We start from the raw sequence: 57,671 nt of genomic DNA, 5'->3' as shown, positions 1-57,671 counted from the left end.
TAAATTCCCAGGGGCGAAACGTTTCTCACTAGAAGGAAGTGATGCATTTATTCCAATGATGAAAGAGATTATCCGCCACGCTGGTCGCCAAGGTATGAGCGATGTGGTAATGGGTATGGCACACCGCGGGCGTTTAAATATGCTAGTCAACGTACTCGGTAAAAAACCTGCGGAATTATTTGATGAATTTGCCGGTAAACACGCCGATGTAAATCGTACAGGTGATGTGAAATATCACCAAGGTTTCTCTTCTGATTTTGCTGTCGATGATAAACAAGTTCACTTAGCCCTCGCGTTCAACCCTTCTCACTTAGAAATTGTTAGTCCTGTGGTTATCGGTTCAGTTCGTGCAAGACAAAATCGTGTTTACGATAAAGAACATAATAAAGTCTTAGCGATTACTGTTCACGGTGACTCTGCAGTAGCAGGGCAAGGCGTGGTGCAAGAAACCTTAAATATGTCAAATGCGCGTGGTTATAAAGTGGGCGGTACTATTCGTATCGTAATCAATAACCAAATCGGCTTTACAACTTCTAACCCTAACGATACGCGTTCGACAGAATACTGTACAGATATTGCGAAGATGATCCAAGCACCAATCATTCACGTTAATGGTGATGATCCTGAAGCGGTAGCTTTTGCGGCAAGAATGGCTGTGGAATATCGTTGCTTATTCAAACGTGATATTTTTATTGATTTGATTTCTTATCGCCGTCACGGGCATAACGAAGCCGATGAGCCGTTAGCTACTCAGCCGATGATGTACAGCATTATCAAAAAACACCCAACTCCACGCAAAGTATATGCAGATCGCTTAATTGCTGAAGGCATTTTAACAGGCGATGAAGAGATTGAGATGATGAACCTCTATCGTGATGCGTTAGATAATGGTGATCGTGTTGTGCCTGAATGGCGTGAAATGGATACGGCAAAAATGGATTGGCTCCAATATCTCAATTATGAGTGGACAGAGCCTTATGAAAGCAAATTCCCACAAGAGCGTTTCTTAACCATTGCTAAACGTGTGTGTGAATATCCTGAAAGCGTAAAACCACATTCTCGTGTTGAGAAAATTTATAATGATCGTCGTGAAATGTATAAAGGCGAGAAACTATTAGATTGGGGTATGGCAGAAACAATGGCATACGCTACTTTATTAGATGACGGTATTCACGTTCGTTTATCTGGTGAAGATGCAGGACGTGGAACATTCTTCCATCGCCACGCTGTAATCCACAATCAAAATGATGGAACAGGCTATGTGCCATTAACGCAACTACACGCAAACCAAGGTCGCTTTGAAGTATGGGATTCTGTACTTTCTGAAGAAGCCGTATTAGCCTTTGAATATGGCTATGCAACAACTGATCCGAAAACACTAACCATTTGGGAAGCTCAATTCGGTGACTTTGCTAACGGTGCTCAAATTGTTATTGACCAATTTATTAGCTCTGGCGAACAAAAATGGGGCAGAATGTGTGGTTTAGTGATGTTATTACCACACGGTTATGAAGGACAAGGCCCTGAACACTCATCAGCTCGTTTAGAACGCTATTTACAGCTTTGTGCAGAACAAAATATGCAAGTTTGCATACCTTCAACTCCTGCACAGGTTTACCATATGCTACGCCGTCAAGCGATTCGTAAGGTTCGCCGTCCGTTAGTGGCAATTTCGCCAAAATCGTTACTTCGCCACCCGCTTGCAGTTTCTACCCTTGATGAGTTGATCAATGGTGAATTTAAAAATGTCATCGGTGAAATTGATGAGCTTGATCCAAAAGGGGTAAAACGTGTCGTGCTTTGCTCTGGTAAAGTATATTACGATCTTCTTGAGCAACGTCGTACAAATAATCAAACAGATGTGGCGATTATTCGTATTGAGCAGCTTTATCCTTATCCACACGATGAAGTCAGAAAAGTATTAGAACAATATGCACACGTTACTGATTATGTTTGGTGTCAAGAAGAGCCACAAAACCAAGGGGCTTGGTATTGTAGTAAACACAATTTTGAAGCCTCTATCCCAGAGAATGCGAAATTGAAATACGCTGGCAGACCAGCATCCGCCTCCCCTGCGGTGGGTTATATGTCGCTCCATACCAAACAACAGAAACAGTTGGTAAGTGATGCATTAACGCTCTAGTTTAAATCGTTTGCTCGGGCGTGTGATACGCCTTAGCAAGCGGTCGTTTTTGGCTAGATTTTTGCAAATTTTAAATGGGCGTATGCGATACGCCCTTATATAGAAATAAAAGGAAATAAACTATGACTATCGAAATTCTTGTTCCTGATCTTCCTGAATCTGTTGCTGATGCAACTGTTGCAACTTGGCATAAAAAAGTGGGCGATAGCGTAAAACGTGATGAAGTTATCGTTGAAATTGAAACGGATAAAGTGGTACTTGAAGTGCCTGCAACTAGTGATGGCGTTATTACTGAAATTCAGCAAGACACTGGTGCTACGGTTATTAGTAAACAAGTGCTTGGCGTACTTTCAGCGGTTCAAGCTGGCGATGTTAGCAGTGCAACCCTTGCTCAAAATGAGCCGACACCAGCAGATAGAAAATCGTCTGCGGTCGAAAATGATCACAGTGATGCAGACTCTCAAGGCCCTGCAGTTCGCCGTTTATTAGCTGAACACGGTTTAGATGCAAGTGAAGTAAAAGGCACAGGTGTTGGTGGACGTATTACTCGTGAGGATATTGAAGCTGTGGTTGCTAAACGTGCTAAAGCCAATATGGCAAAAGTGGCAGAGAAAGCTGAAAATACGATTAGTACCGTTGCCTACTCTGCTCGTAGCGAAAAACGTGTGCCAATGACCCGCTTACGCAAACGCATTGCCGAACGTTTACTTGAAGCAAAAAATACTACCGCAATGCTAACCACATTTAATGAAGTGGATATGCAGCCGATTATGAGCTTGCGTAAGCAATATGGTGATAAGTTTGAAAAACAACACGGCGTGCGTTTAGGCTTTATGTCGTTCTACATTAAAGCAGTTGTGGAAGCGTTAAAACGTTATCCAGAAGTGAATGCTTCTATTGATGGCGATGATGTGGTTTATCATAACTATTTTGATGTCAGCATTGCGGTTTCTACTCCACGTGGTTTAGTCACACCAGTTTTGCGTGATTGCGATAAACTTTCAATGGCTGAAATTGAGAAACAGATCAAAGCGTTAGCAGAAAAAGGTCGTGATGGTAAATTAACCGTTGAAGATTTAACAGGTGGTAACTTTACCATTACCAATGGTGGCGTATTTGGCTCCTTGATGTCTACACCAATCATCAACCCACCACAAAGTGCTATTTTAGGTATGCACGCAATTAAAGATCGCCCAGTGGCTGTTGATGGTCAGGTGGTAATCCGCCCAATGATGTATTTAGCACTCAGCTATGACCATCGTTTAATTGACGGTCGTGAGTCTGTTGGCTTCTTAGTGGCAATTAAAGATTTGCTTGAAGATCCAACTCGCTTGTTATTGGAAATTTAACCCCAAAAGAGACCGCTTGTAAGAATACAAGCGGTCTGATTTTAAGAAAATTTTGTAAATTTAAGGAGTATAAGAAATGCCAAATCCTGTTTCCTGGTTTGAAATTCATGTTGATGACTTACAACGAGCTAAAGCCTTTTATGAAGGTGTTTTTCAACATCCTTTAACAGAAAGTGATTGCCCATCAGGTAATGAATCGTCTATCTGTATCTTTTCTACTGACTATGAAGAATACGGTATTGGCGGAATGCTCTATACTGATAAAAATTATCCTATCATTCGAGGTAATAACTTTACTATTTTCTTTAATTGTGATGATTGTGCTGTTGAATCAGCAAGAGCCGAAGCATTTGGAGGAAAATTATTACAAGAAAAAACAAGTATTGGAGAAGAAGGCTTTTATGCTGTTGTTGAAGATTCAGAAGGTAACCGTATTGGGCTTCATTCAATGCAATAAGAAGTATGATTTGAAAAAAATTTTATAGCCAAATCTCCCCTAACCCCTCTTTGCTAAAGAGAGGAATTAGGTTGAAGAGACTTATTCTTTCATCTGAAAAATTAAAAATTGTATTGAAAAAATTCGATATTGAATTTTCGCTGGAACAAGTCCCCCTCTTTAGCAAAGAGGGGCTAGGGGAGATTTGGCAAACTCATAAAGCCGAAATTAAACACAACATAGGAACAACACAATGAACCTACATGAATATCAAGGCAAACAAATTTTTGCCCAATATAAGCTCCCTGTTAGTCGAGGGATCGCGTGCAAAACGGCTGATGAGGCTGTTGAAGCAATTAAACAATTAAGTGGCGATGCGTGGGCAATTAAATGCCAAGTACACGCTGGTGGTCGTGGTAAAGCTGGTGGCGTAAAACTTGTGCGTAACGAAGCTGAAGTACGTGAATTTGCAGATAAATGGTTGGGTAACCGTTTAGTTACCTTCCAAACAGATGCAAGTGGTCAGCCAGTCAATACGCTTTATGTTGAAGAAACCGCAAATATCGATCGTGAACTTTATTTAGGTGCTGTTATTGATCGCTCTTCACAAAAAGTTGTGTTTATGGCATCAAGTGCTGGTGGTATGAACATTGAAGAAGTGGCAGAAAAAACCCCTGAATTACTTCATAAAATTGCGATTGATCCTTTAACAGGCGGAATGGCTTATCAAGGACGTGAATTAGCCTTTAAATTAGGCTTATCAGGTGATCAGATCAAACAATTTACCTTTATTTTTACTCAACTTGCTAAATTATTTGTTGAGAAAGATTTGTCATTATTGGAGATCAACCCTCTTGTGACGACAAAAGAAGGCAATTTGCTCTGCTTAGATGCCAAAATGGTTGTAGATGGCAATGCGTTATATCGTCAGCCTGAACTTGCAGCAATGCAAGATCCGAGCCAAGATGACCCTCGTGAAGCCCTTGCAGAATCACATCAACTCAACTATGTCGCTTTAGATGGCAATATCGGCTGTATGGTAAATGGTGCGGGTTTGGCAATGGGAACAATGGATATTGTTAAACTTCATGGTGGTTTCCCTGCGAACTTCTTAGATGTGGGCGGTGGCGCAACAAAAGAACGTGTGGCAGAAGCATTCAAGATTATTTTATCGGATAAAGCAGTAAAAGCGGTTCTTGTTAATATCTTCGGTGGTATCGTCCGTTGTGATTTAATTGCAGATGGTATCATTGCTGCAGTAAATGAAGTGGGGGTAAACGTGCCTGTGGTCGTTCGCCTTGAAGGAAACAATGCAGAATTAGGACGTGAAATTTTAGCGAAGAGCGGATTAAATATTATTGCGGCGGCTACCTTAACAGATGCTGCAATTCAAGCGGTTAAGGCTGCGGAGGGTAAATAATGTCTATTTTAATTGATAAAAACACAAAAGTAATTTGCCAAGGTTTTACTGGTGGTCAAGGTACATTCCATTCTGAGCAAGCTCTCGCTTATGGTACACAATTAGTTGGTGGGGTTTCACCGGGTAAAGGCGGTTCAACCCATTTAGGATTACCTGTATTTAACACTGTGCGTGAAGCCGTAGAAGCAACGGGTGCAACAGCGACTGTGATTTATGTACCAGCACCTGGCTGTAAAGATGCGATTTTAGAAGCGGTTGATGCTGGCATTCAGTTAGTGATCTGTATCACTGAAGGTATTCCAACTTTAGATATGCTCCAAGTGAAACAACGCTTAAATCAAACAGGTGTGCGTATGATCGGCCCTAACTGCCCAGGTGTTATTACACCAGATGAGTGTAAAATCGGTATTATGCCAGGTAGCATTCACAAGAAAGGCAAAATTGGTATTGTTTCTCGTTCTGGTACATTAACTTACGAAGCAGTAAAACAAACGACTGATGAAGGTTTTGGGCAATCTACCTGTGTGGGTATCGGTGGCGACCCTATCCCTGGTTCAAACTTTATTGATATTCTGAAATTATTCCAAGATGACCCTGAAACCGAGGCCATTGTAATGATTGGTGAAATTGGTGGTTCTGCGGAAGAAGAAGCGGCGGCTTTCATTAAAGAATATGTCACTAAACCTGTCGTTAGCTATATTGCAGGGGTTACCGCACCAAAAGGCAAACGAATGGGGCACGCAGGTGCTATTATCAGTGGTGGTAAAGGTACTGCCGACGAGAAATTTGCAGCGCTTGAAGCAGCTGGTGTAACCACTGTTCGTAGTCTTGCGGATATTGGTTCCGCATTGCATAAAGCATTAAACCAATAACTCATTTAATAGATAGCCCCATTTAATTGGGGCTATTTTTCTCAATGCTATCTTTAATAGATTCTCTGCTCTTCCTGATTAAACATTTTTTTCTCACCTTTTCCATATAGTGTTTGGTAATAAAAATCATAAGCCAACACGTTTTGTACATAACCTCTCGTTTCTAAAAATGGAATGGTTGCAATAAATTCATCCATTGCTAATTTGCCGTCTGCACGTTGCAACCACCGCTCTACTCTACTTACCCCCGCATTGTAAGCCGCCGCAATTAAAATACGATTATTCGGGTATTTTTCATTTAACTCCGCTAAATGTGCCGTACCTAACATAATATTTTGAAATGGTTCAAGTAACTCCCTTTCATTGCCATAAGGTAAGTTCGCATTGTTCGCTGTGGCTTTCGCTGTAGCTGGCAACAACTGCATTAAGCCCATCGCATTAGCGTGAGAGCGCGCTTGGAAATTCCAAGCACTTTCTTGTCTGGAAATCGCCATTGCAAAACTTTGTGGAATTTTTTTATTCGCTAAATTGATCTCAAACCAATCAGCATAAGCATTTGGCAAGCGTAAGTTAATGTAATCCCACGCTTTCGCTTGAATCGTGCCTTCCACTGCCAAATCAAACCACTCTTGTTGAGTTGCATACTGTGTTAATGCCAGTTTTTCGTCAAAACTCACCGCTTTCTGTAACTCTACCCACGCAAGTTTTGCTGAACCAAAGCGTTCTAACTCTCGTAATTCAGCAATACGCTCTAAAGGTGCTTTAAATGTAGCATACTGTGTTTCAGTAAGACTTGGATGAGTCGGTAAGGTTAATTCATAAGGTTGATTTAGCTGATTAGCCGCTAACATTGGGTAAAAGCCACGCTCTTGAGCTAATTTTTCCAACAGTCTTTTCTGCTCTTGGGTTGGCTCTGTTTTTGCTTGCCAATAACGCCACTCTTGTTTGTTTTTAGCATCATCAGACAACAACGACAACCAAGGCTTTAACTCTGCTTTTTGTAGAATGGCAAGACGTAAACGGCGTTCGGTTAAGCTATCCACTTTGAGTTCTTGCAACTGTTCATCTCGCCAAAGTTGGAAAATCGGATCATTATGATCGAATAAACGGCTAATAAAACTGACCTTCCATTCTTTTAATTCATCAATGGTAAGCTGATATTTTTCTGCCCATTTTTGATACATTTCGAAACTAGGTTGTTCGTGTTGCTCTGATAATGTGCGGATAAATTTAGGGAAATGATCAAGTACAATGGCTTTATTCCAATGATCAAGCGGTTGGTTTTGTATAAAAATTGGCAAGTAACTGATATTATCAAATAAATTTTTAACATCGTTAAACCAACCTGATAATTCCTGCTTCGAATAATTTAAAGATAAATATGCCAAGCCTTTTTTTGCATTTTGTTTAAATAATCCGACCGCTTGGCTCTTAATTTTTTCATCGGTTAAAAAGCCTTGATCTCGCCAAAAAGAAGCTATTCCATTACATTCTGAAGGGAGTTTGTCATTATTCTTCCAATAGTTTGGTTCCATTTCAGGGCTATTTACCCCAAATTCATCGAATTTCTGTAATAACTGAGCTAATTCAGGTGAATTAGAGTTACTCTTTGTTGTCTGCTCAGCCTCTGGATTTGGTACGATTTTCTCTGCCAATAATTGATATTGTGCAGAAAATACTCGGCAATGGTTTTGCAAGGTTTGTGCAGGGTTATGCTCTGCGTACGCAATCAGTTCTGCAAATTTTTGTTGTTGGTAATAATGCTCAAAAATATTTTGTAAAAGTTGATTACGTTTCGCGATTTCTGGGTATTTTTGGCTAAATTGAATGGTCCAATCAATTCGATTTTGCCCCTCATTTGCTTCGTCACTTAACATTTTGGCTTTGAAGAAAAGCCAGTCTATTTCTTCCTGTAACGGATAATTTTTATCAACCAATTTTTCAGCAAGGGCTAATGTTTGTGCCGATACTTTGCCCTGTTTAATCGCAGCTTGTAATAACGATTCTACAATCAAAAAATTCTCACGCTGTTTGCGTAATTGCTTTTGTTGAGTTTGCTGTTCTGCTAACCATTGTTGTTTATCTTGTGCGATTTTTTCTGGGGACGATACCTGATTAACATTCGCCGCCATTGTCACGGCTGATGTTAGCCACAATGCTAGAAATGTTTTTTGCCACATTATTTTATCCTCTCTACAACCATTGAGTAGTATTAGAATACAAAAACCGCTTGAAGTTGCTCCAAGCGGTCTGTTTTATACAATTTTTTGCAAATTATTCGTCCATTACAACTTTTGCGATGTAATCTAAATTACGATAGCGTTGTGCGTAGTCAATACCATAACCGACAATAAATTCATCAGGAATAGCAAAGCCAATCCATTCCACTGGTACATCAACTTCTCGGCGAGATGGTTTATCTAATAAAGTACAAATAGCAACAGAACGTGGCTCTCGTGATTTTAAAATATCACGCACTTTATTAAGAGTAAAACCGGTATCAATAATATCTTCGACAATTAACACATCTTTACCGTTAATTTCTCCATCTAAATCTTTCAGAATTTTTACATCACGACTAGACTCTGTGCCTGTTCCATAACTGGATGCCGTTAAGAAATCAACTTCAACAGGTAAATTTAATTGACGAACAAGATCCGCCATAAACATAAATGAACCGCGTAATAGCCCAACAACCACAAGACTCTCACAATGATTATGCTGATAATAATGATTAATTTCTTTGGCTAATTCAGCAATGCGTTGCTGTACTTCTTGGGTAGTAATAAGGGTTTCAATGTGATGTTTTTTCATAATCTTAGCTTCTTCTAGCGAAAAAAACCTAATTCAAGCGAATTAGGTTTTAACTTTTGGTACAGGGCAAACAACCTATTTTTCCTTAGATAATAAAGCATTTTGTCTTTTTTGGCAAAACTAGTCTCAAGGATAAAACCGCATAAAAAAGCGAGACTAGGTAAATTCATATACCTTATTTGATTTTACCTTCATTTCCCACAAAATAGCTTCCATTACTATGAGGACAGTGTTGATACCTAGAAAGCAAAATCACGTTTCCCACTTACTAAGATTTACACCCCGATGAACATAAACGATATTTGTTTTTGACAATGGGAATGTTGGCAGTAAATCCCTATTCTGATAATTTAACACCATAAAAGGCAGTATAACCAAATGGACTTTGTGTAAAGCCTTGTACTCTCTTGCTTAGTGGAACATAGTTTATTGAGTGGGCAAGAGGAATAATTGGTGTATTCTGTTGAAAAATCTCGACAGCCTGTTGATAGAGTTTAATACGCTCTGCTCTATCTTGTGTTTGAACCGCTTGGTTTAGTAATTTTTCAAAAGTCTCATCAGTCCAACGTGAATAGTTAGTACCAGGAATATTTGACTTACTGAATAGTGGGAATAAGAAATTATCAGGATCACCATTACGGCTTGTCCAACCGTAAGTACCCGCAAAGAATTCCCCTTCACGAGTACGCTTATTAAAATCTGCCCATTCGTGAGTCACCAATTTTGCTTTAACACCAATTTTTGCCCAATCAGCCTGAATAATCTCTGCTGTACGGCGTGGATTAGGATTAGATGGGCGAACTACTGGCTGAACCCAGATTTCTGTTTCAAACCCATTAGGGTAACCTGCTTCTGCGAGTAGTGCTTTTGCTTTGTCTAAATTAAATTCATACTGCTGTAGATTAGCGTTATAGCCGAGAACTGCATCAGGAAAAGGATTACTTGCTACACTTCCACCGCCTTGATAGACCGCATCAACTATTGCTTTTTTATCCGTCGCGTGTTGCAATGCTTGACGAACTTTCACATTATTTAGCGCATCTTTGGTTGTATTTAAACCAATGTAAGCTAAATTTAACCCTTCACGCTCAAGTAAATTGACTTTTGGATCGTGTTTCATTTGTGCAATGTCTGAGATATTAGGGAAATCAATCACATCACATTCTCCTGCTTTTAATTTAGCATAACGAGTTCCCGCATCAGGGGTAATGCTGAAAATAAGGCGTTCTATATCCGCTTTCCCCTTCCAATAATCTTGATTTGCTTGATAGCGTACAGCGTGGTCTGTTTGATAAACCTGAAAGACAAATGGTCCTGTTCCGATAGGTTGTTGATCTAATAATTCAGGTGTATTTTTCTCAAGTAGCTTATCTGCATATTCCTTAGAGTAAATAGATAAGAAATCCATTGCAAGCGTAGTAATAAATGGAGTATTCGGTTGAGTTAAGGTGATTTTTACAGTGTGGTCATCCACTTTTTCTACATTCTTGAGAATATTGTGCAAGTTCATCCAGTTGAAATAGAAATATGTGCCCGCTGAAACTGTATGGTAAGGATGATTTTTATCTGCTTGTCGCAAGAAAGAGAAAATCACATCGTCTGCATTGAATGCTCTAGTCGGTGAAAATGTTTTACTGGAGTGGAATTTAACATCTTTACGCAAATGAAAAGTGTAGGTTAATCCATCTTCACTAATTTCCCAGCGTTCAGCTAAGCTTGGTTCAATCTCTAAAGTGCCTGGTTTAAATTCAACAAGTCGATTATAAACCTGCTGTGAGCTGGCATTAAAATCGTTAGCATCATTTGTTATAGCTGGGCTAAGCTTCATCGGGGGAGTTGCAATACAGTTTACTAAAGTATTCGCTGGAGCAGAGAAAACTAAAGAAGCTGAACCTAGTAAACTTAAAGATATGACTAATTTAGAAAAACGCATAAACTTAGTTCCTTAATGTTTTAATTACTGAAATTTATATGAAAATATACAGACTATTTGGAAAATTAAAATAACAAAACTAACTAAGTAATAATGAATTGGTATGAGGAATGAAATTTTAGATTGGATTTTCAGAAGACCACAATTTGTGATCTTCTGCCCTTTATATCAGTTATATGAAAAACCTTACTAGTTACTCAAACAACGCGGCGTGTAAGGCACGAATAATCTCGTCTGCTTCGTGGTTTTGAACAAGTGTACAAACGTTGTTCGTACTTGCACCATAGCCAATTAAACGAACGTTATAAGGTGCTAATGTGTCAAATAGCTGTTTAGCAATACCTGATTGAGTGTGCAAATTGTTCCCGATAATAGCCACTAACGCTAAATCCGTTTCAACCTGAACATTGCAGTATTGACGAAGTTCCGTTAATAATTCTTCAGATAACATATCTGCGCCAGAAGATGCCGAACCTGTTTTATCCAATGTAATCGCAATGCTGACTTCCGAAGTTGTGATCACATCAACTGAAATTTTATGTTTAGTTAAAATCGCAAATACATTCGCTAAGAAACCTTGAGCGTATAGCATACTTAAACTAGAGAGTGTTAGTAGAATTTGATTACGGCGTAATGCTAACGCTCGGAAAGTTGGGCGTGGTTGAGGATCACGAGTGACCCAAGTTCCACCTTGTTCAGGCGCTTTACTTGAACCCACATACACAGGAATATTGCTACGCACCGCAGGTAATAAGGTAGCAGGATGAAGCACTTTCGCACCAAATGTTGCCATTTCAGCCGCTTCGTTGAAACTAATGGTATCAATACGTTTTGCATCAGGCACCACTCTCGGATCCGTTGTATAAATACCAGGAACGTCCGTCCAAATTAACACATCATTTGCGTTTAATACTTCTGCTAATAATGCCGCAGAGTAATCACTACCGCCACGTCCCAGTGTAGTCGTTTTCCCTTCAGCATCACGCCCGATAAATCCTTGTGTGATCACAATCTTACCTTCAGCAAGTAATGGTTTTAATACGGCATCTGTTTGTTGTTGCGTTTTTTCATCGTTAGGAGCTGCTTTACCAAAATGGCTATTCGTAGCCACAACATTACGCACATCCACCCATACTGCAGGGTAATTTCTTTCCGCTAATAATTGCGTAAAAATAAGAGTGGACATCATCTCTCCGTGACAGATCAATTCATCCGTTAGTGCTAGAGAGGTTGCTAAACTAGCAGAGTCAGCCAACGCAGTAATATGCTGTAAAATCTCTTCAATTTTTGCTGAAACAGCATCAGGTTTTTGCAACTTATTGATAATATTATATTGAATAGTACGAACTGCATCTAAAATTTCACTACGACGATTAGCATCGCAACCATTTGCAAGTTCAACTAAGTAGTTTGTAACACCAGCCGATGCAGAAAGAACCACAACTTTTGTATTAGCATCTGCCATTACAATGTTTGCACAAGCAGACATTGCGTCAAAATTAGCCACACTAGTACCACCAAATTTCGCCACAGAAAGATGAGACATATTAGAAATTTCCTATATTATAAAAATGAATTGTGTTTACAAATGCAAGAGATGAGACTAAAAACAGGAAAATGTAGGTAGTAAATCGTTGGGAAACAAATTTAAGAGCACTCCATTTAAAACCCCTTGTTTTAAACGACAGCTGATAGGATTCAACCTACTCAGCCGATGTTCATTCCTGTTCTAGTGAATTCACATCTCGGCAATCATTCCCATTGCTTACTCTCAAACGGTCTAGTTCCCTAAAGTAAGTTACCTGAATGTTGCGCCTCTCCCGCTATAATGCCAGTTTAAGCCATTATAACTTTCTTTCGCTTAACAACGAAAAACAGACATAGAAATAACTTTTTATTATTTCTATGTCAAATTAAATTTATTAAACAAGGTTTAAAGAGAATACAAATGGTTAAATTTCACCCATTTTTTGCAAAATCTGCTTTGGGCTTGGTAGAAGGGCGGATAGAATAGATAAGTTATTCTTTTGAAATAGGAAAGCAAAATGAAATTGAGTAAAGTCATTTTAATGACAAGTTTATTCGCAGCAACAAATCTAGTGTCTGCAACAGCTTGGGAAAAAATTAGTGTACCTGTGCAAGGAAAAGCACAATCTATTGGTGGGTATAGCAATGGCTGTATTATTGGCGCTCAACCATTAGCGTTGAAAGGCGAAGGTTATCAAGTTATCCGCTCAATTAAAAATCGCTATTATGGGCACCCACAATTAGTGAGCTATTTACAATCTTTAGGACAGAGAGCCAAAAATGCGGGAATTCCACCTATTTTGATTGGCGATATGGGAATGCCAGCAGGCGGACGTTTTTCTTCAGGGCACGCTAGCCATCAGACAGGGTTGGATGCGGATATTTGGTTGCGTTTCGGGCCAATGGACGATGCAACAGCACGTAATCCAGCTGGTTTAGCAACCATTATGGTTGATCGTGCAACAAATGTGGTTGATGAGCGTTTATGGACAACAAATCACACGCATTTATTAAAATTAGCAGCCACAGATCCTCGAGTGGATCGTATTTTTGTGAACCCTGCAATTAAAGTGAAATTATGTAATACCGCAGGTAAAGATCGTGAATGGTTGCGTAAGATTCGCCCTTGGTATGCTCACGACTCCCATTTCCACGTGCGTTTAACTTGCCCTGCAGATGCTCCAAATTGTGAAAATCAAGCACCTGTTCCAGCTGGAGATGGTTGTGGAGATGAGCTTTATTCGTGGTTTGAACCCGCTAAGCCATCAACATCTAAACCGAAAGATAAAACCTTGCCACAGCCTCCACAACTTTGCCAAATGATTTTATCTTCACAAGGGGTAAACTAAATATTATTGAATACAAGCGGTAAGATTTTAGGAAATTTTTGCAAAAAGTAATCCAAATCTGACCGCTTGTTATTTTTTACGTTTGTTTCCCCAACACTTATGATTTCCCCAACATTAGTAAAACTCGGAACACTGTAATGAGACTCTTTATTGCCGAAAAACCTAGTTTAGGACGAGCCATAGCACAAGTATTGCCAAAACCACATACAAACAGAGATGGCTTTATAGAATGTGGTGAAGGTAATGTGGTTACTTGGTGTATCGGGCATTTGTTGGAGCAAGCCGAACCTGATGTTTATGATGAACGTTTTAAACGTTGGCAAACAGAACATCTTCCTATTATTCCACAACAATGGAAATTAATTCCGAAAAAACAAACCCTTAAACAATTTAAAGTTGTGGAGAAATTGATTAAGCAAGCGGATAGTTTAATTCACGCAGGCGACCCTGATCGTGAAGGGCAGCTACTGGTCGATGAAGTATTTGGTTATCTTAACCTTCCGAGTGAAAAAAAATCGCACATTCAGCGTTGCCTAATTAGTGATCTCAATCCGAATGCGGTTAAAAAAGCAATAGAAAAATTGCAATTTAATCGTGATTTCATACCGCTTGCAACATCAGCATTAGCACGAGCGAGAGCTGATTGGCTCTATGGTATCAATATGACTAGGGCTTATACCATTCAAGGACAAAGAGCAGGTTACAAAGGCGTGCTTTCTGTCGGACGGGTACAAACACCCGTGCTAGGGTTAATTGTTCGGCGTGATTTTGAAATCGAACATTTTGAGCCGAAAGATTATTATGAAGTCTTGGCACATATTGTTGTACCTGAAACCCAAGAGCGATTTACTGCACAATGGCAACCAAGCAAGGCGTGTGAAGATTATCAAGATGATGACGGGCGAGTATTATCAAAAGCCTTAGCAGAAAATGTGGTAAAGCGCATTACTGAACAACCCGCTTTAGTGACTGATTATCAAGATAAAGTAGAGAACGAAACAGCTCCTTTACCTTATTCATTATCAGCATTACAAATTGATGCGGCTCGCCGTTTTGGGCTTTCTGCACAAGCCGTATTAGATATTTGCCAAAAGCTGTATGAAACCCATAAATTGATTACTTATCCACGTTCGGATAATCGTTATTTGCCAGTAGAGCATTTTGCCCAACGACATAAAGTAATGGCTGCGATTGCTCATCATTTGAATGAATATGCGGAAAAGCCTACGGCGGTTAATCCAGAAATAAAAAATCGCTGTTGGAATGATAGTAAGGTTGAAGCTCACCACGCAATTATCCCAACAATGCGTCAGGGAAACGTGCATTTAACTGAAAATGAACGGAGAATTTATCATTTAATTGCTCGTCAATATTTATTGCAATTTTGCCCTGATGCTGAATATCGTAAAGGGAAAATTTCTTTAAGTATTTCTGGTGGTGTTTTTGTTGCTCAAGCTCGTAATTTAATCGTCGCGGGTTGGAAATCTTTATTGGGTAAAGAAGATAGTGAAGAAGTGCTAGAACCACTTTTACCTGTTGTAAAAAAAGATCAACAGCTCCATTGCGAACAGGGAGAAATTGTTGCCAAAAAGACCCAACCGCCACGTTATTTCACCGATGCAACTTTACTTTCCGCAATGACGGGTATTGCTCGTTTTGTGCAAAATAAACAACTCAAAAAAATCTTGCGAGAAACAGACGGATTGGGAACGGAAGCTACTCGTGCCAGCATTATAGAGCTTTTATTTAAACGTGGTTTTTTAATTAAAAAAGGGCGGAACATTCATAGCACAGAGGCTGGTAGAACACTCATCGCATCGTTACCTGATGTAGCAACCTTACCTGATATGACGGCACAATGGGAAATGCAGCTGACGGATATTAGTAAAAAACAGGCAAGCTATCAGCAGTTTATGCAAAATTTAAGCGATAAATTGCCAGAATTACTGTGGTCACCCAATCCACAAACTTTGCAAAATTTAGCGAAAATCAGACCGCTTACAACACCCAAGCGAAGTTATAACTCAACTAAAAAAGCATACAATGCTGAAAAATAAATCGAATAATGGTGTTTTATCAAAATCCCCTTGCAACAAACTTAGGAAATCTATATCATTCCGCTCATCGAAACTAATTCCGCATGTGCGGAATTTTATTTTGAACGAATTTAAGAGAAAACAATGTTAATTAATTTACTTACAATTGCTTATCTTGTTGTTGCTTTATTGATTGTTGGATTTATTTTAATTCAACAAGGTAAAGGTGCAGATGCTGGTGCTTCTTTTGGTGCTGGTGCAGCTGGAACAGTGTTTGGTTCAGCAGGTTCTGCAAATTTTCTATCAAGAACAACCGCTTTATTAGCAGTTATCTTCTTTAGTCTTAGTTTAGTCATCGGCAACTTAAATAGCCACAGTAAAGCACCGACCAGTCAGTTTGGTGACTTAAGCCAAGTGGAACAGAAACAAGAAGTTCCAGCTAAGAAAGAAAATAGTGATATTCCTCAGTAATAAATTTACGCTCTGGTGGTGGAATTGGTAGACACGCTATCTTGAGGGGGTAGTGTCCATAGGATGTGCGAGTTCGAGTCTCGCCCAGAGCACCATTTGACCTTTCGCAACGTTTCGTAACTTGTCGAAAAAATCAAATAAAGCCTTGAATCACAATGTTTCAAGGCTTTTTTCTTATCTTAACCGCTCGTATATTTTCGTTCTCAACCGCAAATTTTAGTAACACTGATAGTAACACAGAAAAAAGCCTTATGGCAAAAGGCTTTTACGCATTTTCTATGATCTTACGACTACACTTTATTAAGCTCAGCATAGAAAGAAATATTGAGGATATGACAAAAATTGATGAAATCTCACCGCTTATTCGGGAGTTTTTGCCAAGTCACTTCATTACGAAGGTAAACTGGTTCGATCTCAATTGCAGATTGCGTTTTCCCTTGCTGATAAGCTTGCTCAGCAAGAGATAGCATATAACGAGCGGATGGTAAGGTAATATCAGTGACAACAAGCGGTAAGTTTGCCTCAGCAAATTGCGAATAGGCAGCCCAGCCTGTTCCAACTACAACGGGATTTCGATCTACTTGAATTTGTTCGATGGCTTTTTCTGGCGAGCAAACTTGCTCAGATACTACTTCAAACCACCCATCTTCATTACGACCAAACTGAGCAAAATAAACTTCATTCATCCGAGCATCAATTAAAGCTACCACTTCGGTTTTTCCTAATTGTTGATAAGCACTTTCCGCCATTGCTAGTAAATTTGATACGGCCACAACAGGTAATTCCGCCCCCAAAGCTAAGCCTTGAGCAATACCAACACCGACACGCACACCAGTAAAACTACCAGGCCCACGTCCAAATGCAAGTAAATCCACTTGCTTTATAGTGAGATTGGCTTGTTTTAATAACTCATCAATCATCGGTAAAATACGTTGTGTGTGAGTTCTTGGGCTCAGTTCATCTAAGGTGGAAATATTTTCTTGATGTAGTAAAGCTACTGAACATGCTTCAGTAGCTGTATCTAAAGCTAAAATTGTTTTCATTATATTGCTCAAAAGGCTGCCCTTGTAGAAGGGCAACTTAATTATTTATCCATTTAATTTACGACGCTGTTCTACTGCCTCTGCTAATTGGAATAATACTTTTTCACTATCTTCCCAGCAAATACAGCCATCCGTAATACTTTGTCCGTAGGTTAATTCTTTCCCTTTTACTAAATCTTGACGACCTTCAACTAAATGGCTCTCAATCATTACACCTGAAATAAAATTTGAACCTCTTGCGATTTGCTCGCAAACAGAATCTGCGACATTTAACTGACGTTTAAACTGTTTTTGGCTGTTTGCGTGGCTAAAGTCGATCATCACATGTGGGCGACGACCTGATTTCTCAATATCCGCACACACTTTTGTAACAGATTCCTCATCATAATTGGTACCATTATCTCCACCACGTAAAATAATATGGCAGTCTGGATTGCCTTGAGTAGAAACGATCGCAGAATGTCCAAATTTAGTCACCGATAAGAAATGATGTGGAGACTCTGCTGCACCAATAGCATCTAAGGCAATTTTTACACTTCCATTTGTACCATTTTTAAAGCCAACAGCACAAGAAAGCCCTGATGCTAATTCACGATGGACTTGTGATTCAGTTGTTCTTGCTCCAATTGCTCCCCAACTCATAAAATCTGCAACATATTGTGGAGTAATCATATCTAAAAATTCACCTGCTGCAGGCACAGTCAGATCATTAATATCCGATAAAACTTTACGTGCAATACGCAACCCATCATTTAAAGCAAAGGTTTCGTTTAGGTAAGGGTCGTTAATTAACCCTTTCCAACCTACCGTTGTACGCGGTTTTTCAAAATAAACACGCATTACCACTTCTAAATTTTGCTTGATTTTCGGGTTTGCACGCATTTCACGAAGTTTTTCTGCATATTCTAATGCAGCTTTTGGATCGTGAATAGAGCAAGGCCCAATTACCACCAATAAGCGATCATCTTTACCATGTAAAATTTTATGAATAGCAGAACGTGCTTTCGATACCGTATCAGCAGCAATATCACTCGCAGGAAAGCGCTCTAATAAAGCAACTGGCGGTAATAATTCTTCAATTTTATTAATACGGACATCATCGTTTCTATAAGTCATACAACATCTCTTTAAATAAGTTAATCACATAAATCCTTTTAACAAATAGCAACTTGCTACCCGTCATCTAAATTGCAATAAATCAGAATAATCCTTATTATTGTCAAACCGTTTTGCACTACCTAGGTAGTACAATAATGCAAAAGATTTTTTATCCTTTGCTATATATCTATTCTCTATTTTAACGAGCCAAAACTTCTCTTTTACCTCGATTATCAGGGCTAGATAAAATCCCTTGCTCCTCAAGCTGATCGATAATGCGAGCAGCTCGGTTAAAACCGAGCGAGAAACGACGTTGAATAGCGCTAATGGAAGTCGCTCCACCATCAATCATAAATTGAGCGACTTCGTCAAAACGTGGATCTAACTCACCGCTACTACGTACACCACCCTCTTCATTGTCATCTTCTTGAGATGCCACAATACTATCAATATAGTTTGGTTTACCTCTGGCTCGCCAGTTATCCGCCACTCGTTGTACATCTTCATCACTCATAAATGCACCGTGAACACGAATAATTTCAGGACTTCCAGCACCTGAATAAAGCATATCACCACGCCCTAATAGACTTTCTGCACCACCTTTATCTAAGATAGTACGAGAATCAATTTGGCTTGCTACTGTAAAGGCAATACGGCTTGGAATATTCGCTTTAATTACTCCTGTAATTACATCGGTAGATGGACGTTGAGTAGCTAAAATCAAATGAATTCCCACCGCTCGGGCTTTTTGAGCAATTCGCATTATATGATCTTCCACCTGCTTACCTGCGGACATCATTAGATCTGCAAACTCATCCACAATTAAAACAATATAACTCATTTTCTCTAATGGTGGTGGTAGAGCATCCATTGTATCGCCAGGTCGCCACAATGGATTTGGGATCGGCAAGCCCATTTCTTCCGCCTGTTTGATTTTGTCATTATAGCCTTCAATATTACGTACACTTAAACTACTTACCAACAAGTAACGGCGTTCCATCTCTTCTACCGCCCAACGTAATGCATTTTCAGCTTTCTTCATATCTGTTACGACGGGAGTAAGTAAATGTGGAATATCGTTATAGATAGATAGCTCCACAACCTTAGGGTCGATCATAATAAAACGAACTTGCTCAGGAGTGAGTTTAAATAATAAACTCAAAATCATTGTATTTACGCCAACGGATTTACCACCACCCGTTTGTCCTGCGACAAGTAAATGAGGCATTTTCGCCATATCAACAACTACAGGCTCGCCACTGATATCTTTTCCTAACGCCATCGGTAAAGTCGCTTTACTATGACGAAACGCATCACTATTTAGCACATCTCTCAACCAAACGGTTTCACGATGGCGATTCGGGGTTTCTATCCCCATATAAGGTTTACCTGGCACAACATCCGTAATACGAATCGCTTTGAAAATTAACGACCGCGCTAAATCACTATCTAAATTTGTGATTTTAGTCGCCTTTACACCCGCGGCTGGCAAAATTTCATAACGGGTTACTACAGGCCCAACAAGCACATCTTCTACGGTCGCTTTTACACCAAAATTTGCTAACTCTTGCTCAATTCTTGCCGACGTTTCACGAATTTCTTGTTCGGTAATTTGCTGCGTTTCTACTTTTCCTTGTGATAAAAGATCCAAGGTTGGTAATGGTGTAGTTGGTTTTTCTACACTTTTTTGGCGTTGCAATAGTGGGTGAACTAACGATTCCCCATAACCTTTCGGATAGCTTAACGATGATGCAGCGGCCGGATTTTCTATATTTTTTGCAACAGATTCCGCAGAACTTACCGCTTGTGTAGGCGGTAAAATGTCTACCTTTGGCATATGATCTACGGGTTCGCTAGAGTCATTCATATCTAGCAAGACAGGACTTGCATCTTGTTGCATAAATTTAGGCTTAACACTTGTTTCATCCTCGAATGATGGCACTGAAATTTTTGGTATAGAAGCACGCTCTATAAATATCTCTGATTCATCATCAACCACTTCTTCCTCAGCTAATTCAGCAACAATCTGTGGTATCGCAGAGGCATTTTCACTATTCAAACGTACCTTAGGAAAAGCATTAGTGTCAGTATCAATCATTTCTTCTGCTTCGAATGATGAAACCTCTTCATTGATAACATTTTCAGTAGTTGGTGCCGTTGCCTGTGGTACAGTGACTTTCGGTAGATTTGTTTGTATCACTTCAGGCTTAAATAAAGAAACATCTGTTATTTCATCAGCGACCAAAGATTGATCTACCACCACAGGTTCTGTTGTAAATTGTTCTGGTGAAACCGTTTTTAAGCCCTTAATTGTTGGGCGAGTAAACACAGACACATCGGTAAACTGCTCGTTTTCTACACGCGGAGAACCAACAGTATCAAGTTCTTCTTGAATATGGTTATTTTCAGCTGTATTTTGTGATTCTGTATATTCTTCGGATTGAGAACTTTGCGATTGCTTATTTTCAGTAATCCAATCATATAAACGATTAAATAATTGAAGTAATACCTGCCCAGAACAGAAATAGAACCCTAGAACCGTTAAAATTAAGCCGACGAGTAATACTCCAAATTGACCGAGAGTTGAGCCAATACTAGAAAATAATATTCCGCCAATAAAACCGCCCGCTAAGTAATAAGCTGAATTTGACAGTAGTACATTAGCAATACCGGCAACTCCAACCATAAAGCAGAGAAAACTTAATGTCCATAATCCAATATGACGTAAATCAATACCAGAAAATAAACGTCCAAGTAATAAGTAACTAGGCACACCAAACAAAGCAAAAGGAATAATAAATGCAACTTTGCCAAACATTGCAAATAATACATCAATAAACCAAGCTCCTAAAAATCCCGTTCTATTTAAGGTATTATCTGTTACGCTACTTGCCACCGACCAAGCATTATCAAGCGGACTATAGCTTGCCCAGGCAATAATTAAATAAATACCTAGCGCAGCTATTAGCAATAGCACAAATTTAACAATATTATCTTTCCCTTTTAAACGCTGAATCACAATAAGTCCTTATTTTAATAACAAATAATTCGTTTGCTTCACTTCTTCCATTACCACATAGGTGCGAGTATCGTTTACCCCTGGTAAACGTAGCAAAGTAGTACCTAACAATTTACGATAAGCAGCCATATCTGCTACTCGTGTTTTGAGCAGGTAGTCAAAATCCCCAGAAACCAAATGGCATTCCTGAATTTCATCAAGCTGCTGTACAGCAATATTGAATTCTTCAAATACATCAGGTTTCCCACGAACTAGAGTAATTTCAACAATAACCAATAACGGAGCTTCCAATAGTTCAGGGTTAAGTAAAGCTCGGTAGCCCATTATGACATTTTGTTTTTCCAAACGCTTGACACGTTCTAGACAAGGTGTCGGTGAAAGCCCTACTCGTTTAGATAAGTCAATATTAGAAATTTTGCCATTACGTTGCAATTCATTAAGAATTTTTAAATCAATGGCATCAAGCGCTTTAGGCAGTTTTTTATTTTCCATTTTTTCTCCTTTCTAGCGTTTTATTCTACTTTTTTCGCCTTTTATTCTGCTTGAACCATTCTACCGAGTTATGTTTATTAGGTCTAAAATTATTTGTAAAAAAATGAAAAAATCCGACCGCTTTGTACGATCGGATATCTCACTGATCGGAAACTAGCCAGCGACTGCAGGTAAAATACCTTTCTCAATTAAGAATGGAATAACCATAATGATAATACCCATAACAAAAGCAATGACCAATCCTACATTACCACCCGCAACACGATATGGTAGATTTGGATGTAATTGTCTTGCTTTCCACGCTAATGCTATAGGTAGCAATAAGCCGTAGAAGGCAAAGAGTAATCCAGCATAACCTAAAGCTGCGATAAAACCATTCGGATAGAACAATGCAAATGCAAGTGGTGGAATAAATGTTAATGGCGTTAATACCACTCGATTATTCGGTAAGTTAAAGCGTTTTAATAGATCACCAACGCCTTCAAAAATTCCCATTGCTACACCTAAAAAAGAGGTGATGAGTGCTAATGATGAGAATAAACGTACCATTTCACCTAAAATTGAACTGCCTGTAATCTGTGTTGTTGCTTTCACTAAACCGTTCAAAGTTGGATCTTGGTTTAGCAAACTAACAAATTCATTTTGACTTAATACACCATGAGTGGCTAATTGCCATAATAAATAAGCTGTGAGTGGAATTAATGTCCCGATAATGACCGCAACACGAATTTTACGAATATCCGCTTCTAAATAGCTATTGATACTTCCCATAATCACATGGAAACCAAAAGACGTGAAGAAAATCGGTACTGCTGAAATCACTAATAAGTTATCTAATGGAATTGCGGTTAAATTCTCTAATTTTGACTTTGGTAACATCATCAATAAGACAAATACAAACGCAATAATCTTACCGATAAAGAGTAATCGGGTTAAACCATCTACCCCCTTAATACCAATAACAACAAAGGTACCAAGAATGAGGGTAAAGAGCAAAACACCAACTTTTAAAGTACTACTCTCATCGCCAAAACTCGGTAATACCCCTGAAAGTAACGAACCGCCACCGGTAATATAAGCAGCCAATAATGCGTAAAGTAAGACTAATAAACTGACTGTCGCCAATACACGACCAATCATTCCGAAATATTGCTCAGCTAAAGAAGCAACACCAACATCTTGCTGTTTTGCCGTTTGGTAAACTTCCATAAAAAGTAAGCCAGTATAAGTTAATAATCCCCATAACCCAACTAACAGCACAACGGTCATGCCAAAGCCCATACCTGCAGAAGTGAGTGGCATTGCCAACATTCCTGCCCCAATTGTTGTCCCTGCAATAATCAAGGCGCTACCTAAAATTTTATTTTTCATATTGTCTCCGAGTTTAGAAGGTGGTGCATTCTAGCAAAAGAAAATAAAATTGTAACGACATATTTTCACTGTAAAAATTAAATTACAAACTGTACAGATTAGTAATACAAAAGATGTAAATTTGCAGGTTATCAGTGGGCAAATACGAGTCAAACATTGAATAAACCAAGTATTCAATCAAAATATGGCATAATATAGCGATTATTTCTTATATTGAGCTCTCCATAATGCGTTCAACCAAACTTTATCAATATCAATTACCCGTAGAAACAGGCATTATCTTACGCCAACGTCGTTTAAAACAGCGTGAAGGCTTTATTGTTCATCTGTTGGATAATGGACGTTCTGGCTGGGGAGAAATAGCGCCCTTACCTGAATTTAGCCACGAAAGTCTTGCAGATGTAGAAAAAGAACTTCGCCACTGGTTAGATATTTGGCAAAGCGGGCAATCCGAACATCTAGATCAATATAGTCCTTCCGTTGCTTTCGGACTCAGTTGTGCATTAGCTGAAATTGAGCAAACATTAGGTGAAAAAGGAAATTATCAAACCGCTCCACTATGTTATGGCGATCCTGATGAGCTTTATGCCAAATTGAATCAAATAACTGGCGAGAAAATTGCGAAAATTAAAGTGGGATTATATGAAGCTAACCGAGATGGGTTAATTGCAGATATGTTTTTAGAAGCAATTCCTGATTTAAAGCTCCGTTTAGATGCTAATCGCTCGTGGACTTTAGAGAAAGCGGTACAATTCGCCAGTAAAATTGCAACAAATAGAAAGCATCGCATTCAGTTTATTGAAGAACCTTGCCGAACACCTGAGCTTTCTCGTCAATTTGCACTCGAAAATCAGTTATCGATTGCTTGGGACGAAAGCGTGCGAGAACCTAATTTCTTGGTAAAAAAAGAGCCAAATCTTACCGCTATTATTATTAAGCCAACTTTAACAGGTTCAATTCAAAAATGTATTAACCTAATTCAGCAGGCTCATCAGCAAGGTATTATTGCGGTCATTAGTTCAAGTATTGAATCTAGTTTAGGGCTAACACAGCTTGCTCGTTTCGCTCACCAATATACGCCGAATACCTTACCAGGGTTAGACACACTTAATTTAATGCAATACCAGCTACTCCGCCCTTGGCAAGGTTCAACTTTACCTTTAGCGACTTTAGATAGTGAATTTATTTGGGATATTTAGTGATAAAAAAGGTTAGTTTTTCAACTAACCTTTTTGAAATAGTTTTGAATTATTTTGCGAATTTTTGTTGTAATTCAGCCTGAATAGTTTGTAATTCAGTAGCAACTTGAAGAAGTTTTTCTGTTTTACCCTTCATTTCATTTTGAAGTTCTGGAGTTGGTTGCCCATCCATTGCTTTAATTGATACTGAAAGTAATTCGCTAGATAAAGATAAGCTCTCTTTTAATTTGTCTTTTAATTTTTGCACTTCTGCATTTTTAATTTCTACTGCATCTAAGCTCTTAATTACATTACCCACTTTTGCAGTAAATTGAGTGAAAGCGCTTTCAATTTGTGCTTTATCTTGTGTTGCAATTTTTTCTTGAAGGCCCGCTTGAAGAGTTGCCATTTCTTTCTCTTGTTCTGCATTCCAAGCTGCTAATTTTTTGAAATCCTCGACACCTTGAGCATCCACTGTTGGTGCTGTGTCTGTTTTTGGTGCTTCAGCTGCCGGTGCTTGCTCCGCTTTTGGAGCTTCCGCTGCTGGTTTAGCTTCTTCTGCTTTCTTCTCTTCTACTTTAGCAGTTTGTGTGGTCTCTGGTTTAGCTGCTGGTGTTTCCACTTTTTTCTCTGCTGGTTTATCACAAGCGGTTAAGAAAAGAGCAAATAACGCTGCTGCACTGATTTTAGTAAATTTATTCATTAGGGAAATCCTTAAAATTAGGGTAATAAAAAAATGCCATCATAAAATGGCATCGCATTGTACTCGCAAATAGACAGGTAAAATATTTTTTGGTTCATTAAAATCAGATTTCATTTTTTATATGAACAAAAAACAATCAAAAACCTAAAGTTTGTTGGATAAACAGTTTCTTTATATGACTATTTTGATTGCTTAATGCAACACCAACCCCTCGCAATAACTTTTTAACAGGATGGTTTCCTGCAAAAAGCTCTTTTAGTCCCTTCATTGCAGTTAATACCTTTACAGCTTCTACTTTACGAAGTCGTTCAAATTGGCGCAAATGTCGGTATTCTCCAATGTCATTACCTTGTTCAAGATGTCGTTTTAATTCAGCTGATAATGTAATAACATCAGCAAAACCTAAATTCACACCAAGTCCTGCTAATGGATGAATGGTATGAGCGGCATCGCCTACCAATGCAATACGAGGTTGTGCAAAATTACGTGCATAGCGAGCAGTAAGCGGGTAGATATGTCGCTCAGTTTGCAATTCACATAGTCCCAATCGGTTATCAAACGCAATCGTTAAAGCTTTATTAAATTCCGTTTCATCAATGTCTGAAAATGTTTTAGCTTGCTCTGGGGGCAATGACCACACAATAGAACAATGATGCGGATCATTAAGAGGAAGAAAAGCCAAAATACTCTCTGGTGAAAAAATCTGGCGTGCCGTTTGTTGATGCGGTTCAGCCGTTTTTACATTAGCGACTAAAGCGGTATGTTGATAATCTTGGCTTACGAGCGGAATATTCGTCTGCCTACGAACCCAAGAATTTGCCCCATCTGCCCCAACCACTAATTTTGTAGCTAACATTTCACCATTTTCTAAGGTTAAAAATGCACCTTGCTCACTTACGCCAAGTGTTTTTGGGTTAGACAAAATGATTTCGACGTTTTTTTGCTGACTAACAATTTGCCATAACGCTGATTGAATTTGCTGATTTTCAATAATAAAGCCTAATTGCTCTAAACCAAGCTGTTTAATGATCGGATCTTGATTATCAAAATGAATATGGGCAAAACTATCCTTTTCCCAAACAAACATTTGTGAATAAGGCGATAACCGTTCCGCAGGAATTTTTTGCCACGCTCCTGTCTGCATCAACATTTGTTGGCTTGAAAAATTGATCGCACTGACTCGATTAGAAATCTCATTGTTAGTTAAAATCGGTGCTGATTTTTCAATAATTTTAATGGTACATTTACTGTCTGCAAGTAAACTGGCTAAAGCCAATCCAACCATACCGCCACCAACAATTACAATATCTGCACTCTTCATTTTACGCCTTCTTATGATGTTTTTCTAAACTGCGATGACGAACCTGTACTTTTTTATCTCGGCTTGTAAAATATTTTGCAAGTTGTTCCGCAATAAATACCGAACGATGCTTTCCTCCTGTGCAACCAATGGCAATCGTCAGATAGCTACGGTTATTTTGCTCCAATGCAGGTAGCCACATTTCTAAATAGTTACGAGTATGATAGATAAAATTGTGAACTTCCGTTTGTCGTTCTAAAAAATCAATCACTGGCTTTTCTAAACCTGTCATAGGGCGAAGTTCTGGATTCCAGTGGGGATTAGGTAAAAAACGCACGTCAAAAACATAATCGGCATCTGGTGGTACACCATATTTAAAACCAAAAGATTCCACTACAATTTGCATTTCTTTTTCTGCCTTACCTCGCAGTAATTCCCTTAGTTTTTCTGCTAGTTCGTGTGCGGAAAGATAAGTAGTATCTATAATATGATTTGCTTGATGGAATAACGGATCTAATAGGGTATTTTCTAATTCAATCGCACTTTCAAGTGATAAATTATCATTTGAGAGTGGATGTACTCGGCGAGAATCGCTGTAGCGGCGAATTAAAGTTTTTCGACCGCAATCTAAAAAAATAATTTTGGTTTCGATATGCTTTGGTAAACGAGAGAGTACATCATCTAAAATTTGTGGATTTTCAGGTAAATTACGAACATCAAGGCTCACCACTGTTGAGCGGTCAGATTTCGCAAAAAAAGCAGCAAGTTCTGGTACGAGAGGTAATGGGATGTTATCCACGCAATAATAGCCCACATCTTCTAGTGCTCGTAGTGCGACTGACTTCCCAGCCCCCGAACGTCCACTAATAATGACCAATTCCATTATGCCTCCATAGTTTCTGAGAGTTCTTGTTCTTCTAAATGCTGTTCGGCATTATGCTGATCTGCATAGTGTAAAATTTGCCAAATATCGTCTGCAGAAGTCGCATTTCGAAGATGCTTAATTAGGTTTTTATCTGATAATTGCTGTGCAATTTGCGGTAAACTTGATTTGTATTGCTCACAATGTTGCTCAGGAAATAAAATCGCATAAATAAGATCCACTTCCTTATTATCCGCTGCATCATAGTCAATCGGTGTTTCTAACTGTAAAAAAACCGCAATCGGTTTTTCTAATTGAATAATATCATTTGAGGGTAATTTAGCGTGCGGAAGAGCCACCCCATTATTTAAAGCCGTAGAGCCTAGCTTTTCTCGTTTAAACAGATTCGCAAAACATTCTATTGGGCAAATCTGTTCAGAGTTATCGCTGTTTAGGGAGCTTGCTACAATTTTTCCCACCAGCTCCAACGCTCGCTTTTTACTTGAGATAAACACACCTTGCTGGATATGCTCAGGCGTTAAAAATTCAGTCAGTTTTGTCATAATTAAATGAAAGCGGTAAGATTTACCATATTTTTTGCAAATCTTACCGCTTATTTCTCATCTTATAGTTTGAATTGCTCGCCTAAATAAACACGTTTTACATCAGGGTTATTGAGTACATCTTCTGGTGTACCACTTGCAATCATTTGACCACTCCCCACAATGTAAGCTCTCTCACATACATCTAATGTTTCGCGTACATTATGGTCTGTAATTAACACGCCTAATCCTCTCTCTTTTAAATTAACAATAATTTTTTTAATATCAATCACAGAGATAGGATCAACCCCTGCAAAAGGTTCATCAAGTAAAATAAATTTAGGATTTGCGGCTAATGCTCGTGCAATTTCAACACGACGGCGTTCTCCACCCGATAAAGATTGCCCTAGGCTATTACGAATATGTTCAATATGAAATTCAGCAATCAATTCATCTGCACGCTCTTTACGCTGCTGTTCATTCAAATCTTTTCGAACTTGCAATACCGCCATCAAATTATCGTAAACACTTAGACGACGAAAGATAGAAGCTTCTTGGGGCAAATAACCAATTCCTTGTTTTGCTCTATCGTGCATTGGTAGCACGCTAATATCTAGATCATCAATACGAATTTTACCTTGATCGTGGCGAACTAACCCAACCACCATATAAAATGTAGTTGTCTTTCCTGCCCCATTCGGACCAAGTAACCCGACAATTTCACCTGCTTTCACATTCAAGCTAACATCTTTGACGACTTGGCGACTTTTATAGCTTTTTGCTAAATGTTCTGCATAAAGCGTTGGCATAAGCTTTACCTATTTCTTCTTTGAATTTTGTTTATTTTCTTGCAACTGTGTTGGAATTAACACCGTTTTGACACGAGATTTACCACCACTAGTGGCTTTAAGTTGTTGTTTTTTCACATCATAAGTAATGCGTTCCGCTTTAATAAAGCTATCTAGCTGTTTTAGCTCCGCATTGCCAATAAGCGTTAAAAATTCAGACCCTAAATCGTAATTCACACTGCTTGCTTTACCATTAACTGGTTTACCATTATCTAAAGTTTGTTGGAAAGTAACAGGTGAGCCATTTGCATCAATCTTTTCTTTTTTACCTTCTTGACGAGTAATTGTCACTTTATTAGCCGTAATTTTGATTGAACCTTGTGTAATCAATACATTATCTGTGAAGACAACGACATTATTATCCATATCGAGTGATTGACTCCCCGAATCAATGTTAATCGGCTGATCGGTATCCCCTTTTAACGCATAAGCAGACATACTCATCGTTAAAAAAGCGGTAAGAAATAGGGATTTTTTTACAAATTTCATTCATTATCCTTATTGATTTTTGGAAGCATCTATCGCTTCGCTATTCTTGATGACAGTCGGCTCAATATAGGTTTTGACATCCTTCTTTAAGGTTGCCACCTGTTTTTTTAAATTTCCGACCAAGCCTGTTCCAGTTGTGATAAATCCCATACCTTTTGATTTTACAACACTTTCGGTAGAAATATCGTAAGTAGATAGATTAACTGATAGCGTATCTGTTTCGATATAGGTTAAACGAGATGTGGCATCTAAGCTCTCAATTTTTATATTGCCTTTTAAATTCAGTATTCTCTCTTTGGTTATTTCGGCATGGTCAGCCGTGACTTTCCATTGTTTAAGTGCTGTTTCAACATCAAATAAATCAAGTAATGGTTTGAAGAACTCCGTCCGTTCTGTGCTTTCATAGCGTTTAATTTCTTCAGCTTCAGCAAAATATTGCGGTTTTCCATTTAAGTCATAAACGGTAGTTTCCATTTTATTTCCAACATATTCCGGCGCACCTTCACGCTTAACCAATTGTGCTAAATCAGCATTATTGCTCTCTTGTTGGCTAAAATACCAACCACCTAAAATAGCGACAATCAATAGTAAAAGTAGATTTAAACGGATATTCATATTCTCTCAATTTCTGCAAAGATAGCGTGCGATTATACATTATAGTAGTTCAATTTTGAAATAATTGTTGTATGGCTTTCTGCTTAACTATATTTCAAATTTATCTGCCATATTACCAACCGCAACATAGAAAGGAAAAATTGATAAAAGTTCCAATAGGAAAAAATAAAGCCCCGATAATACGGGGCTTACTGATACGAAAATGAAAAATTACTTCGCAGCTTTTAACTCTTGGTAATATTTTTCGTAAAGCTCAATCGCTTCACCAACATCGTCTTGCCACTGGCTTTTTTGTAATACTTCTGCAGTTGGATAGATTGATGGATCACTTGTGATCTCTTTTGGCAATACTTCTAACGCTTTTACATTTGATGTTGGGTAACCAATTGCTAACGTTAATTTTTCTGCAACAGGTGCACTTAATAAATAGTTGATTAGCTTATGTGCTGCTTCTGGATTTTTCGCATTTGCAGGAATTGCTAAGGTATCAACCCAAAGCACTGGACCTTCTTTTGGGAAAACCATATCAACTGGTGCTTGTTCTTTTTTCGCAATACGCACAGAACCATTCCATAATTGACCTACGCTGACTTCACCTGAAATAAATGAGTTTGCAGGGTTATCCGAGCTGAACGCTAATACATTTGGGCGTAATTTTAACAACTCTTCATAAGCAGCTTTGATTTCCGCTGGATCTGTCGTATTTGGATTTTTACCTAATTTTAATAAAGCAATATTAAATACTTCACGAGCATCATCTAATAATTGTACTTTATCTTTAAATTCAGGTTTCCATAAATCACCCCACGCAGTGAAATTTTCACCTTTGTAGTCATTTGTATTAAATGCAATACCTGGTGCACCTAATAATTGTGGTAGTGAATATTTATTACCTTTATCGTAAGGTTTGTCTAACCAGTCTGGGTTAAGCTCTTTGATCACAGGTAATTGGCTGTGATCTAACTCTTTTAACATTCCTTCACGAGCCATTTTTGATACAAAGTAGTTACTTGGTGCGATAACATCGTAACCACCATCTTTACCTTGAATCTTTAATTTCGCATACATTGTTTCATTTGATTCAAGACTTGAAACTTCAACTTTAATCCCTGTTTGTTTAGTAAATTCATCTAATAAACCTTCTGGTACGTATTCAGTCCAAGTATAAAGATGTACTGTTTGGTTTGCCATTGCATTTGCACCAAATAGAACCATTCCAGATGTTAAAGCCACAGCCCATTTTTTCATTTAAGTTTTCTCCAATAATGAGTAAAAGAAGCGGTTGGATTTCTCCAAATTTTTACAAGTCTTTAAAAATCAAAGACCGGGGCATTCTAAATGCCCCCCTACATTTTGCAAGCCTTTTATAGCCAAATTGATGATTTTTTAAGCTAACAGTCCCAATTTTGCCAAAAAGAAGAGTGATCTCACCGCTTACATCAGTACCACATCAAACTGATCTTGGTTATAGTAAGGCTCAATTTTAATTTCGACTTTCTTGCCTAAAAAGACTTCCAACTCTGCTAATAAGGCGTGCGATTCTTCGTTAATTAAATATTCGCCAACATTACGAGAAGCATAAACGACATAGCGTTCTGAACGATAAAGGTGATGAACTCGAACAACTTCACGTAAAATTTCATAGCAAACAGTTTCAACCGTTTTAATCGTGCCACGTCCTTTACAAGATGCACAATCACAGCATAATACTCGCTCTAAGCTCTCTCTCGTGCGTTTTCGAGTCATTTCAACTAAACCGAGTTGCGTAAAGCCATTGACATTCGTTTTCACTCGGTCGCCTTTTAAGGCTTCTTGTAAAGAATCTAACACTCGCTGGCGATGCTCTTCATCTTGCATATCAATAAAATCAATAATGATGATGCCACCTAAATTACGAAGTTGTAACTGATGTGCGATTGCTTGAGTCGCTTCGATATTAGTATTAAAAATAGTATGGGCTAAATTACGATGCCCGACAAATGCCCCAGTGTTGATATCAATCGTGGTCATTGCCTCTGTCTGTTCAATGATTAAATAACCGCCCGATTTTAAATCTACCCGCTTATCTAATGCCTTTTGAATACTATCTTCAACTCGATACACATCAAATAAAGGTTGAGTTCCCGTATATAAACTCACGTTATCGGTTAATTCAGGCATAAATTCCGACAGAAACTCTTTAACTTGCTCGTAGGTCATTTTGGAATCAATTTGAATTGATTTGATATGAGTACCCACAAAATCTCGCAATACTCGCTGAGCCAAAGCCAGCTCACCATATAGCATTGATTTAGTCTGATATTTTGCTTTTCTCTCTAATATTTTCCGCCATAATCGTTTCAAAAAAGCGACATCTTGTTGCAAACTTTCTTCGCTCACTTCTTCCGCGGCGGTACGAACAATAAATCCACCTAATTCATCACAATAAGGCTCAACCAATGCTTTTAAACGCTCTCTCTCAGCTTCACTTTCGATTCGTTGCGATACACCAACGTGGCTATTTTCAGGCATAAACACGAGATAACGTGAAGGCAGTGTAATATCCGTAGTGAGTCTAGCCCCTTTTGTACCGAGTGGATCTTTAACCACTTGAACAATAATATCTTGCCCTTCTCGCACTAACTCACTGATGTTTTTCACCACAAATTGTTTCTTTTCGTTTTCATCGACACATTCAGTGTGTGAAACAATATCAGATGCGTGCAAAAACGCGGCTTTTTCTAAACCGATATCCACAAAAGCAGATTGCATTCCTGGTAATACCCGAGTAATTTTCCCTTTATAAATATTACCCACAATCCCCCGCTTTGCTTCTCGTTCTATATGTACTTCTTTTAAAACACCATTTTCAACCAATGCAACCCTTGTTTCACTTGGAGTTACATTAACTAATAATTCTGCACTACTCATCGTACTTTTCTCATTGAGTTAGTTAAACCAAACTTAATGAAGTTTAACACCGACAAGATAAGAAAACAAAAAACAAGATCAAATAAAGCGGTGATTTCTGGCTGCATTTTTACAAATTTCTAAGAAAATCGCTCAAATTTAACTTCTATGTATTAATTCTTGCTAGAATAAGTCCTTTTCAATAATAGTAAATAATAGTAGCTAGGTAGATTATGACTGAACAAACCTTTATTATGGGTAAAGATGCCGCCCTTGAAGATAGTATCGCAAACTTTCAACATAAACTAAAAACCTTAGGCTTTAACATTGAAGAAGCCTCTTGGTTAAATCCTGTTCCAAACGTATGGTCAGTGCATATTCGTGATGCAGACTGTCCTCAATGTTTCTCAAACGGTAAAGGGGCAAGTAAAAAAGCCGCTTTAGCATCTGCTTTAGGCGAATACTTTGAGCGTTTATCAACTAACTACTTCTGGGCAGATTTCTATTTAGGTCAAGAAATTGCGAATGGCGAATTTGTGCATTATCCATCAGAAAAATGGTTCCCGATTGAAGATGAAGAACAATTACCTGAAGGGATTTTAGATGACTTCTTACTGGATTACTTCGATCCTAACGGTGATCTAACGCCAGATCTTCTCGTTGATTTACAATCAGGTAATTATGATCGTGGTATCGTTGCTTTACCGTACACTCGCCAATCTGACAATCAAACCGTTTATATTCCACAAAGTATTGTTGCGAACTTATTCGTTTCAAATGGAATGTCTGCGGGTAACACCAAAAATGAAGCTCGAGTTCAAGGTTTATCTGAAGTTTTTGAGCGTTTTGTAAAAAATCGTATTATCACTGAAGCGATTAGCTTACCTGAAATTCCACAAAGCGTTATTGATGGCTATCCAACTATCAAAGCCTCTATTGAAAAATTAGAGCAAGAGGGTTTCCCGATTCTCTGCTATGACGCCTCATTAGGCGGTGAATTCCCTGTAATTTGTGTCATTCTACTCAATCCAAATAACGGGACTTGTTTCGCCTCTTTCGGTGCTCACCCAAATTTCCAAGTTGCATTTGAACGTACCGTTACCGAATTATTACAAGGACGTAGCTTAAAAGATTTAGACGTTTTCGCTCCGCCATCATTCAACAATGACGATGTAGCCGATCACGCAAATCTTGAAACACACTTTATCGACTCAAGCGGTCTGATTTCTTGGGATCTTTTCAAATCTGAAGCGGACTATGATTTCGTACATTGGGATTTCTCTGGTACAACTGAACAAGAATTTAGCAACTTAATCGCAATCTTCAACAAATATGAACAACCTGTTTATATTATGGATTACGAACATTTAGGTGTATATGCCTGCCGTATTCTTGCACCAAGTATGTCAAATATTTATCCATCTGATGACCTAATCTATGCCAATAACAATATGGGAATGGATTGGCGTGAAATTCTGCTTGATCTCCCTTATTTCCACCACGATAAAGAAACTTATCAAGAACTGCTCGATGAATTAGATGAACAAAGTATTGATGATATGACTCGTGTGCGTGAGTTTTTAGGCATCGTGGCAGAAAAAGGCTCTGCAATGCAAACCTTGCGTATTGGTGAATTAAAATCAATGCTCCATCTTGCATTAGGTAATTTAGAAGAAGCACTTGATTGGGCTAACTGGACGGCAAATATGAATGCAACCGTATTCAGTGCAGAACGTAATAACTATTACCGCTGCCTAATTAGCAGTATTGAACTGTTCTTAGATAAAAGTCGTGAGCCTAAACAATATCGCAATGTATTTGAGAAAATGTATGGCAAAGATGCGGTTGATTTTGCTTGGTCAGCAGTACAAGGCGGTAATCCATTCAATGGTTTACAGGGTGCCGATGAATCACTTGAAAGCCTAAAAGCACACCAAAAACTGCTAAATGCTTACCGCAAACTGCAAAAAGCGAAAGTAAATCCTATCGCTCGTTAGGTCATCGCATTAAAAGAGATTAGATTCTTGGATTATTCAGAAAGGATTTAATCTCTTCCCTATTAATTCCCGATAAAGAGAATCTCAGATAAAAAAAACCCTACCATAAGGTAGGGCTTTAAAGGATAGCGAATGCACGCTAAGGAGAAAATATGTCTAAACTATTTTGCAAGTTTTTGACGAATTGCATTCGCTAATTCGGTGCTAACTTTTTCAAAGTGAGCTAATTGTCTTTCTACAATTTCAGGTACGGTTACACCTGATAAACCTGCCGCAAAGTTACCTGCTAAGCGATCTTTCTCTTCAGCCGTGAAGATGTTGTAAAGTGCTGCTGGTTGTGAATAGTAATCTTCATCATACTCACGGAAGTCAAAGTGTGCCGCTTCACGTTCAATTTGTAATGGTAATTGATCGTGTGTTGGAACATAAGTATCAAAACGGTTTGGTGCATAGTTAGGGTTGTTGCCACCATTTGCATCTACACGCATTGCACCATCACGATGAGTTGTGTGATATGGGCATTTTGGTGCATTTACAGGAATTTGGTGATGGTTTACACCTAAACGGTAACGTTGTGCATCTTGATAAGAGAACAAACGACCTTGTAACATACGGTCTGGAGAGAAACCAATTCCAGGAACGATGTTAGATGGAGCAAATGCAGCTTGCTCTACTTCTGCAAAGTAGTTCACTGGGTTACGATTTAACTCTAACACACCAACTTCAATAACTGGGTAATCTGCATGTGGCCATACTTTTGTTAAGTCAAAAGCATAGTTATGTTTGTGAGCATCAGCTTCTGGCATAATTTGCACTTGAACAGTCCAGCGAGGGAATTCACCACGTTCGATTGCTTCATATAAATCTTGTTGGCTTGATTCACGGTTTTCACCCACAACTTTCGCTGCTTCCTCGTTAGTGAAGAATTTGTGGCCTTGTTGCGTTTTGAAGTGGAATTTAACCCAGAAACGCTCATTTGCAGCATTTACAAAGCTATATGTATGGCTACCATAACCGTTCATATGACGTAATGTTGCAGGAATACCACGATCTGAGAACAATGTCATAATTTGGTGCATTGACTCAGGGTGACGTGACCAGAAATCCCATGCCGCATCCGCATCACGCAAGTTAGTTTGTGGATTACGTTTTTGTGTGTGAATGAAATCAGGGAATTTTAATGGATCACGAATAAAGAATACTGGTGTATTATTACCCACTAAGTCCCAGTTACCTTGTTCTGTGTAGAATTTTAATGAAAAACCACGTACATCACGCTCTGCATCTGCTGCACCACGCTCACCTGCTACAGTTGAGAAACGTAATAATACTTCAGTTTCTGCACCTGGTTTGAATACTGCTGCTTTAGTGTATTTGGTAATATCTGCAGTCACTTTAAATGTACCATAAGCCGCAGAACCTTTAGCGTGAACAACACGCTCAGGAATACGCTCACGAGCAAAGTGTGCTAATTTTTCTTGAAACCAAACATCTTGTAATAGTAATGGACCCCGTGGACCAGCAGACATAGTGTTATCGTTATCAACAACTGGTGCACCAGCTGCGTTAGTTAATGTTTTTGATCCGTGATCAAAAGGACATTTTGACATAATAAGGTACTCCTCAAAAATAGGGTTAAATAATTTGCAAAGCGGATTATACGTAGCCCCTTTTATTTCTCAATCTATTAATTCGATAAAATATAACTATCAAAAACAAAAAATCAATAGCTTTTGATAATCATTATCAATAACAATTTCGGATACCTCATATGTACGTAGCTATTTTTACTATTTTCTGTTTTAATAAATAATAATTCGTATAAATTTCATTTGAATAAGTTCTTGACTCGCACGATTTAACAAACTGATGTATGAAAACACTTAAGTTATTTATTCCAATCATCATTTTTATTGCTATATTCACCCATTTAAACACACCATTTTGGAAAAGCGATCTCAATGAAAACCTAACCAATATCAGAAAAATTGCAGGTAAAAATAAATTTACAGAGAACGTTGTAGGCGAACCTTGGCCGGGTATTGGCCCAAATGGAGAAATGGGCGGAACAAAAGCTTTGCATTACAGTCGCATCCCTGCAATGACCATTACTGACGATAATAAAATCGTCGTTATGTTTGATTTAAGATGGAATAGTGCTTTCGATCAAGACAGAATCGACCCTGGAATTGCCATTTCGAGCGATGGTGGATATTCTTGGATAAAACGAACCGCTTGGACAGTTAATCACAGTGATCATCCTCGCCGCAGAGCAATGGATAGCACGATATTATATAATCCCATTGATGACACATTGTACGCTCTGCATGGTAATTGGAGTACTGGAACGCATAATTGGGCAAAATATGGGAATGATTACTTTGAAAATAATCAATGGTCTGCGACCATCTATCAATCTACCGATGGCGGTTTGAATTGGAAAAAAAACGCAGAATTCAGTAAAACACATAATTACCATATTTTTTCAAAGGTAAAAAAAGATAACCATTCCGTCGTTGCCTTTCTAGGTGGTGTTGGCTCAGGTATTGTAATGCGAGATGGTACGCTAGTGTTTCCTATACAAACAGCACACTCAAATGGAAAAATTGCCACGACTATTCTGTATTCCAAAGATAACGGAAAAACTTGGGATATGCCTGAAATCAATGACGCACTGTCACCCAATAATGCATCTTTGGAAAATATGGTGTTTGAGGTGGAAGAGGGCAAGTTAGTAATGACAGGCAGAGAAGATCATCACAGCAAAGCGAGATGGGCATATTACAGTGAAGATCTTGGAAAAAGTTGGCAACCTTACAATCCAGTCGATAAATTCAGTAAAACTTTGGCAAAACCCTCTCAAGGTTCATCAATCTATGTCACATTACCAAATGGAAGAAAAGTATTATTAGTTTCAAAACCTGATGGTATCACCAATCAAGACGATGACAAAAGAGGTAACATTGCACTCTGGATGCTAGATGCGAAAAAACCCAAACATAAATTTAAACTCGGAATTATTAGACCAGGACTTGGTAATGCCGATGGTTCAGGCTACTCTTCCCTTGCTTACAAAGATGGGAATTTATTTGTCGCATTTGAAGATGATGGTGATATTCGCATCAAAAATTTATCCGACTATATGGATACTATCCAAGCCAAAGCATTAGAATGGGAGTTGCCTAATGAAATGGATGCAGATGTTGCCAAAATAAATGCACTCCCCCATCTCAATCAGGGGCAGAAAAATCAACTAATTGAAAAAATGCAAAACGCCAATGATTATGCGATTATTCAAGCGATTGCTCTTAACAAGGCAATGCATAATCTAAAAAACAATACTAATAAGCTAAATGATGAAGCTCAACAATTAAAAGACCAAGAGCTGATAGAACAACAACTGTTTTTGAGTAGTGTGAAACAAATTCATCAAGTGACTCAGCCAACAAACTCCACTTACCTTGGCTATAATGAGATTGCTCATTTATCACAAGCGTTAAACTCTCGTTTCTCCGCATTAACCTCAATCAAACAAACATTATTGAGCAAACTAGAGAAATAATTTAAAGATGAAGAAAATAAGGGGCTGTATTAGATTAGCCCCTAATTATAAATTAAGGTAATAGGATACTACCTTGCACGATAATATCAACTCGTCTATTTTGTGCTCTACCAATCTGAGTGCTATTACTTGCAACAGGTTTAGCCTCACCATTACCACGAACACTGATCATTCTGCTAGGTACACCATAGCTAGATAATTCGTTTGCAACAGCTTGAGCTCTCCGTTGAGAAAGCTGAACATTATAAGAGGCGTTACCAACATTATCTGTATTGCCCTCCACAATAATATGGTTAATCGTAAGGATATTACGATGAATTCGACCTGCAGCTTCTCTAATACTATGTTGAGCAGAAGGCTTTATTGTTGCACTATCTGTAGCAAAGTAAGTATCTGAAGGCAATGAAATTGTAGTTCCTGCCACACACCCGGTTAGCATTAATGCTGAAGCGATACTCGCACCTAAAATCAATTTTTTCATTTTCTTTCCTCGAATAAAAGATATTATTGCTTAGTTACTATACAATTTTATTTTTAAAAATCAATCTTGTAAAGAAATTTTATTTAATTTAAAGATTGTTTAACCATAAGTAAAATTATGGCTAAATAATTATCAAATTTATATAGATTAAGGCCTTCTATATCATTCCCCCTTGAAACTTAATTTTTTCACCCCATTTAGCTCCCGAATTTTACTGTTGAATTTACAATCTAAGAGGAAAATATGAGTACAAATCAAGAAACTCGAGGCTTTCAATCAGAAGTTAAACAATTACTTCAGTTGATGATTCACTCGCTCTACTCAAACAAAGAAATTTTCTTACGAGAGCTCATTTCTAATGCATCGGATGCAGCAGATAAACTCCGTTTTAAAGCACTGTCTAACCCCGATTTATATGAAAGCAATGGGGAATTACGCGTGCGTATCAGTGTTGATGAAACACTTGGCACTATTACGATCAGCGATAACGGTATTGGTATGAGTCGTGAACAAGTGATCGACCATCTTGGTACTATCGCAAAATCAGGCACAAAAGAATTTTTAAATGCACTAGGTAGTGACCAAGCTAAAGATAGCCAACTAATCGGGCAATTTGGGGTAGGTTTTTACTCTGCCTTTATCGTTGCAGAAAAAGTGGCTGTGCGTACTCGTGCAGCAGGTTTAGCCTCTTCTCAAGGCGTGCTATGGGAGTCAAAAGGCGAAGGCGATTATACCGTTGCAGATATTGAAAAATCCGAACGTGGTACTGACGTTATTCTCTACTTGCGTGAAGACGAAAAAGAGTTTTTAAGTGAATGGCGTTTGCGTGACATCATCAGTAAATATTCCGATCATATCGGCTTACCTGTTGAAATCCAAACCAAAGAATTTGATGATGAAGGCAAAGAAATCGGTACAAAATGGGAAAAAATCAATAAAGCTCAAGCACTTTGGACGCGTTCAAAATCTGAAATTTCTGACGAAGAATACAAAGAGTTTTATAAACATATTAGCCACGATTTTGCCGATCCGCTCCTTTGGTCACACAACAAAGTGGAAGGTAAACAAGAATATACCAGCTTACTTTATGTACCAAGCAAAGCTCCTTGGGATCTCTTTAATCGTGATCAAAAACACGGTTTAAAACTCTATGTTCAACGTGTATTTATTATGGACGATGCGGAAGTCTTTATGCCAAATTATTTGCGTTTTATGCGTGGCTTACTCGACTCAAACGACTTACCGCTCAACGTTTCTCGTGAAATTTTACAAGATAACAAAACAACCGCAGCATTACGCACAGCTTTAACAAAACGCACCTTACAGATGCTTGAAAAACTAGCGAAAGATAATCCTGAACAGTATCAACAATTTTGGAAAGAGTTCGGCTTGGTACTAAAAGAAGGTGTGGGTGAAGATTTTGCTAACAAAGAACAAGTTGCAGGACTATTACGTTTTGCCTCAACCCATAGTGATAGTAGCGAACAAGCGGTGAGTTTAGCGGATTATATTGCAAGAATGAAAGAAGGTCAGAAGGCGATCTACTTCCTCACCGCAGACAGCTACCAAGTTGCTAAAAATAGCCCGCATCTAGAACTATTTAACAAAAAAGGCATTGAAGTGTTACTGCTTTCAGACCGTATTGATGAATGGATGTTAAGCTATTTAACCGAATTTGACGGTAAACCATTACAAAGCATTACCAAATCAGATTTGGATTTAGGCGACCTTGCCGATAAGCAGGAAGAAGAGAGCCAAAAAGCCCAACAAGCAGAGTTCTCATCTTTCTTAGAGCGAGCACAAAATTATTTTGGTGAACGTGTCAAAAAAGTGGTATTAACTCACCGCTTAACTGATACGCCTGCGGTTGTTTCTACGGACAGTGACGAAATGGGGACACAAATGGCAAAACTCTTTGCCGCAATGGGGCAACAAGCACCTGAAGTTAAATACACCTTTGAGCTAAATCCAGATCACGCAATGGTAAAACGTGTAGCAGATATTGCCGATGAAGATCAATTTAATGAATGGATTGAGTTACTCTTTGAACAAGCACTCCTTGCAGAACGTGGCACATTAGAAAACCCAACTGCGTTTATTAAGAGAATGAATAAGTTGTTGAACTAACATAATTGCAAAAAATCCCAACAAACTGACCGCTTGTTGGGATTTTTTTGATTCTTATCTTTTATTCTAACTCTTTTCCTTTTAATTCAGGAATGAGGAAAATAGTGGCAATAATATCAATTACATAGATAAGAGCCAACATCGCAATAGCCAGTTGGAAGGAATAAGCAGATACCACTGCACCTACAACTACAGGGCCAAAACCGCCGACTGCACGTCCTAAGTTAAATAGTACGTTTTGAGCTGTAGCTCTAGCTTGAGTTGGATAGGCTTCTGCCATCAGTGCACCATATCCCCCCATCATTCCATTAACAAACATTCCTAAGAATGCACCTGCAATTAGCATTGTTGTTGGATCTGTAAGTTGTGAATAGGTGATGATGCTTACCACTGCTCCTAATTGGAATAAAATAAAACTTGGTTTTCTACCAATTCTATCGGCAAGTTGCCCAAAAATCCAAATACCTAACATCATTCCGCAGATAGTCACTGATGTCCAAATTCCCGATTTTGTTAAACTAAATCCTAATTGTTTAGATAGGAAATTCGGCATCCAAATCATAATGCCATAATAACCAAAGTTTTGAACAGACGTTAAAATTACAATTCCTGCACTAACTTTTGCTGTTGCTTTATCTTTTATGAGCAATTTAAATGATTCAAATTTAGAGGATTTAGGTGTATTTGCCGTTTTTTGAGTAAACACTTCAGGCTCGTGTAATTTTGCTCTTAAATACCAAGCTACGAACGCTGGGAATATACCCAAAATAAACATTCCACGCCAACCAATGTAAGGAAGTAATAGTGGAGTTAATAAAGCAGCTGCTAGTACACCTACTTGCCAACCGAGAGCAACATAAGAAGCCGCTTTTGCACGATGTCTTGCTGGCCAAGCTTCTGCAGCCAAAGCCATACCGATGCCAAACTCACCACCTAAACCGATACCGGCGATCGTACGGTAGATCAATAAATCCCAATAACCTTGAGCAAAAGCACATAGTCCTGTAAATACTGCAAAAAGGACTATCGTCCAAGTTAAAACACGAACTCGTCCATATTTATCGCTTAATGCACCAAAGATGATACCACCAGCGACTGCACCAATAAGAGTCCAAGTAACTAAAGAGCCAGCTTGTGAAGGAGATAATGCAAGATCTGCAGAAATTGCAGTTAGCATAAAACCAAGAATAAGAAGATCGAAGCCGTCCATTGCATAGCCGACAGCAGAGCCTAGTAAGGCTTTCCAGCCATACTGATTAACTTTATGATTCATTATGTATTCCTTTTGCTACTCACGGGTAGCGATTAAAAGTTTATATAATGCCGAAAAGGCATCGCAGTTTATAATTTATCTTCTTATATCTCAATCTTTCTCTTTATTTCCTCGAGATAAACAGTCATTTTACTTGCATTTTTTTGATAAAAAATCACCGCTTATATGTTTTAATCCGCATTTTTCTGTATAAAAGCAACTATAAAAAAAGTTGAATTTGAGCTATCCTATACAGCAATTTTTTTGATTCAATTTTATAGGTTATAAATTATGCAACAACAGTATAATCCGAGTGCGATTGAGCCTAAAGTTCAACAATACTGGGCGGAAAATAAAGTTTTCAAAGCAATTAAAGATACAAGCAAGCCAAAATACTACTGTCTTTCAATGTTCCCTTATCCTTCAGGGCGTTTACATATGGGGCACGTTCGTAACTATACCATTGGCGATGTGGTTTCTCGCTACCAACGAATGAATGGTAAAAATGTTTTGCAACCTATGGGTTGGGACGCTTTTGGCTTACCTGCGGAAGGGGCTGCGGTTAAAAATAAAACCGCACCAGCGAAATGGACTTACGAAAATATCGAATATATGAAAAATCAGCTCAAGATTTTGGGCTTTGGTTTTGATTGGGATCGTGAAGTCACTACCTGTAAACCTGAATACTATAAATGGGAACAGTGGTTCTTTACGGAGTTGTATAAAAAAGGCTTAATCTACCGTAAAACATCAACGGTAAACTGGTGTCCGAACGATGAAACCGTATTAGCGAATGAGCAAGTTCACGAAGGTTGTTGCTGGCGTTGTGATACCCCAGTGGAACAACGTGAAATTCCACAATGGTTCATTAAAATTACCGACTATGCAGAACAGCTTATCAATGGCTTAGATGGCTTACCACAGTGGCCTGATCAAGTAAAAACAATGCAACGTAACTGGATCGGGCGTTCTGAAGGGGTTGAAATTACCTTTGATATTAAAGACACCGCTGAAAAATTAGCGGTTTATACAACTCGTCCTGATACATTCTATGGCGTAAGTTATGTTGCTGTGGCAGCAGCTCACCCATTAGCGACTTTAGCGGCAGAAAATAATCCTGAACTTGCACAATTTATTCAAGAAGCAAAAAATACCAAAGTGGCAGAAGCTGAGCTTGCCACAATGGAGAAAAAAGGAATGGCAACAGGGCTATTTGCTATTCACCCATTAACGGGTGAAGAAGTGCCTGTGTGGGTGGCTAACTTTGTGTTAATGCACTACGGAACAGGGGCGGTAATGTCTGTACCTGCACACGACCAACGCGACTTTGAATTTGCTCAAAAATACGATTTGCCAATTAAACAGGTAATCGCACCGCTTGATGATTCAAGTTGGGACTTTACACAAGCTGCTTTCACTGAGCACGGTAAATTGATTAATTCAGCAGAATTTAATGGCTTAGATTTTGATGGTGCATTTAATGGCATTGCAGATAAATTGGAAAGTTTGAACGTAGGCAAACGTCAAGTTAATTATCGTTTGCGTGATTGGGGCGTTTCTCGCCAACGCTATTGGGGAGCACCAATCCCAATGCTAACCCTTGAAAATGGTGATGTAGTGCCAGTTCCAATGCAAGATTTACCAATTATTTTACCTGAAGATGTGGTAATGGACGGGGTAAAAAGCCCAATTAAAGCGGATCCTGAATGGGCGAAAACTACCTATAACGGACAACCAGCTTTCAAAGAAACAGATACCTTTGATACCTTTATGGAGTCTTCTTGGTATTATGCACGCTATACATCACCACAATATCAGCAAGGAATGTTAGACAGCGAAGAAGCAAATTATTGGCTACCAGTGGATCAATATATCGGTGGTATTGAACACGCCACAATGCACTTGCTTTACTTCCGTTTCTTCCACAAATTATTGCGTGATGCGGGTTTTGTCGTCAGCGATGAACCAGCAGAAAAATTATTATGTCAAGGAATGGTTTTAGCTGATGCGTTCTACTACACATCACCAACTAACGAGCGTATTTGGGTATCACCAACGGAAGTAACCTTAGAGAAAGATGAAAAAGGTCGTATTCTCAAAGCCTTTGATAAAGAAGGGCGTGAATTAGTCCATAGCGGTATGACCAAAATGTCGAAATCAAAAAATAACGGTATTGACCCACAAGAAATGGTGGATAAATACGGTGCGGATACCGTACGTTTATTTATGATGTTTGCATCACCTGCGGAAATGACACTTGAATGGCAAGAATCGGGTGTTGAAGGGGCAAAACGTTTCCTTGGACGTTTATGGAACTTGGTATTTGAATATCAACAAAGTCCAGCGACAGAACCATTAAACCCTGCAGCATTATCTAGTGAGCAAAAAGCTCTTCGCCGAGATGTACATAAAACGATTGCCAAAGTTAGTGATGATATTGGTCGCCGTCAAACCTTTAATACCGCGATTGCAGCGATAATGGAGCTAATGAATAAATTAACAAAAGCCCCATTAAATGAAACTCAAGATAAAGCAGTAATGGCGGAAGCATTAAGTGCAGTTATCCGTATGCTTTACCCAATTACGCCACATATCTGTTTTGAACTTTGGCACGCAATCGGTAATGAAAGCAGTATTGATTTTGCTCCTTGGGTTCAAGCTGATGAAACAGCAATGGTGGAAGATGAGAAATTAGTGGTTGTTCAAGTGAATGGTAAAGTTCGTGGTAAAGTCACTGTACCTGCAAATGCAACAGAAGATGAAGTCAAAGTCTTGGCTCTTGGTGATGAAAATGTCACAAAACATTTAGATGGTTTAAATGTCGTTAAAGTCATTTATATTCCATTTAAAATGTTAAGTTTTGTCGCGAAATAAAAATACAAGCGGTAAGATTTTGTCAATTTTTTGCCATATCTTACCGCTTACTTTCAGAAAATCATTATTAGGACTGATTACAAACTAGGAAACTTATGAAAAAGCCTTTTACTCTTTTCGCTGTATTATTAACAGCCTTACTGACCGCTTGCGGTTGGCAATTTAAAAATAGTGAGCGTTTTCCCGAAGAATTGCGTACCTTACGTTATGAGAGTACTGACCAATATAGTGATATGTCGCGCATCTTACGCAACCAGTTGCTATTAAACGATATTACGCTTGTGCCACAAGAAAATCGTAGCCATATTGCCACATTACGTTTAAACAGTGCAGAAAGTACTTCTCGAGTTGCGTCTGTATTTAAACAGGCTCGTGAAGCGGAAAAGATCCTTAGCTTAACCGTTAAAGCAACAGTTTCTGTTCCACAAAAAGGCGATTATCCGCTAGAAGTTTCAGTATTCCGTACATTCTTTGATGACTCGCGTGCCGCACTTGCAAAATCTGAAGAACAAGAATCTATTATGAAGCAAATGTACGAACAGGCATCTCGCCAACTGCTCATCAAAATGGTCGGGCTACATAAAGAGCTTTCGAATAAGTAATCGTAGAAATGATTGAACGTATTTTTTCAGAACAACTTGAAGCAAATCTTGCAAAAGGATTAAAACCCTTTTACTTATTAAATGGACAAGATTTGCTCTTAGTTGATGAGTCTAAAGATCAAATTATTGCTTTAGCTCGCAAGCAAGGTTTTGATGAGAAAATAGATGTTGCAATCAATAATGAAACGAAATGGGACGATTTATTTCACCAGCTACAATCGACTGGGCTATTTTCCAGTCGGCAGATTGTGCTTTTAAATTGTCCCGATAATCTCACCGCTACACAGCAGAAACAGTTATCAGAATTACTAAGTTTCAGCCATTCTGATTTAATTTTTATTTTGCACTTGCCTAAATTCTCCAAAGCAATGGAGAAACAGGCTTGGTTTATGGCAATAGAAAACAATGGGTTACTGATAAATTGCCAAACGCCAGATATCAATAAAATGCCAATTTGGTTGCAACATCGTGCAAAAAAAATGGCGTTAGACTTAGAAAATGAAACGATAAAATTACTCGCTTATAGCTATGAAGGGAATTTGCTTGCCCTGCAACAAGCCTTATGGATGTTACAACTTCGTTTTAGTCACGAAAAAATCACCCCCACCAAAGCACAAGAAATTATTGAACAATCGGCTCAATTTACCCCTTTCCAATGGGTTGATTCACTGCTTGCAGGGAAAATTAAACGTGCCACAAGAATTTTAAACCATTTACGCAATGAAGAAGTACAAGCGGTTGTTTTACTACGTATTATTCAAAAAGAGTTAATGTTAATTCTTGAAATGACACGCTCTCCTACCCTGTTCAAATTGAACCAACTCTTATTTAAAGGTAATTTACGCCAAGAATTTGACCGCTTAAAAGTGTGGCAAAATCGCCGTCCTTTCTATCAACAAGCGATAAATCGCTTTACCTATGCTAAGCTCTATCAGCTTATTCAAACACTTGCCGATCTCGAAAAACAAGTAAAACAAGAATTTAGTGAAGAAATCTGGCAACAATTAGAAATATTTAATCAGAAATTTTCTTAAAGCAAGTGGAGGATTGTAACAGGATAAATAGTAGATAAACATAAGATCTTGGTGCTAGAATAGGTATAGTTTTTATTCCTCTCAATATAAGGAGTTATATTATGTATATCGAATTTAGTATATCCGCGATATTTATACTACTTGTAATTGCCATACTCTTTTCAATTATTAAAACAGTACCGCAAGGCTTTCATTGGACAATTGAACGCTTTGGTCGTTATACCAAAACATTGACTCCTGGATTGAATTTACTTATTCCTTTTATTGAACGTGTAGGACGTAAAATCAATATGATGGAACAAGTGTTAGATATTCCATCACAAGAAGTCATTTCAAAAGATAATGCGAGTGTAGCAATTGATGCTGTTTGTTTTATTCAAGTGATTGATGCTCGTCGTGCCGCTTATGAAGTGAACCATTTAGAACAAGCAATTGTTAATTTAACAATGACGAATATGCGAACTGTACTAGGCTCAATGGATCTGGACGATATCCTTTCACAGCGTGATTTAATCAATGGCAGATTATTAGCGATTGTTGATGAAGCCACTAATCTTTGGGGAGTTAAAGTAACTCGTATTGAGATTCGAGATGTGCGTCCACCCAAAGAGTTGGTTGAGGCAATGAATGCTCAAATGAAGGCAGAAAGAAATAAACGCGCAGATATTTTAGAAGCAGAAGGGATTCGTCAAGCAGAGATCTTACGAGCAGAAGGGGAAAAGCAAGCCCGAATTTTAAAAGCAGAAGGCGAACGTCAAGAAGCATTCTTACAAGCAGAGGCTCGTGAGCGTGCCGCCGAAGCAGAAGCTAAAGCGACTAAAATGGTTTCAGAAGCTATTGCAACGGGCGATACAAAAGCTATCAATTATTTTATTGCTCAAAAATATACGGAAGCATTGCAACAAATCGGTGCATCTGATAATAGTAAAGTTGTCCTAATGCCTTTAGAAGCAACGAATTTGATTGGTTCTGTCGCAGGTATTGCTGAATTATTGAAAAATAATAAAATCCAATAATCTCTCTTTCTATACAAATCAACGAAATAGGAGGAAATATGATAATGGAATGGTTTCCTGATTGGTCTTTATGGCTTATTTTGGGCTTTTTGCTATGTATTTTAGAAATTATTATTTCTGGTGTTTTCATTATATGGTGGGGCGGAGCCGCAATTGTGGTCGCTATTGGGGTTGCTCTGTACCCTATTCCACTCAGTTGGCAACTCTCCATTTTTGCGATTCTTGCCATTATTTTTAGTCTGATATGGTGGAAATATCAGCATAGTAAGGATATTAGAGATGATCAAAACAACACGCTAAATGCCCGAGAACACAATATGCTTGGTGTACAAGGTGCTATTGTCGAGTTGCTTGAAAATGGTATTGCTCGAGGAAAGTTCGGAGATACAACTTGGCGAGTGATCGGTGAGAATTTACAAGTGGGAGATAATGTCCAAGTAAATAAAGTTGATGGTATAACTTTGTTTGTAGATAAAGTGTAGGTACCGGAAAAAAACTTTTAAAAAATCCCCAACATACTGACAAATTTGTCGGCTAGTCGGGGATAAATAGGAATAATATCAGGCTTATCTGCGGGTTAATTTATAAATATGGCTTAATAACGAAACAGGGAGCAATCTTGGCAATGCCCGTGAAGTAAAAGTAATAAAGCCTGAAAGGATATTTTGTAAACCTAACCGATATTTCAATTTAAACAAACGCCATTCTGCTTTTGCTTGTGCAATCCCACGGCGGCGCCCAACCATTCCATTCCCTACTCTCGCATAAACTAAAACATCATTAAGATTCGCAACTTTTTTACCTAATGCGACAAGCTTAATCCACAAGTAGTAATCTTCTTGTAGATCTTGATAACCGCCACAGTCTAAAACAGCATTCTTCTGATATGCCACCGTCATATGATTGAAAGGACAACGAACTTTAGTGAACTTAACAATATCTTCAGCGGTTGTAGGAACCTTACGATAACTCACAATATCCTGAATATGTTGCCCAAACTCTGCAATTTGCCCCCCTACAATAATGGTTTCGGGATTTTGCTCAATAAAAGCAACTTGTTTCGCAAAACGTTCAGGGACACAAATATCATCTGTATCCATACGAAAAACCCAATCATATTGGCAATGTAATAATCCGTGATTTAAGGCTTTGCCCAACCCTTGATTTTGAGCCAATGGTACAATCACAAGCGGTAGCTTTTGCTGAAAATTTTGCAAAACCTGTTCAAGCTCTGGGGTAATCGCACCATCTAAAACAATAACGATTTCATTAGCGAGAAGAGTTTGAGCCATTAAACTCTCTAAACATTCGACTAAATATTGTGGTTTTTCTTTAATATATAAAGACATTAAAACTGAAAACTTCATTACACAAACCTTTTCATGTTGATTGCTAATTTAGGCGAAATTAAGGTAATGATTGCAATCACTACATATTTCAAACTGTGACTTTGCTTAAACATTTCCCAATAATATTTAGCCGCTTGTCGAGATAAATTCATAATATAAGGATAAGAAAGAATATATAACTGATTAAAAGCAAAGTTCTTCTGTTGTTCTTCAGTTTTAACATATTTTACTTTAATCATATCAATTGCCTTTTCTGTATTGCTGATGTTAGTAGAAACACTGTTTCTTTTTGTATGAAATGTACATTTAGTTAATGGCAAAGAAATATATGTAGGTATGAAACTTTCATCTGAAATTACTTTTAAAATAAAGTCATAATCTTCCAAAGATAATAAATCGGTAGATAATCCACCTACTTTATTAAATAATTCCTTAGTGATAGCAATCATTGGCATTCCACCTACTTTATTTGCTTTCAAAATATTATCAAGCGTAATATCTATAACATTTTCATAGGGTTTAGTAATATAGGAAAAGCCTTCATTAACCATTACACATTCAGCAGGATGATAAATAAAATTGATCGCATTATTCTTATTGATTGTATTAGCTAGTAATTCACACTTTTGAGGTAAAAAACGATCATCATCATCTAAAAAAAGCAACCATTGATTTTTAGCATTTTTAGCTCCAACATTACGACTTTCCGCAGCGCCTAAATTTCTAGCATTACGAATCACATTAACAGGGAAAGGATAAAGCTCTTTAACTTCTACTGGCTGAATTGAATAATCATCAACAATAATAACTTCAAAATTATAGACAGTTTGATGAGTTAAGCTTTCTAATAATAATGGAATTTCATCTTTACGATTATAAGACGGTACAATAATACTAAACATTGATTATGTTCCTATTTTTTAAGTTGTTTAAATAAAATTTTATGTTTTCCTTCTTTTCCGAATAAAGAGAGAAACATTAATAAAGACATCATAATCCCCGGGAAAGCATAAGTATCTGCTTTAATATGTAGAATGCTTAATAATAACAATGTAGAAAGAATAAATTTCAAACTACCATTAAACCAATTTTTAGCAATACGAATAATGAAATAAGCTGTTACTGCAAAACAGAGTAATAAATAGACTATACCACCGTAAAGTAATTGACGTAAAAAGCCCGAGTCAGTACCACCATAATAGCCACCCTGTGGTGCAAAATAGTATCCATCCCCAATTAAAATTTGCTTTAATTGCGGAATAAATAGATGTTTTTCCATTAAGGTATCAGTTGATGAGCTAACAGCTCCTTTCCCATAAACTAAATTTATTAGTGGTTCTAAAGCGTGTGCAACATATTTATGTTCGGGAAAATTAAATACAAAAAATAAGCATATCGCACCAAAAAGGAATAATACAGGGATATAACGCCATTTAAAATAAATCGCAATACTCACCAACGACAGCATTAAAAAAGTTCTACCTGAAATTAAACCAATAAATAACAATAAGAATAAAAATATGGAGCTGATATTATTATATTTATCGTTATAAGCTAATAAGAAATGCAATAAGACAACATAAAACAAACTTAATTGAAAGAAGCCTGATGAAGTAAAATTATATAATCGGTACTCTTGCTCTGAATTATAAAAACGTGGAAATACTGCATTAGTTGATAATGCAAAATCAATCATAAACGGAATACTTGCTAACGCTAAAAAACCTACAATCGCTTGCACAACAATTCCAATTTTAAGATCGGTTATTACCCTTTGCTGTGGCTGTAAATAATAGAAAAGATTATATAAAGCAATGCCGAAGATAAATAGCATAGCACCTTTGACATACATTAACGTAACGGAGAAATCGTTAGTGTGATGTGCCAACGCAGGAATAATACTTAACCCCACAAGCCCTAATACGACAGCCAAACTATCTACAGGTAATATAATGCTTCGCTTACCCTGATAATATAGATAAACTAATACCACTATACATACAAAACCCGTAAAAAATGCCATTCTAAAGAAATGAAATAGCCAAGGATCATAAATATAAAATAGATTAAATAGCACTGACATCTATTATTTTCCTAAATTTCGTTTAATTGCCAATAGTTTCTTTAATGGATATTTCAATGATTTCTTTAATAAGTTATTTGCAACAGAACCACGAATTGCTTCTAAATTACTCATTAGTTGTGGATTTTCAATTGCCATCAAAGGGCGAACTAACTTAATATCTAATTTGAAAGTTCCACCAAATAAAATAAAATCATCTGCCAACCAATAAGGTAGCGACTGTACTGAAATCTGAGCGATGATTTTTCTTGCCGCCGACTTTTTAATTAAATAAGCCACTGTTCCTGCAAAATAATTCTGATAAGGATAAACCACTGTAAATGGACTATTTACTAATTTTTTCTGTAAGAATTTTAATGTAGTTGGGTAATTTATTTCCAATTCAAAATCATTAAACTCCGCAATCTTAGATTGTCCAACTAAGACAATATCAGCTTGAGATACTGCAATTACCTTATCCAATTCTTGCTGAAAAGCCGCACAAAAAAGTGCATCATCTTCACAAATCAGGCAATATTCATCTTCTTGAATATAATCATTTTGTAGAATAGATTGATATACGCCTAAATGACTTAATGTACAACCAATCTCACCTTTAGTCACCTTTCGCTTATATTGTTGCTCAAAACGAGTTAAATCAAAACGTAATGATAAATCTGATAATTCATCATTCATTGTATTAAATGCGGAGAAAACTTCGAAATCTTGCGTATTTAGCTGAGAAAAAAATAACTCTCGGCGTTTTATATCTTTATCTAACGAAATTAAATATTTTTTCATACTACTCTCTAATATCAATAATTTTTATACCGACTTTATCCAATAGATTATAACATTCAATAAAATCAGGTCTTTCGGTCTCAATTCTTAAAGCAACAATCTCTATATTTGGATTTTTTATATTAAGAACAGCACTACTAAAATAAGTATAAATCCGACAAGGTTTATGACTAAACTCTTGAACTAAATAATCTTCTAAAATCAATGGTGTATCAATATAATTAACATTATCTAATTTATACTGTTCTCTAGGATGTGCCAAATATAGATCGATATTAAACTCTTTTATTACCTTCTCAGCTAATCTAACATTTTTATCGCATTCCAAATATACCGGCTGCCCTAATAGAATATGAGTAATAGGTTGATTTGCTAATTTTTCATCTTGATTTTTTTGAGCATTAAATAAATCAATTACCATTGTATTTTCAATAATATTCGGGAAATCCGGATAAATAGTATAATGCTGTTTTGATAATACTTTTAATTTCTCAACACTATATTTATTACGAAAAAAACTATTGATACTGCGGCGAATAAAAGTATTAGGTTCTGGCATATAATACACGCTTGATTGTACAATGTTTGCTGTACCATCATCAAATGTATAAATACCATCGAACTTAATAGCACTTAATATGAATTGAATTTGAATGTCATTAATACTTGCAACAAAAACCTTATCAAATTTAACATTGGTAAACTTACATTTCAGGGAAATAATCTGTTTAAGCAAATGAAAACGTTCAATACGTTGATGCATTGAAAAAAATTGTTCACACTTCAAGCTCAATCTTTCTGCATAATAATCAAACTTTTTATTTTTAACTGAACAGAGCATAACCCCATAAAAACGTTCATTAGGGTGTAGTTCAATAATTTTCTCTGCAATTAGGACTTGCAAAGGTGTATAACAAATAATTAAATTCATTGTTGTTTCTCTACCCTTTTTGTCATAAAAAATAATACAGGAATAATAATTATCGAGCCAATGATACTGGCATAAGGGACATATTCAATTTTAGTAAATGTTAATCCAATTAAACTCACTATATAAGCTAATGTTGAAATTACAGAACAAATAGAAATAAAATTATTTTTTCCACAGTAAAACAAATAATTTACTAAGATAAAATAGGGTATGACTAACCCCGTTGAAAATAAAAATAGAACAATATAGTACTTAGTACCAATAAACTGATTACCAAGCAACCATACAACTACACTTTCTGGAATTAACCACATCAATAATGCAGGTAATGGTACGATAATAAAAGATCCTATAGCCCATTTATGTACCTGAGCTAAACTAATTCTTTTCTGCTTCAATCCATCAAAAAAATAAGGAATACTGGCTTTATTTATCGCTTGTAGCACAATCATTAAAATAGCGGCAATTTGTGCCCCCATTGCATAAAGCCCTAAATCAGCTTCACTGAATTGATGGAAGATAAATATGCGATCTAGCTGTCCTTTTAAGAATAAACTGGCATTATGCAAAATAAGTGGCACACCAAAACCAAATAGATACATCAATGCTGTTTTATATTGATTGAACTGAAATTTTTTCTTTCTCTTTTTATCTTTATAAATAAAATAAGAAAATAAAAATACGACAACATTTGCAAATAAAATAGCCAGAATACGTTTCTCAACTAATTCTTTATCAAAATATTCCAATAATAGAATAGTAAAAATCACTGAAAGTACGCTAGATAAGAATTGAATTATCGTATAAGGAATCGCTTGCTTTTGGCACTGACGAATACTTAATTGCACACCTAGAAAAGATTGAAATATAGCAGAAAGAGCAATATATGCCATAATTTCTGATTGTAACAACCAGCAAACTAATAATATCAAGCTACCGCTTACTAAGGTATAGATATACCCTATAGAAACAACCAAATCTAAACTGCGTTTACCGTACACATAAAAATAGCGAGTAACAGCGCCTTCTTGACTTAAACCAACAAGAATGAAAAATAAAACGGTAAATGTTTGATAATAAGAAAGCTCTCCAAATCCTTCTACACCTAATTTACGCGATAAATAAGGTAATAAAAGAAAGGGAATTGCTCTTGAAAGCAATTCTCCGATTAAATAAATAGCACTATCTTTAATGGCTTTCATTAAATTTCTTTCTCAATTAAACTTTCTGCAAGTTGTAAATCATGAGTAGCATCAATATCGACAGATCGATAAGTTGGCATTAAATAAAATTTAACTTGAGGAATAAAGAAATTCTGTTCCGCTAATAAACTCGCTATGTCATTGATATAAATTGCCCCATTTGCACGATACATTTTTGGTAATTGCTGACGTGGTGCTTCAAAATCTGTTAATTCACGCACTGGAACGACTTGCTCACCATCGAGTGAAAAGGATTTATAGGGATGATGTTCACACTCACAAGCCGAAACTACCGATTTACAATGCCCTGATAAAAATAATTCCATTGCATTGCGTACATCTAAAGCAGTTCTGAGTGGACTGGTTGGCTGAAACAATGCGGCAACACCTTCTGTAATACCCAATGTTGTTAAACAATGAATAACTGCATCAATGGTTTTTGTATCACTTTGAGCTAGTTCAATTGGGCGATGTAATGCTCTTGCTCCATATTTTTCTGCTTCAGCTAAAATTTTATCGCCATCAGAGGTGACTACGATTTCATCAAACATTCCTGATTCTTTCGCCGCTAAGATAGCACGCCCAACTAATGAAATGCCTCCCACCAGTTGTAAATTCTTATCTTTAATTCCTTTTGACCCAGCTCTTGCTGGAATAATTGCAATTTTTTTCATAAATCTAACCGCTTGCGTATTATAAAATTGGCGATATTTTAAGTTTAAAACCTATTGTAAACAATAGACAGTCTTGAGCGAATAATGAATAATAAGCGTTATTTACTTACTTTGACATAATAGAATGTTTGAACTGACTAAAATTATCACGACAATGATTTTGTCGCCCTTTAATGTACTTATTTTATGGCTTTTTTCACTTCTTTTAGCCCGTTTTAAATTTAAAAAACTTAGCTACCTAACCGCTTTCTCAGGCATTGCGATACTCTATATTTTTAGCATTCCCTATACCTCACAAAAATTACACGATTCATTAGTAACAGAAGATAATTTAACGTTAGACGATTATAAATCCGCTCAAGCTATTGTTTTGCTTGGTGGTGGGCTGCGTGATAGCAAAGAATTATTTGCCAAATTAGCTACAAATCAAATCGCAGCTGAACGTGTACGCTATGCAGCTTATCTACAAAAACAGACACAACTTCCTTTACTCATCACAGGAAGCAGCCCGAATGGTACATCAGAAGCAGCGGTAATGGCGCAAGAACTAAAAATGTTTTTTGATATTCCAACGGAATGGATTGAAGATAAAGCAAAAACAACAAAGGAGAACGCTTTATTTAGCAAAGCAATCCTTGAAAAAGCCAATGTCAAAAAAATTATTTTAGTGACTAATCAATGGCATATGATGCGAGCTAAGTTGCTATTTGAACGCGTTGGTTTTGAAGTCCTACCCGCAAGTGTTGGTGCAGGTATTACTCCTCCGACTTATGGCTTAAATATGATGTACTTTATGCCACAATCTGGTGCATTACACAGTAATATGCACGCTTTGAAAGAATGGTTAGGTTATTGGAAGGAAAAATAGCGATAAATATATAAAAAAGCGGTAAAATTTTATCAAAATCTTACCGCTTTACTTGTTATTTAAAACTTCACCGTATGCCCATAGTTTTCTAAAATCCCTTTAATATGCTCAAGAGATTCTTTTGTTGGTGGCATTACATCTTCAAGCTCATATTTATGCCCTAAGGTTTCCCATTTATGAGCTCCTAAGCGATGGTAAGGTAACAGTTCGACTTTCTCTATATTCTGCATTCCTTGAATAAACTGCCCCAAACGATGTACGGAATCATCATCATCTGTATAACCTGGCACAACCACATAACGTATCCAAGTCAGTTGATTACGCTTTTGTAAATAGCGTGCAAATTCAAGGGTTCGTTTATTGGGTACACCAATTAAGTTTTGATGAATTTGATCATTAAGCTGTTTCAAATCTAGGAGAACAAGATCAGTGTGATCTAACAAATCATCAACCGTTTGATCATAATGGCGAACAAAACCGTTGGTATCTAAGCAAGTGTTGATCCCTTCCGCTTTGCAGGCTTTAAACCACTCCTTCACAAACTCAGCTTGTAGTACCGCTTCTCCCCCAGAAGCCGTTACTCCACCGCCAGTGGCCTTCATAAAATGTTTATACGTCACCACTTCTTTCATTAGATCTTCCACGCTGATTTCTTTGCCACCATCGAGATCCCAAGTATCTCTGTTGTGGCAATATTTACAACGCATTAAACAACCTTGTAAAAAAAGAATAAAACGGATCCCCGGTCCATCAACAGTTCCACAAGATTCATAAGAGTGATAACGTGCAAGTACAGACATTTTATATCCTTATTAAAATACATTTCATTCTACAAAAAAATCTAGATACTATTCTACTACATACTGCTAGCACAATTAGAGAATTTTTAAACTTTTTATCGGTTAGATCAAAATATGGCAGGTGATCTAATCATTGATTACCTGCCATACTATTATCATATAACTATCTAGGAACTAGACGTTTTTCTATTAAAACGAAATAGATAAGTTAGCACTAAAGCGTTTTTGTTTACCCATTTGTTTGCCTTGACTAATACCGCCTAGTACATCTAGCTGAATATTTTTAAATTTAACCGCTAAGCCAGCATCAACAGTATGCTGTTTATCTGATTCAAGGTTGAAATTATAGCCATTCACTTTAATCTGATTATGACTATTGTGAATCGCATAACTCCAAGATACAAGCGGTTTAAATTCTAGATCCTGATTTACTTTTAACGTATAACCTACATTAACGCCCATTAAATAAGACATTACTTTCGAACTATCTGTTTCAATGCTTGCCCCGCTTTGTTGATAGGCGGCTTTACTTAGATAGCTATATCTAACACCTGCAAATGGTTTAATTTCTAGGTTAGTTAAGTTAAAGGCTTTACCTGCAGTAAGACCAACTTGCGTTAGATTTCTATTCACTATTTCTAACTGACCACCTTGAGAAATTTTATTCTTCAATTTACCCCAGCTAATATCAACAGCTGCAAATTCTCCGCTTGGTAACTGATATTTTGCGTAAGAAGAAAGCATTCTCAATCTAGACTGCTCACTAGAACTATCTGCAAAAAGATGACTACCTTTCGACTCAGTCAATGCAACTCCTGCCACTAAAGAATCACTCAATCTAAAATCAGCACCTATTTGATTTTGCTTCCCTTTTGTTGAGTAATCTCTGTAGTTATCAGAATGATAGCTACCATTCAATGATTTCGTATTTACCCATACATCTGTATATTCTTTCGGTACATTCGTATTTGTTAAATGCTGTCTAATGCTATCTCCAGCATTTGTAATTGACTGAATGGAAACCGCAAGATCAGATACCGCTGTATTCGTGTATTTACTAATTCTCTCTTTTTGAAGTTTTTCTTGACGTTTACGCTCTTCTTCAACTTGACCTTGATGCTCTGCCTCTTCTTGAGATTTACGCTCGCTTTCAATTTGACCTTGACGCTCCGCCTCTTCTTGAGATTTACGCTTGCTTTCAATTTGACCTTGACGCTCTGCTTCCGCTTGACGTTGACGC

Annotated in this window: 48 protein-coding genes, 1 tRNA gene and 1 riboswitch (1 of these 50 running past the window's edge); of the genes, 19 read left to right on the top strand and 30 right to left on the bottom strand. The window is 37.6% G+C overall.

Going from position 1 to position 57,671, the window contains the following annotated elements:
* From sucA to sucD, 5 genes are all read left to right on the top strand, one after another.
* On the top strand, positions 1 to 2,143 hold the 3' portion of the coding sequence (gene sucA / locus A1D26_RS07510) for a 2-oxoglutarate dehydrogenase E1 component (protein ID WP_157403434.1). 665 nt of this gene lie to the left of the window's left edge; 2,143 of the gene's 2,808 nt are visible here — the last part of the coding sequence; its start codon lies beyond the left edge, outside the window; the stop codon is at positions 2,141 to 2,143.
* Between the two features lie 122 nt (positions 2,144 to 2,265).
* Positions 2,266 to 3,492: a 2-oxoglutarate dehydrogenase complex dihydrolipoyllysine-residue succinyltransferase gene (gene odhB, locus A1D26_RS07505; RefSeq protein ID WP_157403433.1), complete on the top strand. Its 1,227-nt coding sequence runs from the start codon at positions 2,266 to 2,268 to the stop codon at positions 3,490 to 3,492.
* A 76-nt stretch (positions 3,493 to 3,568) separates the two neighbouring features.
* Positions 3,569 to 3,949, top strand: coding sequence for a VOC family protein (locus tag A1D26_RS07500; RefSeq protein ID WP_157403432.1), 381 nt, complete (start codon positions 3,569 to 3,571; stop codon positions 3,947 to 3,949).
* Between the two features lie 232 nt (positions 3,950 to 4,181).
* Positions 4,182 to 5,348 (top strand): ADP-forming succinate--CoA ligase subunit beta, encoded by a 1,167-nt coding sequence (gene sucC, locus A1D26_RS07495; protein WP_157395609.1) that lies wholly within the window; start codon positions 4,182 to 4,184, stop codon positions 5,346 to 5,348.
* Positions 5,348 to 6,220 carry a succinate--CoA ligase subunit alpha gene (gene sucD / locus A1D26_RS07490; RefSeq protein WP_157403431.1) on the top strand — a complete coding sequence of 291 codons (873 nt, stop codon included), beginning with the start codon at positions 5,348 to 5,350 and terminating at the stop codon, positions 6,218 to 6,220. The genes sucC and sucD overlap by 1 nt, the downstream gene beginning before the upstream one ends.
* A gap of 53 nt (positions 6,221 to 6,273) precedes the next feature.
* Here the strand turns inward: sucD and A1D26_RS07485 are convergent, their stop codons facing one another.
* From A1D26_RS07485 to lysC, 4 genes are all read right to left on the bottom strand, one after another.
* The gene (locus tag A1D26_RS07485) at positions 6,274 to 8,400 is read right to left on the bottom strand and encodes a transglycosylase SLT domain-containing protein (RefSeq protein ID WP_157403430.1); all 2,127 of its coding nucleotides are present in this window, start codon (positions 8,398 to 8,400) and stop codon (positions 6,274 to 6,276) included.
* 94 nt (positions 8,401 to 8,494) lie between these two features.
* Positions 8,495 to 9,034, bottom strand: coding sequence for a hypoxanthine phosphoribosyltransferase (gene hpt, locus A1D26_RS07480; RefSeq protein WP_157403429.1), 540 nt, complete (start codon positions 9,032 to 9,034; stop codon positions 8,495 to 8,497).
* Positions 9,035 to 9,371: 337 nt separating this feature from the next.
* Entirely contained in the window at positions 9,372 to 10,967 is a 1,596-nt protein-coding gene (locus A1D26_RS07475; RefSeq protein WP_157403428.1) for an ABC transporter substrate-binding protein, read from the bottom strand.
* Positions 10,968 to 11,160: 193 nt separating this feature from the next.
* Positions 11,161 to 12,513 (bottom strand): lysine-sensitive aspartokinase 3, encoded by a 1,353-nt coding sequence (gene lysC, locus A1D26_RS07470; RefSeq protein WP_157403427.1) that lies wholly within the window; start codon positions 12,511 to 12,513, stop codon positions 11,161 to 11,163.
* 97 nt (positions 12,514 to 12,610) lie between these two features.
* A riboswitch (Lysine riboswitch) is annotated at positions 12,611 to 12,795 on the bottom strand.
* A gap of 217 nt (positions 12,796 to 13,012) precedes the next feature.
* Between lysC and mepA the strand changes: the two genes are divergently transcribed.
* The 4 genes from mepA to A1D26_RS07450 all read left to right on the top strand — a co-directional run bounded on the left by mepA (position 13,013) and on the right by A1D26_RS07450 (position 16,445).
* Positions 13,013 to 13,843, top strand: a complete 831-nt coding sequence (gene mepA / locus A1D26_RS07465) for a penicillin-insensitive murein endopeptidase (RefSeq protein WP_157403426.1) — start codon at positions 13,013 to 13,015, stop codon at positions 13,841 to 13,843.
* Positions 13,844 to 13,980: 137 nt separating this feature from the next.
* Positions 13,981 to 15,900 (top strand): DNA topoisomerase III, encoded by a 1,920-nt coding sequence (locus A1D26_RS07460; protein ID WP_157403425.1) that lies wholly within the window; start codon positions 13,981 to 13,983, stop codon positions 15,898 to 15,900.
* Positions 15,901 to 16,023: 123 nt separating this feature from the next.
* Positions 16,024 to 16,350: a preprotein translocase subunit SecG gene (secG, locus tag A1D26_RS07455; protein WP_157403424.1), complete on the top strand. Its 327-nt coding sequence runs from the start codon at positions 16,024 to 16,026 to the stop codon at positions 16,348 to 16,350.
* A gap of 9 nt (positions 16,351 to 16,359) precedes the next feature.
* Positions 16,360 to 16,445: transfer RNA gene (locus A1D26_RS07450), tRNA-Leu, on the top strand.
* 258 nt (positions 16,446 to 16,703) lie between these two features.
* On the opposite strand, the gene tsaB is transcribed toward A1D26_RS07450, so the two are convergent.
* The 5 genes from tsaB to A1D26_RS07425 all read right to left on the bottom strand — a co-directional run bounded on the left by tsaB (position 16,704) and on the right by A1D26_RS07425 (position 23,373).
* On the bottom strand, positions 16,704 to 17,396 hold the full coding sequence (gene tsaB, locus A1D26_RS07445) for a tRNA (adenosine(37)-N6)-threonylcarbamoyltransferase complex dimerization subunit type 1 TsaB (RefSeq protein ID WP_157403500.1): 693 nt from the start codon (positions 17,394 to 17,396) through the stop codon (positions 16,704 to 16,706).
* 42 nt (positions 17,397 to 17,438) lie between these two features.
* Entirely contained in the window at positions 17,439 to 18,509 is a 1,071-nt protein-coding gene (aroG, locus tag A1D26_RS07440; protein WP_157403423.1) for a 3-deoxy-7-phosphoheptulonate synthase AroG, read from the bottom strand.
* A gap of 181 nt (positions 18,510 to 18,690) precedes the next feature.
* Positions 18,691 to 21,507, bottom strand: a complete 2,817-nt coding sequence (locus A1D26_RS07435; RefSeq protein WP_408647468.1) for a DNA translocase FtsK — start codon at positions 21,505 to 21,507, stop codon at positions 18,691 to 18,693.
* 12 nt (positions 21,508 to 21,519) lie between these two features.
* Complete coding sequence (lrp, locus tag A1D26_RS07430) at positions 21,520 to 22,002, bottom strand: leucine-responsive transcriptional regulator Lrp (RefSeq protein WP_157403421.1); 483 nt, start codon at positions 22,000 to 22,002, stop codon at positions 21,520 to 21,522.
* Positions 22,003 to 22,155: 153 nt separating this feature from the next.
* Positions 22,156 to 23,373, bottom strand: coding sequence for an aromatic amino acid transport family protein (locus tag A1D26_RS07425; RefSeq protein WP_157403420.1), 1,218 nt, complete (start codon positions 23,371 to 23,373; stop codon positions 22,156 to 22,158).
* A 227-nt stretch (positions 23,374 to 23,600) separates the two neighbouring features.
* Between A1D26_RS07425 and menC the strand changes: the two genes are divergently transcribed.
* Complete coding sequence (menC, locus tag A1D26_RS07420; RefSeq protein ID WP_157403419.1) at positions 23,601 to 24,572, top strand: o-succinylbenzoate synthase; 972 nt, start codon at positions 23,601 to 23,603, stop codon at positions 24,570 to 24,572.
* A gap of 49 nt (positions 24,573 to 24,621) precedes the next feature.
* Here the strand turns inward: menC and A1D26_RS07415 are convergent, their stop codons facing one another.
* The 9 genes from A1D26_RS07415 to rng all read right to left on the bottom strand — a co-directional run bounded on the left by A1D26_RS07415 (position 24,622) and on the right by rng (position 32,820).
* A complete protein-coding gene (locus tag A1D26_RS07415; RefSeq protein ID WP_157403418.1) occupies positions 24,622 to 25,254 on the bottom strand; it encodes a lipoprotein HlpB in 633 nt (210 codons plus the stop codon).
* 136 nt (positions 25,255 to 25,390) lie between these two features.
* A complete protein-coding gene (locus tag A1D26_RS07410; RefSeq protein WP_157403417.1) occupies positions 25,391 to 26,575 on the bottom strand; it encodes an FAD-dependent monooxygenase in 1,185 nt (394 codons plus the stop codon).
* 1 nt (position 26,576) lies between these two features.
* Positions 26,577 to 27,437 carry an RNase adapter RapZ gene (gene rapZ, locus A1D26_RS07405; RefSeq protein ID WP_157403416.1) on the bottom strand — a complete coding sequence of 287 codons (861 nt, stop codon included), beginning with the start codon at positions 27,435 to 27,437 and terminating at the stop codon, positions 26,577 to 26,579.
* Positions 27,437 to 27,979: a PTS sugar transporter subunit IIA gene (locus tag A1D26_RS07400; RefSeq protein ID WP_157403415.1), complete on the bottom strand. Its 543-nt coding sequence runs from the start codon at positions 27,977 to 27,979 to the stop codon at positions 27,437 to 27,439. Before A1D26_RS07400 ends, rapZ begins: the two co-directional genes overlap by 1 nt.
* Positions 27,980 to 28,041: 62 nt before the next feature.
* The gene (lptB, locus tag A1D26_RS07395) at positions 28,042 to 28,767 is read right to left on the bottom strand and encodes an LPS export ABC transporter ATP-binding protein (protein ID WP_157403414.1); all 726 of its coding nucleotides are present in this window, start codon (positions 28,765 to 28,767) and stop codon (positions 28,042 to 28,044) included.
* A 9-nt stretch (positions 28,768 to 28,776) separates the two neighbouring features.
* Positions 28,777 to 29,295, bottom strand: coding sequence for a lipopolysaccharide transport periplasmic protein LptA (gene lptA / locus A1D26_RS07390; RefSeq protein ID WP_157403413.1), 519 nt, complete (start codon positions 29,293 to 29,295; stop codon positions 28,777 to 28,779).
* Between the two features lie 9 nt (positions 29,296 to 29,304).
* Positions 29,305 to 29,910: an LPS export ABC transporter periplasmic protein LptC gene (gene lptC, locus A1D26_RS07385; protein ID WP_157403412.1), complete on the bottom strand. Its 606-nt coding sequence runs from the start codon at positions 29,908 to 29,910 to the stop codon at positions 29,305 to 29,307.
* A 210-nt stretch (positions 29,911 to 30,120) separates the two neighbouring features.
* On the bottom strand, positions 30,121 to 31,125 hold the full coding sequence (locus tag A1D26_RS07380) for an extracellular solute-binding protein (protein ID WP_394370205.1): 1,005 nt from the start codon (positions 31,123 to 31,125) through the stop codon (positions 30,121 to 30,123).
* Between the two features lie 219 nt (positions 31,126 to 31,344).
* The gene (gene rng, locus A1D26_RS07375) at positions 31,345 to 32,820 is read right to left on the bottom strand and encodes a ribonuclease G (protein WP_157403410.1); all 1,476 of its coding nucleotides are present in this window, start codon (positions 32,818 to 32,820) and stop codon (positions 31,345 to 31,347) included.
* A 212-nt stretch (positions 32,821 to 33,032) separates the two neighbouring features.
* On the opposite strand from rng, the gene ycaO reads away from it, so the two are divergent.
* A complete protein-coding gene (ycaO, locus tag A1D26_RS07370; RefSeq protein WP_157403409.1) occupies positions 33,033 to 34,796 on the top strand; it encodes a 30S ribosomal protein S12 methylthiotransferase accessory factor YcaO in 1,764 nt (587 codons plus the stop codon).
* A gap of 161 nt (positions 34,797 to 34,957) precedes the next feature.
* Here ycaO and A1D26_RS07365 read toward each other — a convergent pair whose 3' ends face one another.
* A complete protein-coding gene (locus A1D26_RS07365; RefSeq protein ID WP_157403408.1) occupies positions 34,958 to 36,406 on the bottom strand; it encodes a catalase in 1,449 nt (482 codons plus the stop codon).
* A gap of 263 nt (positions 36,407 to 36,669) precedes the next feature.
* Here A1D26_RS07365 and A1D26_RS07360 point away from each other — a divergent pair, with 263 nt between their 5' ends.
* Positions 36,670 to 38,358: an exo-alpha-sialidase gene (locus A1D26_RS07360; protein ID WP_157403407.1), complete on the top strand. Its 1,689-nt coding sequence runs from the start codon at positions 36,670 to 36,672 to the stop codon at positions 38,356 to 38,358.
* Positions 38,359 to 38,410: 52 nt separating this feature from the next.
* Here A1D26_RS07360 and A1D26_RS07355 read toward each other — a convergent pair whose 3' ends face one another.
* Positions 38,411 to 38,839: an OmpA family protein gene (locus A1D26_RS07355; RefSeq protein WP_157403406.1), complete on the bottom strand. Its 429-nt coding sequence runs from the start codon at positions 38,837 to 38,839 to the stop codon at positions 38,411 to 38,413.
* Between the two features lie 243 nt (positions 38,840 to 39,082).
* On the opposite strand from A1D26_RS07355, the gene htpG reads away from it, so the two are divergent.
* Positions 39,083 to 40,966: a molecular chaperone HtpG gene (htpG, locus tag A1D26_RS07350; protein ID WP_157403405.1), complete on the top strand. Its 1,884-nt coding sequence runs from the start codon at positions 39,083 to 39,085 to the stop codon at positions 40,964 to 40,966.
* 61 nt (positions 40,967 to 41,027) lie between these two features.
* Here the strand turns inward: htpG and A1D26_RS07345 are convergent, their stop codons facing one another.
* The gene (locus tag A1D26_RS07345) at positions 41,028 to 42,239 is read right to left on the bottom strand and encodes an MFS transporter (RefSeq protein WP_157403404.1); all 1,212 of its coding nucleotides are present in this window, start codon (positions 42,237 to 42,239) and stop codon (positions 41,028 to 41,030) included.
* 270 nt (positions 42,240 to 42,509) lie between these two features.
* Here A1D26_RS07345 and leuS point away from each other — a divergent pair, with 270 nt between their 5' ends.
* The 5 genes from leuS to A1D26_RS07320 all read left to right on the top strand — a co-directional run bounded on the left by leuS (position 42,510) and on the right by A1D26_RS07320 (position 48,226).
* A complete protein-coding gene (leuS, locus tag A1D26_RS07340; RefSeq protein WP_157403403.1) occupies positions 42,510 to 45,092 on the top strand; it encodes a leucine--tRNA ligase in 2,583 nt (860 codons plus the stop codon).
* A gap of 95 nt (positions 45,093 to 45,187) precedes the next feature.
* Positions 45,188 to 45,694, top strand: a complete 507-nt coding sequence (locus A1D26_RS07335; RefSeq protein ID WP_157403402.1) for an LPS-assembly lipoprotein LptE — start codon at positions 45,188 to 45,190, stop codon at positions 45,692 to 45,694.
* A gap of 11 nt (positions 45,695 to 45,705) precedes the next feature.
* Positions 45,706 to 46,728, top strand: coding sequence for a DNA polymerase III subunit delta (gene holA / locus A1D26_RS07330; protein WP_157403499.1), 1,023 nt, complete (start codon positions 45,706 to 45,708; stop codon positions 46,726 to 46,728).
* Between the two features lie 101 nt (positions 46,729 to 46,829).
* The gene (locus A1D26_RS07325) at positions 46,830 to 47,744 is read left to right on the top strand and encodes an SPFH domain-containing protein (protein WP_157403401.1); all 915 of its coding nucleotides are present in this window, start codon (positions 46,830 to 46,832) and stop codon (positions 47,742 to 47,744) included.
* 44 nt (positions 47,745 to 47,788) lie between these two features.
* Positions 47,789 to 48,226 (top strand): NfeD family protein, encoded by a 438-nt coding sequence (locus A1D26_RS07320; protein WP_157403400.1) that lies wholly within the window; start codon positions 47,789 to 47,791, stop codon positions 48,224 to 48,226.
* Between the two features lie 84 nt (positions 48,227 to 48,310).
* Here the strand turns inward: A1D26_RS07320 and A1D26_RS07315 are convergent, their stop codons facing one another.
* The 7 genes from A1D26_RS07315 to A1D26_RS07285 are packed head-to-tail and all read right to left on the bottom strand — an operon-like array spanning position 48,311 to position 54,763.
* Positions 48,311 to 49,111: a glycosyltransferase family 2 protein gene (locus A1D26_RS07315; RefSeq protein ID WP_157403399.1), complete on the bottom strand. Its 801-nt coding sequence runs from the start codon at positions 49,109 to 49,111 to the stop codon at positions 48,311 to 48,313.
* Positions 49,111 to 49,995 carry a glycosyltransferase family 2 protein gene (locus A1D26_RS07310; RefSeq protein ID WP_157403398.1) on the bottom strand — a complete coding sequence of 295 codons (885 nt, stop codon included), beginning with the start codon at positions 49,993 to 49,995 and terminating at the stop codon, positions 49,111 to 49,113. The genes A1D26_RS07315 and A1D26_RS07310 overlap by 1 nt, the downstream gene beginning before the upstream one ends.
* An 11-nt stretch (positions 49,996 to 50,006) precedes the next feature.
* The gene (locus tag A1D26_RS07305; protein ID WP_157403397.1) at positions 50,007 to 51,176 is read right to left on the bottom strand and encodes a hypothetical protein; all 1,170 of its coding nucleotides are present in this window, start codon (positions 51,174 to 51,176) and stop codon (positions 50,007 to 50,009) included.
* Positions 51,177 to 51,179: 3 nt separating this feature from the next.
* Positions 51,180 to 51,956, bottom strand: coding sequence for a glycosyltransferase family 25 protein (locus A1D26_RS07300; protein WP_157403396.1), 777 nt, complete (start codon positions 51,954 to 51,956; stop codon positions 51,180 to 51,182).
* Between the two features lies 1 nt (position 51,957).
* A complete protein-coding gene (locus tag A1D26_RS07295; RefSeq protein WP_157403395.1) occupies positions 51,958 to 52,887 on the bottom strand; it encodes a glycosyltransferase family 52 in 930 nt (309 codons plus the stop codon).
* A complete protein-coding gene (locus A1D26_RS07290) occupies positions 52,884 to 54,089 on the bottom strand; it encodes an oligosaccharide flippase family protein (RefSeq protein WP_157403394.1) in 1,206 nt (401 codons plus the stop codon). The genes A1D26_RS07295 and A1D26_RS07290 overlap by 4 nt, the downstream gene beginning before the upstream one ends.
* Positions 54,089 to 54,763, bottom strand: coding sequence for an acylneuraminate cytidylyltransferase family protein (locus tag A1D26_RS07285; protein WP_157403393.1), 675 nt, complete (start codon positions 54,761 to 54,763; stop codon positions 54,089 to 54,091). The genes A1D26_RS07290 and A1D26_RS07285 overlap by 1 nt, the downstream gene beginning before the upstream one ends.
* 124 nt (positions 54,764 to 54,887) lie before the next feature.
* Here A1D26_RS07285 and A1D26_RS07280 point away from each other — a divergent pair, with 124 nt between their 5' ends.
* Positions 54,888 to 55,631, top strand: coding sequence for a YdcF family protein (locus tag A1D26_RS07280; protein ID WP_157403392.1), 744 nt, complete (start codon positions 54,888 to 54,890; stop codon positions 55,629 to 55,631).
* A 59-nt stretch (positions 55,632 to 55,690) separates the two neighbouring features.
* Here A1D26_RS07280 and pflA read toward each other — a convergent pair whose 3' ends face one another.
* Entirely contained in the window at positions 55,691 to 56,431 is a 741-nt protein-coding gene (pflA, locus tag A1D26_RS07275; protein WP_157403391.1) for a pyruvate formate lyase 1-activating protein, read from the bottom strand.
* 189 nt (positions 56,432 to 56,620) lie between these two features.
* Positions 56,621 to 57,671, bottom strand: a 1,051-nt coding sequence (locus A1D26_RS07270; RefSeq protein ID WP_157403390.1) for an autotransporter outer membrane beta-barrel domain-containing protein, incomplete at its 5' end; no start/stop codon positions are given.

This window comes from Ursidibacter maritimus (assembly GCF_009761395.1).
Lineage (GTDB): Bacteria > Pseudomonadota > Gammaproteobacteria > Enterobacterales > Pasteurellaceae > Ursidibacter > Ursidibacter maritimus.
The sequence above is the reverse complement of the archived record's forward strand: the minus strand, read 5'-3'. Positions and strand labels throughout refer to the sequence as shown.

Coding starts and splice junctions, on each gene's coding strand:
- odhB (WP_157403433.1), top strand. CDS start 2,266: ATGACTATCGAAATTCTTGTTCCTGATCTTCCTGAATCTGTTGCTGAT.
- A1D26_RS07500 (WP_157403432.1), top strand. CDS start 3,569: ATGCCAAATCCTGTTTCCTGGTTTGAAATTCATGTTGATGACTTACAA.
- sucC (WP_157395609.1), top strand. CDS start 4,182: ATGAACCTACATGAATATCAAGGCAAACAAATTTTTGCCCAATATAAG.
- sucD (WP_157403431.1), top strand. CDS start 5,348: ATGTCTATTTTAATTGATAAAAACACAAAAGTAATTTGCCAAGGTTTT.
- A1D26_RS07485 (WP_157403430.1), bottom strand. CDS start 8,400: ATGTGGCAAAAAACATTTCTAGCATTGTGGCTAACATCAGCCGTGACA.
- hpt (WP_157403429.1), bottom strand. CDS start 9,034: ATGAAAAAACATCACATTGAAACCCTTATTACTACCCAAGAAGTACAG.
- A1D26_RS07475 (WP_157403428.1), bottom strand. CDS start 10,967: ATGCGTTTTTCTAAATTAGTCATATCTTTAAGTTTACTAGGTTCAGCT.
- lysC (WP_157403427.1), bottom strand. CDS start 12,513: ATGTCTCATCTTTCTGTGGCGAAATTTGGTGGTACTAGTGTGGCTAAT.
- mepA (WP_157403426.1), top strand. CDS start 13,013: ATGAAATTGAGTAAAGTCATTTTAATGACAAGTTTATTCGCAGCAACA.
- A1D26_RS07460 (WP_157403425.1), top strand. CDS start 13,981: ATGAGACTCTTTATTGCCGAAAAACCTAGTTTAGGACGAGCCATAGCA.
- secG (WP_157403424.1), top strand. CDS start 16,024: ATGTTAATTAATTTACTTACAATTGCTTATCTTGTTGTTGCTTTATTG.
- aroG (WP_157403423.1), bottom strand. CDS start 18,509: ATGACTTATAGAAACGATGATGTCCGTATTAATAAAATTGAAGAATTA.
- lrp (WP_157403421.1), bottom strand. CDS start 22,002: ATGGAAAATAAAAAACTGCCTAAAGCGCTTGATGCCATTGATTTAAAA.
- A1D26_RS07425 (WP_157403420.1), bottom strand. CDS start 23,373: ATGAAAAATAAAATTTTAGGTAGCGCCTTGATTATTGCAGGGACAACA.
- menC (WP_157403419.1), top strand. CDS start 23,601: ATGCGTTCAACCAAACTTTATCAATATCAATTACCCGTAGAAACAGGC.
- A1D26_RS07415 (WP_157403418.1), bottom strand. CDS start 25,254: ATGAATAAATTTACTAAAATCAGTGCAGCAGCGTTATTTGCTCTTTTC.
- A1D26_RS07410 (WP_157403417.1), bottom strand. CDS start 26,575: ATGAAGAGTGCAGATATTGTAATTGTTGGTGGCGGTATGGTTGGATTG.
- rapZ (WP_157403416.1), bottom strand. CDS start 27,437: ATGGAATTGGTCATTATTAGTGGACGTTCGGGGGCTGGGAAGTCAGTC.
- A1D26_RS07400 (WP_157403415.1), bottom strand. CDS start 27,979: ATGACAAAACTGACTGAATTTTTAACGCCTGAGCATATCCAGCAAGGT.
- lptB (WP_157403414.1), bottom strand. CDS start 28,767: ATGCCAACGCTTTATGCAGAACATTTAGCAAAAAGCTATAAAAGTCGC.
- lptA (WP_157403413.1), bottom strand. CDS start 29,295: ATGAAATTTGTAAAAAAATCCCTATTTCTTACCGCTTTTTTAACGATG.
- lptC (WP_157403412.1), bottom strand. CDS start 29,910: ATGAATATCCGTTTAAATCTACTTTTACTATTGATTGTCGCTATTTTA.
- A1D26_RS07380 (WP_394370205.1), bottom strand. CDS start 31,125: ATGGTTCTATTTGGTGCAAATGCAATGGCAAACCAAACAGTACATCTT.
- rng (WP_157403410.1), bottom strand. CDS start 32,820: ATGAGTAGTGCAGAATTATTAGTTAATGTAACTCCAAGTGAAACAAGG.
- ycaO (WP_157403409.1), top strand. CDS start 33,033: ATGACTGAACAAACCTTTATTATGGGTAAAGATGCCGCCCTTGAAGAT.
- A1D26_RS07365 (WP_157403408.1), bottom strand. CDS start 36,406: ATGTCAAAATGTCCTTTTGATCACGGATCAAAAACATTAACTAACGCA.
- A1D26_RS07360 (WP_157403407.1), top strand. CDS start 36,670: ATGAAAACACTTAAGTTATTTATTCCAATCATCATTTTTATTGCTATA.
- A1D26_RS07355 (WP_157403406.1), bottom strand. CDS start 38,839: ATGAAAAAATTGATTTTAGGTGCGAGTATCGCTTCAGCATTAATGCTA.
- htpG (WP_157403405.1), top strand. CDS start 39,083: ATGAGTACAAATCAAGAAACTCGAGGCTTTCAATCAGAAGTTAAACAA.
- A1D26_RS07345 (WP_157403404.1), bottom strand. CDS start 42,239: ATGAATCATAAAGTTAATCAGTATGGCTGGAAAGCCTTACTAGGCTCT.
- leuS (WP_157403403.1), top strand. CDS start 42,510: ATGCAACAACAGTATAATCCGAGTGCGATTGAGCCTAAAGTTCAACAA.
- A1D26_RS07335 (WP_157403402.1), top strand. CDS start 45,188: ATGAAAAAGCCTTTTACTCTTTTCGCTGTATTATTAACAGCCTTACTG.
- A1D26_RS07325 (WP_157403401.1), top strand. CDS start 46,830: ATGTATATCGAATTTAGTATATCCGCGATATTTATACTACTTGTAATT.
- A1D26_RS07320 (WP_157403400.1), top strand. CDS start 47,789: ATGGAATGGTTTCCTGATTGGTCTTTATGGCTTATTTTGGGCTTTTTG.
- A1D26_RS07315 (WP_157403399.1), bottom strand. CDS start 49,111: ATGAAGTTTTCAGTTTTAATGTCTTTATATATTAAAGAAAAACCACAA.
- A1D26_RS07310 (WP_157403398.1), bottom strand. CDS start 49,995: ATGTTTAGTATTATTGTACCGTCTTATAATCGTAAAGATGAAATTCCA.
- A1D26_RS07305 (WP_157403397.1), bottom strand. CDS start 51,176: ATGTCAGTGCTATTTAATCTATTTTATATTTATGATCCTTGGCTATTT.
- A1D26_RS07300 (WP_157403396.1), bottom strand. CDS start 51,956: ATGAAAAAATATTTAATTTCGTTAGATAAAGATATAAAACGCCGAGAG.
- A1D26_RS07295 (WP_157403395.1), bottom strand. CDS start 52,887: ATGAATTTAATTATTTGTTATACACCTTTGCAAGTCCTAATTGCAGAG.
- A1D26_RS07290 (WP_157403394.1), bottom strand. CDS start 54,089: ATGAAAGCCATTAAAGATAGTGCTATTTATTTAATCGGAGAATTGCTT.
- A1D26_RS07285 (WP_157403393.1), bottom strand. CDS start 54,763: ATGAAAAAAATTGCAATTATTCCAGCAAGAGCTGGGTCAAAAGGAATT.
- A1D26_RS07280 (WP_157403392.1), top strand. CDS start 54,888: ATGTTTGAACTGACTAAAATTATCACGACAATGATTTTGTCGCCCTTT.
- pflA (WP_157403391.1), bottom strand. CDS start 56,431: ATGTCTGTACTTGCACGTTATCACTCTTATGAATCTTGTGGAACTGTT.